Annotated in this window: 46 protein-coding genes and 1 other RNA gene (1 of these 47 cut by a window edge); 21 read left to right on the forward strand and 26 right to left on the reverse strand. The window is 62.8% G+C overall.

Annotated features, from left to right (window positions below):
- From murC to rnpB, 15 genes are all read right to left on the reverse strand, one after another.
- Window positions 1-191, reverse strand: the 5' portion of a protein-coding gene (gene murC / locus ASE26_RS04860; protein ID WP_055932689.1) for a UDP-N-acetylmuramate--L-alanine ligase. The gene continues 1,198 nt to the left of window position 1, outside the view; 191 of the gene's 1,389 nt are visible here — the first part of the coding sequence; the start codon lies at window positions 189-191; its stop codon lies off the left edge, out of view.
- Window positions 188-1,258, reverse strand: coding sequence for an undecaprenyldiphospho-muramoylpentapeptide beta-N-acetylglucosaminyltransferase (murG, locus tag ASE26_RS04865; RefSeq protein WP_229207180.1), 1,071 nt, complete (start codon window positions 1,256-1,258; stop codon window positions 188-190). Before murG ends, murC begins: the two co-directional genes overlap by 4 nt.
- Window positions 1,255-2,466 (reverse strand): putative lipid II flippase FtsW, encoded by a 1,212-nt coding sequence (gene ftsW, locus ASE26_RS04870; RefSeq protein WP_055932686.1) that lies wholly within the window; start codon window positions 2,464-2,466, stop codon window positions 1,255-1,257. Before ftsW ends, murG begins: the two co-directional genes overlap by 4 nt.
- Window positions 2,466-3,971 (reverse strand): UDP-N-acetylmuramoyl-L-alanine--D-glutamate ligase, encoded by a 1,506-nt coding sequence (gene murD, locus ASE26_RS04875; RefSeq protein ID WP_057245689.1) that lies wholly within the window; start codon window positions 3,969-3,971, stop codon window positions 2,466-2,468. Before murD ends, ftsW begins: the two co-directional genes overlap by 1 nt.
- A complete protein-coding gene (gene mraY, locus ASE26_RS04880) occupies window positions 3,971-5,140 on the reverse strand; it encodes a phospho-N-acetylmuramoyl-pentapeptide-transferase (protein ID WP_055932681.1) in 1,170 nt (389 codons plus the stop codon). The genes murD and mraY overlap by 1 nt, the downstream gene beginning before the upstream one ends.
- A gap of 2 nt (window positions 5,141-5,142) precedes the next feature.
- Entirely contained in the window at window positions 5,143-6,597 is a 1,455-nt protein-coding gene (gene murF, locus ASE26_RS04885; protein ID WP_055932678.1) for a UDP-N-acetylmuramoyl-tripeptide--D-alanyl-D-alanine ligase, read from the reverse strand.
- Window positions 6,597-8,141, reverse strand: a complete 1,545-nt coding sequence (locus tag ASE26_RS04890; protein ID WP_055932675.1) for a UDP-N-acetylmuramoyl-L-alanyl-D-glutamate--2,6-diaminopimelate ligase — start codon at window positions 8,139-8,141, stop codon at window positions 6,597-6,599. Before ASE26_RS04890 ends, murF begins: the two co-directional genes overlap by 1 nt.
- The gene (locus ASE26_RS04895) at window positions 8,142-9,929 is read right to left on the reverse strand and encodes a penicillin-binding protein 2 (RefSeq protein ID WP_055932672.1); all 1,788 of its coding nucleotides are present in this window, start codon (window positions 9,927-9,929) and stop codon (window positions 8,142-8,144) included.
- Window positions 9,929-10,201 (reverse strand): cell division protein FtsL, encoded by a 273-nt coding sequence (ftsL, locus tag ASE26_RS04900; protein ID WP_055932669.1) that lies wholly within the window; start codon window positions 10,199-10,201, stop codon window positions 9,929-9,931. The genes ASE26_RS04895 and ftsL overlap by 1 nt, the downstream gene beginning before the upstream one ends.
- Window positions 10,198-11,163 (reverse strand): 16S rRNA (cytosine(1402)-N(4))-methyltransferase RsmH, encoded by a 966-nt coding sequence (gene rsmH, locus ASE26_RS04905; protein WP_055932666.1) that lies wholly within the window; start codon window positions 11,161-11,163, stop codon window positions 10,198-10,200. Before rsmH ends, ftsL begins: the two co-directional genes overlap by 4 nt.
- Before the next feature lie 13 nt (window positions 11,164-11,176).
- Entirely contained in the window at window positions 11,177-11,605 is a 429-nt protein-coding gene (mraZ, locus tag ASE26_RS04910) for a division/cell wall cluster transcriptional repressor MraZ (protein ID WP_055932663.1), read from the reverse strand.
- A gap of 479 nt (window positions 11,606-12,084) precedes the next feature.
- Entirely contained in the window at window positions 12,085-14,307 is a 2,223-nt protein-coding gene (locus ASE26_RS04915) for a M9 family metallopeptidase (protein ID WP_055932660.1), read from the reverse strand.
- A 97-nt stretch (window positions 14,308-14,404) separates the two neighbouring features.
- Window positions 14,405-15,178 (reverse strand): AraC family transcriptional regulator, encoded by a 774-nt coding sequence (locus tag ASE26_RS04920; protein WP_055932656.1) that lies wholly within the window; start codon window positions 15,176-15,178, stop codon window positions 14,405-14,407.
- Complete coding sequence (gene glpK, locus ASE26_RS04925; RefSeq protein ID WP_055932653.1) at window positions 15,175-16,659, reverse strand: glycerol kinase GlpK; 1,485 nt, start codon at window positions 16,657-16,659, stop codon at window positions 15,175-15,177. Before glpK ends, ASE26_RS04920 begins: the two co-directional genes overlap by 4 nt.
- A gap of 12 nt (window positions 16,660-16,671) precedes the next feature.
- An RNA gene (rnpB, locus tag ASE26_RS05090) (RNase P RNA component class A) lies at window positions 16,672-17,003 on the reverse strand.
- Window positions 17,004-17,323: 320 nt separating this feature from the next.
- Here rnpB and ASE26_RS04930 point away from each other — a divergent pair.
- Complete coding sequence (locus ASE26_RS04930; RefSeq protein WP_055932650.1) at window positions 17,324-19,021, forward strand: thiamine pyrophosphate-binding protein; 1,698 nt, start codon at window positions 17,324-17,326, stop codon at window positions 19,019-19,021.
- Between the two features lie 85 nt (window positions 19,022-19,106).
- On the opposite strand, the gene ASE26_RS04935 is transcribed toward ASE26_RS04930, so the two are convergent.
- A complete protein-coding gene (locus ASE26_RS04935) occupies window positions 19,107-19,574 on the reverse strand; it encodes a hypothetical protein (RefSeq protein WP_055932647.1) in 468 nt (155 codons plus the stop codon).
- Between the two features lie 62 nt (window positions 19,575-19,636).
- A complete protein-coding gene (locus tag ASE26_RS04940; RefSeq protein WP_055932645.1) occupies window positions 19,637-20,713 on the reverse strand; it encodes a porin in 1,077 nt (358 codons plus the stop codon).
- A gap of 357 nt (window positions 20,714-21,070) precedes the next feature.
- Between ASE26_RS04940 and ASE26_RS04945 the strand changes: the two genes are divergently transcribed.
- From ASE26_RS04945 to ggt, 8 genes are all read left to right on the forward strand, one after another.
- The gene (locus ASE26_RS04945; protein WP_057245690.1) at window positions 21,071-22,021 is read left to right on the forward strand and encodes a MerR family transcriptional regulator; all 951 of its coding nucleotides are present in this window, start codon (window positions 21,071-21,073) and stop codon (window positions 22,019-22,021) included.
- Between the two features lie 50 nt (window positions 22,022-22,071).
- Window positions 22,072-23,124: a signal recognition particle-docking protein FtsY gene (gene ftsY, locus ASE26_RS04950; RefSeq protein WP_055932639.1), complete on the forward strand. Its 1,053-nt coding sequence runs from the start codon at window positions 22,072-22,074 to the stop codon at window positions 23,122-23,124.
- 9 nt (window positions 23,125-23,133) lie between these two features.
- Window positions 23,134-23,793, forward strand: coding sequence for a cell division ATP-binding protein FtsE (locus tag ASE26_RS04955; protein WP_055932635.1), 660 nt, complete (start codon window positions 23,134-23,136; stop codon window positions 23,791-23,793).
- Window positions 23,790-24,704, forward strand: a complete 915-nt coding sequence (gene ftsX / locus ASE26_RS04960) for a permease-like cell division protein FtsX (RefSeq protein ID WP_055932632.1) — start codon at window positions 23,790-23,792, stop codon at window positions 24,702-24,704. The genes ASE26_RS04955 and ftsX overlap by 4 nt, the downstream gene beginning before the upstream one ends.
- Before the next feature lie 335 nt (window positions 24,705-25,039).
- Window positions 25,040-25,930: an RNA polymerase sigma factor RpoH gene (gene rpoH / locus ASE26_RS04965; protein ID WP_055932629.1), complete on the forward strand. Its 891-nt coding sequence runs from the start codon at window positions 25,040-25,042 to the stop codon at window positions 25,928-25,930.
- Window positions 25,931-26,127: 197 nt separating this feature from the next.
- On the forward strand, window positions 26,128-26,748 hold the full coding sequence (locus ASE26_RS31150; RefSeq protein WP_055932627.1) for a PEP-CTERM sorting domain-containing protein: 621 nt from the start codon (window positions 26,128-26,130) through the stop codon (window positions 26,746-26,748).
- 147 nt (window positions 26,749-26,895) lie between these two features.
- Window positions 26,896-27,342: a hypothetical protein gene (locus ASE26_RS04975; protein ID WP_082507384.1), complete on the forward strand. Its 447-nt coding sequence runs from the start codon at window positions 26,896-26,898 to the stop codon at window positions 27,340-27,342.
- Between the two features lie 6 nt (window positions 27,343-27,348).
- The gene (gene ggt, locus ASE26_RS04980; RefSeq protein ID WP_057245691.1) at window positions 27,349-29,115 is read left to right on the forward strand and encodes a gamma-glutamyltransferase; all 1,767 of its coding nucleotides are present in this window, start codon (window positions 27,349-27,351) and stop codon (window positions 29,113-29,115) included.
- On the opposite strand, the gene ASE26_RS04985 is transcribed toward ggt, so the two are convergent.
- Window positions 29,116-29,460, reverse strand: coding sequence for an antibiotic biosynthesis monooxygenase (locus tag ASE26_RS04985; RefSeq protein ID WP_055932620.1), 345 nt, complete (start codon window positions 29,458-29,460; stop codon window positions 29,116-29,118).
- Window positions 29,457-30,437 carry a cytochrome P450 gene (locus tag ASE26_RS04990; protein WP_055932617.1) on the reverse strand — a complete coding sequence of 327 codons (981 nt, stop codon included), beginning with the start codon at window positions 30,435-30,437 and terminating at the stop codon, window positions 29,457-29,459. Before ASE26_RS04990 ends, ASE26_RS04985 begins: the two co-directional genes overlap by 4 nt.
- A 76-nt stretch (window positions 30,438-30,513) precedes the next feature.
- Between ASE26_RS04990 and ASE26_RS04995 the strand changes: the two genes are divergently transcribed.
- Genes ASE26_RS04995 through ASE26_RS05010 form a run of 4 tightly spaced genes read left to right on the forward strand, consistent with a single transcriptional unit; the run spans window position 30,514 to window position 34,971 of the window.
- The gene (locus ASE26_RS04995; protein WP_057245692.1) at window positions 30,514-31,191 is read left to right on the forward strand and encodes a helix-turn-helix transcriptional regulator; all 678 of its coding nucleotides are present in this window, start codon (window positions 30,514-30,516) and stop codon (window positions 31,189-31,191) included.
- Window positions 31,192-31,241: 50 nt separating this feature from the next.
- The gene (gene lepB / locus ASE26_RS05000) at window positions 31,242-31,913 is read left to right on the forward strand and encodes a signal peptidase I (protein ID WP_055933509.1); all 672 of its coding nucleotides are present in this window, start codon (window positions 31,242-31,244) and stop codon (window positions 31,911-31,913) included.
- On the forward strand, window positions 31,910-32,644 hold the full coding sequence (locus ASE26_RS05005) for an ABC transporter ATP-binding protein (protein WP_055932611.1): 735 nt from the start codon (window positions 31,910-31,912) through the stop codon (window positions 32,642-32,644). Before lepB ends, ASE26_RS05005 begins: the two co-directional genes overlap by 4 nt.
- The gene (locus ASE26_RS05010; protein ID WP_055932608.1) at window positions 32,641-34,971 is read left to right on the forward strand and encodes a CPBP family intramembrane glutamic endopeptidase; all 2,331 of its coding nucleotides are present in this window, start codon (window positions 32,641-32,643) and stop codon (window positions 34,969-34,971) included. The genes ASE26_RS05005 and ASE26_RS05010 overlap by 4 nt, the downstream gene beginning before the upstream one ends.
- A 4-nt stretch (window positions 34,972-34,975) precedes the next feature.
- Here the strand turns inward: ASE26_RS05010 and ASE26_RS05015 are convergent, their stop codons facing one another.
- The 3 genes from ASE26_RS05015 to ASE26_RS05025 all read right to left on the reverse strand — a co-directional run bounded on the left by ASE26_RS05015 (window position 34,976) and on the right by ASE26_RS05025 (window position 37,913).
- Window positions 34,976-35,965: a hypothetical protein gene (locus ASE26_RS05015; protein ID WP_229208110.1), complete on the reverse strand. Its 990-nt coding sequence runs from the start codon at window positions 35,963-35,965 to the stop codon at window positions 34,976-34,978.
- Window positions 35,966-36,169: 204 nt separating this feature from the next.
- The gene (locus tag ASE26_RS05020) at window positions 36,170-36,868 is read right to left on the reverse strand and encodes a TIGR00266 family protein (protein WP_057245693.1); all 699 of its coding nucleotides are present in this window, start codon (window positions 36,866-36,868) and stop codon (window positions 36,170-36,172) included.
- A 4-nt stretch (window positions 36,869-36,872) separates the two neighbouring features.
- Entirely contained in the window at window positions 36,873-37,913 is a 1,041-nt protein-coding gene (locus ASE26_RS05025) for a DUF475 domain-containing protein (RefSeq protein WP_055932599.1), read from the reverse strand.
- 100 nt (window positions 37,914-38,013) lie between these two features.
- On the opposite strand from ASE26_RS05025, the gene nhaR reads away from it, so the two are divergent.
- Window positions 38,014-38,904, forward strand: coding sequence for a transcriptional activator NhaR (gene nhaR / locus ASE26_RS05030; RefSeq protein ID WP_057245694.1), 891 nt, complete (start codon window positions 38,014-38,016; stop codon window positions 38,902-38,904).
- Here nhaR and ASE26_RS05035 read toward each other — a convergent pair.
- Entirely contained in the window at window positions 38,858-39,535 is a 678-nt protein-coding gene (locus tag ASE26_RS05035) for a TetR/AcrR family transcriptional regulator (protein WP_055932593.1), read from the reverse strand. The two genes, nhaR and ASE26_RS05035, sit on opposite strands and share 47 nt — an antisense overlap.
- Window positions 39,536-39,612: 77 nt before the next feature.
- Here ASE26_RS05035 and ASE26_RS05040 point away from each other — a divergent pair, with 77 nt between their 5' ends.
- The 7 genes from ASE26_RS05040 to ASE26_RS05070 all read left to right on the forward strand — a co-directional run bounded on the left by ASE26_RS05040 (window position 39,613) and on the right by ASE26_RS05070 (window position 48,331).
- Window positions 39,613-40,608 carry an HlyD family efflux transporter periplasmic adaptor subunit gene (locus ASE26_RS05040; protein ID WP_057245708.1) on the forward strand — a complete coding sequence of 332 codons (996 nt, stop codon included), beginning with the start codon at window positions 39,613-39,615 and terminating at the stop codon, window positions 40,606-40,608.
- A gap of 2 nt (window positions 40,609-40,610) precedes the next feature.
- Window positions 40,611-42,383 (forward strand): ATP-binding cassette domain-containing protein, encoded by a 1,773-nt coding sequence (locus tag ASE26_RS05045; RefSeq protein WP_057245695.1) that lies wholly within the window; start codon window positions 40,611-40,613, stop codon window positions 42,381-42,383.
- Window positions 42,380-43,522: an ABC transporter permease gene (locus ASE26_RS05050; protein WP_055932587.1), complete on the forward strand. Its 1,143-nt coding sequence runs from the start codon at window positions 42,380-42,382 to the stop codon at window positions 43,520-43,522. The genes ASE26_RS05045 and ASE26_RS05050 overlap by 4 nt, the downstream gene beginning before the upstream one ends.
- 7 nt (window positions 43,523-43,529) lie before the next feature.
- Entirely contained in the window at window positions 43,530-44,648 is a 1,119-nt protein-coding gene (locus ASE26_RS05055) for an ABC transporter permease (RefSeq protein ID WP_055932584.1), read from the forward strand.
- A 12-nt stretch (window positions 44,649-44,660) separates the two neighbouring features.
- A complete protein-coding gene (locus ASE26_RS05060) occupies window positions 44,661-46,118 on the forward strand; it encodes an efflux transporter outer membrane subunit (RefSeq protein WP_055932581.1) in 1,458 nt (485 codons plus the stop codon).
- A gap of 88 nt (window positions 46,119-46,206) precedes the next feature.
- A complete protein-coding gene (locus ASE26_RS05065; protein WP_055932578.1) occupies window positions 46,207-47,544 on the forward strand; it encodes a hemolysin family protein in 1,338 nt (445 codons plus the stop codon).
- A 1-nt stretch (window position 47,545) separates the two neighbouring features.
- The gene (locus ASE26_RS05070) at window positions 47,546-48,331 is read left to right on the forward strand and encodes an ABC transporter substrate-binding protein (RefSeq protein WP_055932575.1); all 786 of its coding nucleotides are present in this window, start codon (window positions 47,546-47,548) and stop codon (window positions 48,329-48,331) included.
- Here the strand turns inward: ASE26_RS05070 and ASE26_RS05075 are convergent.
- The 3 genes from ASE26_RS05075 to ASE26_RS05085 are packed head-to-tail and all read right to left on the reverse strand — an operon-like array spanning window position 48,328 to window position 50,946.
- A complete protein-coding gene (locus ASE26_RS05075) occupies window positions 48,328-48,879 on the reverse strand; it encodes a heme NO-binding domain-containing protein (protein WP_055932572.1) in 552 nt (183 codons plus the stop codon). The genes ASE26_RS05070 and ASE26_RS05075 overlap by 4 nt on opposite strands.
- 9 nt (window positions 48,880-48,888) lie before the next feature.
- A complete protein-coding gene (locus tag ASE26_RS05080) occupies window positions 48,889-49,932 on the reverse strand; it encodes an AI-2E family transporter (RefSeq protein ID WP_055932569.1) in 1,044 nt (347 codons plus the stop codon).
- Window positions 49,933-49,962: 30 nt separating this feature from the next.
- Window positions 49,963-50,946 carry a hypothetical protein gene (locus ASE26_RS05085; protein WP_156409872.1) on the reverse strand — a complete coding sequence of 328 codons (984 nt, stop codon included), beginning with the start codon at window positions 50,944-50,946 and terminating at the stop codon, window positions 49,963-49,965.
- Between the last annotated feature and the right edge of the window lie 162 nt (window positions 50,947-51,108).

Raw genomic sequence — 51,108 nt, forward strand, 5'->3', positions numbered from 1 at the left:
TTGCCGATGAAGGCTGCATCGTGGCCCTGGTGCACCGTGGCGCCCATGTCGACCAGGCGCTGGGTGACGGCGTTCGAGCCGAGATCCGAGCCGGAGACGTTGTAGCCCAGCGTCACCAGCACTTCGGCGATGCCGCTCATGCCGCTGCCGCCGATGCCGACGAAGTGAATGTTCTTTACTTTATGTTTCATGCTAGTGCTTCCAATTCTTGTGCGATGGCGTCATTCGCGTCGCGCTTGCCCACTGCAAGCGCGGCGGTCGCCATCTTTTGACAGGTGCTGCGGTTCAATGTCTGCAACAGTGCTGCCAGGCTTTCCGGATTCAGTTCCGTCTGCGGCATGTGGATGGACGCGCCCTGCTTGGCCATCCATTGCGCGTTGTCGCGCTGGTGGCTGGTGGTCGAGACGACCAGCGGAACCAGCACGCTGGCTACGCCGGCTGCCGTCAGTTCCGACACGGTGATGGCGCCGGCGCGGCAGACCACAATGTCCGCCTGCGCGTAGGCGCTTGCCATGTCGTCGATAAAATCAACCACGTTTGCTTCCACATGCGCCTGCGCGTAAGCCGCGCGCAGGGCTTCGATATTCTTTTTGCCCGACTGGTGGGTCACCAGCGGACGCTGTTCCGGCGCGATCAGCGCCAGTGCGGCCGGCAGCGCGTCGTTCAGCGCCTTGGCGCCCAAACTGCCGCCAACCACCAAGATGCGCAGCACGCCGTCGCGGCCGGCGAAGCGCAGCCCGGGCGCCGGCAGCGCCAGGATTTCCTTGCGCACCGGGTTGCCAGTGACGACAGCCTTGCCGGCTACCGCCCCGAAGTCCGCAGTGAAGCCGAAGAAGACCTTCTTCGCCATCGGCGCCAGCGTCTTGTTCGACAGCAGCAGGCCGGCATCAGCATTCACCAGTGCCAGCGGCACGCCGCGCAGCCTGGCCATCACGCCGCCCGGCACGCAGACGTAGCCGCCCATGCCCAGCACCACGTCGGGCTTGCGCTTGCCGATGAAGCGGAAGCAGTCGATGAAGGCGCCGACCATCTTGAAGGCGCCGCCGACAGTGTGTGCCAGGCCTTTGCCGCGCATGCCGCTGAAGCGGACCAGGTCCATGTCAACGTTATGCTTCGGCACCAGTTCCGTTTCCATGCCATGCGAAGTTCCGAGCCAGGAAACCTCCCAGCCACGAGCGCGCATGGCCTGGGCGATTGCCAGGCCGGGGAAAATGTGGCCGCCGGTGCCGGCTGCCATGATCATCAGGCGCTTGGTCATACCCGCCCTCCCCGCATCATCTGGCGGTTCTCGAAATCGATGCGCAGCAGGATTGCCAGGCCCACGCAGTTGATGATGATGCCGGTGCCGCCATAGCTCATTAGCGGCAGTGTCAGGCCTTTGGTTGGCAGCAAGCCGAGGTTCACGCCCATATTGATAAATGTCTGTACGCCGATCCAGATGCCGATACCTTTCGCGGCCAGGCCAGCGAAGGTCTGGTCCATGGCAATGGCCTGGCGGCCGATGTCGAAAGCTCGTTTGACGATCCAGTAGAACATGCCGATGGTGACCAGCACCCCGATCATGCCCAGTTCTTCGCCGATCACCGCCAGCAGGAAGTCGGTATGCGCTTCCGGCAGGTAGTGCAGTTTTTCCACGCTGGCGCCCAGCCCAACGCCGCCGATCTCGCCCCGCCCGAAGGCAATCAGCGAATGGGTCAGCTGGTAGGCCTTGTTCAGGGCGTTTTCTTCCTCCCACGGATTCAGGTAGGCAAACAGGCGTGCGCGGCGGAATGGCGACAACCAGATGATGGCCACGAAGATTGTCACGAGCATGCCGGCGATGCCGCCGAACCACACGGCATTGACGCCGCCCAGGAACAGGATGCCCATGGCGATGCAGACGATCACGCCGAAGGCGCCCAGGTCGGGTTCCAACAGCAGCAAGAAACCCACGAAAGCCACTGCCAGCGCCATCGGTGCAAAGCCTTTCGACAGGCGATGCATGAACTCCTGCTTACGCACTGTATAGTCGGCAGCGTACAGCACGATGAAAAGTTTCATCAGTTCGGACGGCTGGAACTGGAATAGCTTGAGGTTCAGCCAGCGGCGGCCGCCGTTCACGTTGACACCCAGGCCCGGAATGAACAGCAGCACCAACGCCACCAGGGTCGCGATGAACAGGTAAGGCGCGGCCTTCTGCCATACTTCCACGCGCACGCGGAACGCCACGGCAGCAGCCACGATGGCAATGCCGATGAAGATCGCCTGGCGCTGCACGAAGTAGTGATTCTTGTAGGCGGCGAACTTGGGCGAATCCGGCAGCGCAATCGACGCCGAATACACCATCACCATCCCGAACAGCATCAGCAACAGCACCGACCATACCAGCGGCTGGTCGTAATCCATCATCTTCGAATGACGTGCGCGTCCATCCAGCGGAGCTGGGGACTCGGCGCCACCAAAGCGGAATGGAAGCTGGATTGCCATCAGATCTCCTGCCCCGCATCAAGTGCGATCTCGCGCACGGTGTCGATGAACACCTGCGCGCGGTGCGCATAGTTCTTGAACATATCCAGGCTGGCGCATGCCGGCGACAGCAGCACGGCATCGCCGGCATGGGCCAGCGATGCGGCACGCTTGGTGGCCTCTTCCAGCGTCGCGAAATCTTCCATCTTCACGCCGGTCGGTTCCAGCGCCGTGCGGATAGCCGGGGCATCGCGGCCGATCAGCACCACGGCGCGCACGAAACGGCGCACCGGGCCGGCCAACGGGTCGAATTCCTGGCCCTTGCCATCGCCGCCGGCGATCACCACCAGCTTTTGCTCGCTGCCGCCGAAGGACTGGCCCAGGCCGACCAGCGCGGCCACCGTTGCGCCCACGTTGGTGCCTTTGGAGTCGTCGTAGTAATCGACGCCATTGATCGAAGCCACCAGTTCCACACGGTGCGGCTGGCCCTTGTATTCGCGCAGGCCATGCAGCAGCGGCGCGAACGGCAGGCCGATGGCGCGGCACAATGCCAGCGCGGCCAGCGCGTTGGACGCATTGTGGGTGCCGCGGATCTGCAATGCATCGGCCGGCATCAGCTTCTTGGTATAGCACTCCACCGGCGGTGGCGGCGGGTCGTTTTTCTTGCGGCGCTTCGGCGGTTCCGCATCGTCGGTCGGTTCTGCCGTGGCGAGCCAATACACGCCCCGCTCGTTGACCAGGCCGAAGCTGTGCGCCAGTTCCGGCGCATCGGTGCCGAAGGTGACGTTCTCGCCGATCGGGTTGGACATCGCCATGGTCCACTTGTCGTCGCGGTTCAGCACGCGCACGGTGTCGTCGCCGAAGATGCGCTTCTTGTCGTCGGCATAGGCCTGCATGCTGCCGTGCCAGTCCAGGTGGTCCTGGGTCAGGTTCAGCACAGTGGCGGCATCGGCATTCAGGCTGTAGGTCGTGTGCAGCTGGAAGCTGGACAGCTCGAGCACCCAGGCTTGTGGCAGGGTATCGTTCTCCATCACTTCACGCAGCACATCCAGCGCGGCCGGGCTGATATTGCCGGCCACGCGCACGGACAGGCCGGCGCGCTCGCACAGCTGGCCGGTCAGGCTGGTGACGGTGGTCTTGCCGTTGGTGCCGGTGATGGCGATGACTTTCGGCTCGTAAGCGCGATCTTCCTTCAGCCATTTCAGGGCCTGGGCGAAGATCTCGATCTCGCCCCAGACTGGAATGCCCTTCTCCGCCGCGGCCGGGATGATCTCGGCCAGTTCCTTGTTTGGGCCCAGGCCGGGGCTGGCGCAGACAAAGTCCACCCCATCCAGCAGCGCCGCGTTGAACGGGCCGGAAATGAACTGCGTACCGGGCAGCTGCTCGCGCAGCAGCGGCAGGCGGTCCGGCACCGGGCGCGTGTCGGCAACGCGCAGCAGCGCGCCGCAGCGCGCCAGCCAATGCGCCATCGCCAGGCCCGATTCGCCGAGCCCCAGGACCAGTGCAATTTTGCCGTTATAGATCATCAGCGCAGTTTCAAAGTAGACAGGCCAACCAGAACCAGCATCATCGTGATGATCCAGAAGCGCACGACAACCTGGGTCTCTTTCCACCCCTTCTGTTCAAAGTGGTGGTGCAAAGGCGCCATCAGGAACACGCGGCGGCCAACGCCGTAGCGCTTCTTGGTGTACTTGAACCAGCCCACCTGGATGATCACCGAAACGGTTTCCGCAACGAAGATGCCGCCCATGATGAACAGGACGATTTCCTGGCGCACGATCACGGCGATGGTGCCGAGCGCGCCGCCCAGCGCCAGCGCGCCGACGTCGCCCATGAAGACTTGCGCAGGGTGCGCGTTGTACCAAAGGAAGGCCAGGCCGGCACCCGCCATCGCGCCGCAGAAGATGATCAGCTCACCGGCACCAGGGATGTGCGGGATGAACAGGTATTTCGAATAGGTCGCGGAGCCGGTCAGGTAGGCGAACAGGCCCAATGCGGAACCCACCATCACGGTCGGCATGATGGCCAGGCCATCCAGCCCGTCGGTGAAGTTCACGGCATTGGAGGTGCCGACGATCACGCAGTAAGTCAGCGCAATGAAGCCCCACACGCCCAGCGGATAGCTGATGGTTTTCACGAACGGCACGATCAGGTCGGCCTTCGGCGGCAGGTCCATCGAGAAGCCCGACTGCACCCACTGGAAGAACAATTCAAACACCTTGGCCGGCGTAGGCGCCGACACCGAGAAGGCCAGGTACAGCGCAGCGGCGATACCGACCAGCGACTGCCAGAAGTATTTTTCAGCCGAACGCATGCCTTCCGGGTCCTGGCGCACCACCTTGCGGTAGTCGTCCACCCAGCCCACTGCGCCGAAGCCCATGGTCACGACCATCACCGGCCAGATCAGGCGGTTCGACCAGTCGCACCACAATACGGTGGCGATGCCGACCGCGATCAGCAGCAGCACGCCGCCCATGGTCGGGGTGCCGTGCTTCTTCAGGTGAGTCTGCGGGCCGTCGGTACGCACCGCCTGGCCGTACTTCATGACGGTCAGCTTGCGGATCACGGCGGGACCGGCGATCAGGCCGATCAGCAGGGCCGTGATGGTAGCCATCACAGCGCGGAAGGTGATGTAGTTAAAGAGGCGGAAAGCCCCAATGTCGTCCTGCAGGATTTGAGCCAGCCAGAGCAGCATGATTAGTGTGTTTCCTTTGTAGCGTGTTGCGATCCAATCAAATGCTGCACGACCCGTTCCATCTTCATGAAGCGGGAGCCCTTGATCAATACGGTTGCATCCGGCGTTACCGCGGCGCTTACGGCCTGCAGCAGCGCGTCGAATTCCTGGTGGTACTCGGCATGGGGCGCCATGTGGGCGGCCAGCGTGCCGGTAGCGAAGAAGTGCTCGATGCCTTTGGTCGCTGCGTAGGCGGCGACTTCTTCATGAAACTCCTTGCCTTGCGTGCCTACTTCGCCCATGTCGCCCAGCACCAGCACGCGCGGCGCCTTGGCCTTGGCCAGCACATCGATGGCGGCACGCACGGAATCCGGGTTGGCGTTGTAAGTGTCGTCGATCAACAGCGCTCCGTTGGCGGCCTGCTTCTTCTCCAGGCGGCCATTCACCGGCGCGAACGCTTCCAGCCCTGTGCGGATGGTGGAAGTGTCGATGCCGGCGGCATAGGTACAGGCAATCGCAGCCAGCGCGTTGCGCACATTGTGATCGCCGGCAGCCTGCAGCGATACGCTGAAGTGGCGCGGCACCGCGTCCGGTGCGGAGAAAGATGCGGCGGCGCCATGGCCGGCTGCGTGCGCGTTTGCAGCGGGGCGCACGGTCACTTCCAGCTCGGAGCCGAAGTCGCCGGCGGTGTAGGTGCAGCTTACGTTGGCGGCAGCATCCAGGCCGAAGGTCAGCACGCGGCGGCCGACCGACAGCTCGCGCCAGACCGGCGTAAATTCGTCCCCATGGGGGAACACGGCCACGCCATCGCCAGGCAGCGCAGCCAGCACGCTGCCGTTCTCGCGCGCCACCGCTTCCACGGTGTGCATGAATTCCTGGTGCTCGCGCTGCGCATTGTTCACCATGCCGATGGTCGGAGCTGCGATGGCGCTGAGGCGGCCGATTTCGCCCGGATGATTCATGCCCAGTTCCACCACGGCGGAACGGTGCGATGTGTCAAGACGGAACAGCGTCAACGGCACGCCGATCTCGTTATTCAGGTTGCCGCGCGTCGCCAGCCGGCCGCCTTCGCCATGGGCGGCGGCCAGGATGGAGGCGATCATTTCCTTGACGGTGGTCTTGCCGTTGGAGCCGGTAACGCCAATCAGCGGCAGCGCAAACTGGCTGCGCCAGTAGTTGGCGATCTGGCCCAATGCCACCAGGGTGTCCGGCACCACGATGGCAGGCAGGGTCCAGCCCTTCGGCAACTTTTCAACCACCACGGCGACGACGCCCTTGTCGACCACCTGCTGCAGGAAATCGTGGGCATCGAATACCTCGCCGCGCAGGGCGACGAACAGCTGGCCGGCGCCGACCGTGCGGGTGTCGGTCGACACACCGTCGAAGTCCAGCGCCAGCGCGGCGTCATTGGACAGCACACCGTGATGCACGTGCGCGCCCTTCAATGCCGGCAGGATGTGGGCGATAGAGCTGCGCATCAGTGCGGCCTCATCATGGTAAGGCGTGCAGACAATGCAAGCTGCGCGTGCTCGGTGTCCGAGAACGGCATCTTGCGGCCCTTGATTTCCTGGTAGGGCTCGTGGCCCTTCCCTGCCAGCAGGATCACATCCGCCTTGCCGGCATTGCGCACGGCGGACAGGATCGCGGCGGCGCGGTCTTCCACCGTCAGGAATTCCGAATTCGGATGTTGCGGGTCCATGCCTGCCACGATCTGGCGAATAATCTCGGCTGGTTCTTCGCTGCGCGGATTGTCGCTGGTGACCAGCACATGCTCCGCCATTTGCGAAATCCTGCCCATCTGCGGGCGCTTGCCCGGGTCGCGGTCGCCGCCGCAGCCGAACACGCACCACAGGTGGCCGCCACGATCGGCCGCCACTGAACGCAGCGCTTCGAGCGTCTTTTCCAGGGCATCCGGGGTATGCGCGTAGTCGATCACGACCATCGGCGCTTCCTGGCCGCCGATCTGCTGCATGCGGCCCGGGGCCGGTTGCAGGGATTCGATGCCGTCGATGGCGGTGCGGAAGGCAACGCCTTTGGCCAGCAACACGGCCAGCACGGCCAGCGCATTGCTGACATTGAACGGCCCCACGAGCTGGGTGCGCACATGCGCATGGCCGAAGGTCGAATCCAGGTTGAATTCGGTACCCAGGTTGCGGCTGCGCAGCGCACTGGCGCGCAGCATGGAAATACCCGCCACGTTCGGCTGCGCCTTGATGTCTTTCAGCGTGTAGCCGATGATGGCCGGCTTGCGCGCTGCTTTAGAAGCCTTGATATGCGCGAGCAGGCGGTGGCCCATCGGATCGTCCAGGTTCACCACCGCGTGTTTCAGGTTAGGCCAGTCGAACAGGATGGTCTTGGCGGCTTCGTAGTTTGCCTCGTCGCCGTGGTAATCCAGGTGGTCGCGCGTCAGGTTGGTGAAGACCGCCACATCGAAATGCATGCCTTCGGTGCGGCCCTGGTGCAGGCCGATGGACGAGGCTTCGATGGCCAGCGCGCTGGCGCCGTCGGAATGCACTTCCTTCAGCTTGCGGGCCAGCAGCACGGCGTCCGGCGTGGTGTAGCCGGTTTCGTCGAAATCCACTTCGCCGCGGGCGCGGAACATGCCGACGCCCAGCGTGCCGATCACGGCGGTCGTTTCGCCTACTTTGGCCAGGGCCTGGCCGGTCCACACCGCGCAGGAAGTCTTGCCATTGGTGCCGGTGACGGCCACGGTGAACATGCCGGCATCGGGCTGGCCATACCAGGCGTGCGCAATCGGGCCGGCCTGCTTCTTCAGGCCCGCCACGGCGAGGTGCGGCACGGCATGCGCGGCATCCCAGGCGTACCCGGTGTCGTCGTACACCACGGCGGCAGCGCCGCTGGCGATGGCTGCGGCAATAAAGGTGCGGCCATCCTTGGCGTCGCCGGGATAGGCAAAGAATACGTCGCCGGCCTTGATGCGGCGCGAGTCGGATGCCAGTTGCGCATTGGGCGCAGCTTCACGCATCCAGCTGATAATTTCTTGATGGTTCATCGTCGTCATTTACATGGCCTCCGGTCCGGTGTCCGCCGGCACCACGATTTCGGTGACGTTGGAATCAGGAGGCACATTGGAGGCGCGCAATGCATTGATTGCGACAGCCGCGAAAGTTGGTGCTGCGACCGAGCCGCCAAAGTGGCCGTTCTGGGTCGGTTCGTCGATCATGACTGCAATGATGAAGCGCGGCGCCGACATCGGCACCATGCCGACGAAGGAACCGATGTATTTGCGCGGCATTGCATAGCGGCCGTTCTCCACCTTGTAGGCGGTACCGGTCTTGCCGCCTACGCGGTAGCCCGGAATCTGCGCCTTCTTGGCGGTACCGTCCTTGCCGGAGACAACGGCCTCCAGCATCTCGCGCATCTGCGCTGCGGTCTGCGGCTTGATGATCTGCTGGCCCAGCGGTTCTTTTTCGACCTTCTCAAACGACAAAGGAATGGTGTCACCATTCCGGGCAAACATCATGTAAGAGCGCGCCAGCTGTATCAGCGACACTGAGATACCGTTACCGTAACTCATGGTCGCCTGTTCGATCGGCCGCCATGATTTATAAGGCCGCACCCTCCCGGCTACCGCCCCGGGGAAACCCCATTTCGGTTGCTGGCCGAAGCCGACCTTGGTGAACATCTCCCACATTTCCTGCGACGGCATGCTGAGCGCAATTTTCGAGGTGCCGATATTGGACGACATCTCGATGATCTGCCCCACATTGATCACGCCGTGCGCCTTGGTATCCGAAATCGTACGGTCGGCGATGGTGAGTTTGCCGCCGCCGGTATCGATGAAAGTATTCGGCTTGACGCGGCCACTGTCCAGGGCCAGCGCCACCGTAATCGGCTTCAGCGTGGAACCCGGTTCGAAGGTGTCGGTCATCACGCGGTTGCGCAGCTGCGCACCGGTCAGGTTGCGGCGATCGTTCGGGTCGTAGCTCGGGTAGTTGGCCAGCGCCAGCACCTCGCCGGTATGGACATCGAGCACCACGGCGCCACCGGCCTTGGCGCCAAAATGATCGACGGCGTTTTTCAGTTGGGTGTAGGCGATATACTGGATCTTGCTGTCCACCGACAGCACAACGTTCTTGCCGTTATGCGGTTCTATCTTGCCGCCGATATCCTCCACGATGCGGCCCTGGCCATCCTTGATGACGCGGCGCGAACCGGGCTTGCCGACCAGATTGGCCTGCTGCGCCAGCTCCATCGACTCCTGGCCCTTATCGTCGACGTTGGTGAAGCCCACCATATGGGTCATCACCTCGCCTTGCGGATAGAAGCGCTTGTACTCGGGACGGATATCCATGCCCGCCAGATCCAGCGCCTTGATTTTGTCGGCCACCTCCACCTCGACCTGGCGTCGCAGGTAGACCAGGTTGCGATCGGAATCGAGCTTCTTGCGAAGCTCGGACTCGCTCATTTCCAGCAAGCCGGCCAGAGCGCGGATTTTGTCTTTCGGCGCCGCCAGCAATTCGTCCGGCGCAGCCCAGATAGCACGCACGGGGATGGACGAGGCCAATACCTGGCCATTGCGGTCGGTGATCTTGCCGCGCACGGCCGGCAATTCCTGCGTGCGCAGGTAGCGGTTGGCGCCCTGCTCCTTCAGGAACTCCGACTGGCGGGAAGTGCCCTGCAGCCAGACCGCGCGTGCAGCCAGCGCCCCGAAGGCGATGAACATCCCGAACAGCACAACGCGCGAGCGCCAGCTTGGCAGCCGCACCGCCAGTACCGGGCTCTTGGAGAAAGCCACGCCCTGCGAGCGTGCCACGCGGGCCGTTCCGGTTCCACCGCTGGAGCGCATCACTTTTCGCCCTCCGTCAGGTATTGGGTGCGGTTCGGCGTGAGCTGGGTCATATTCAGTTCACGGCGTGCGATTTCCTCGATACGGGCGTGCTTGCCCAGCGTCGACTGGTCGAGCTGGAGCTGGGCCCACTCGATATCCAGCTGGCGCGCCTGCGTTTCCGCGCGCTCCTGCTCCACAAACAGGTGGCGCGCCTGGTATTGCGCGTTAACGGCAGAAAGGCCGCAAGCGACCAGTAATGCCGTCAGCACGATATTGATCTTGTTGCTCATGGCAGGCCTCCGGTTGAAGGCAGGCGCATGGCGACCCGCATCACGGCCGAACGGGCGCGCGGGTTTTCATCCACCTCTTTATCGGACGGCTTGATACGTGCCAGCAGCTTCAGTTCCGGCTGCGGCAGGTCGACCGCCCTGATCGGCAGGCGCCGGTCCGGCTGCTCCACCTTGGCCTTGGAAGCGAGGAACTGCTTGACCATGCGGTCTTCCAGCGAGTGGAAGCTGATGATGGCCAGGATCCCGCCCGGCTTGAGGGCGTTGAACGCCTGGCTCAGGACCGATTCGAGGTCCTCAAGCTCCTTATTGACGAAAATCCGGATAGCCTGAAAGGTGCGGGTCGCAGGATCCTTGCCCTTCTCGCGAGTCTTGACCGCGCCTGCCACGATACCGGCAAGCTGTCGTGTGCTTGAAATTGGTTCGACTGCCCGGCGAGCAACAATCGCCTTTGCAATCTGAAAAGCAAACCGTTCTTCCCCATAATCCCTTATCACCTTTTCCAGTGTTTTTTCTGATTCCGTGGCCAGCCACTCGGCAGCGGAGATGCCGCGCGTGGTATCCATGCGCATGTCGAGCGGGCCATCGTTGCGGAAGCTGAAGCCGCGCGCAGCATCGTCCACTTGCGGCGACGAGATGCCGAGGTCCAGCAAGATGCCGTCGACGGCGGGAATGCCGCGTTCGGCCAGCGCATCCGCCATGGTGGCGAAGCTGTCGTGCACGATGGTGAAACGCTTGTCGCCGATGGTTTCGGCGTTGGCGATAGCTTGCAGGTCTTTGTCGAAGGCGATCAGGCGGGCGTCCGGACCCAGGCGGGACAGGATCAGGCGGCTATGGCCGCCGCGGCCGAACGTGCCATCTATATAGATGCCGTTGGCGCGCGCGCCGGCCAGGTCGAGCGCATCCACCGCTTCATCTAACAGCACCGTACGATGCTGGAACTCTGGCACCGAGGTCGTCGTCATATTGAACCGGGCCTCAGAAGGAGAAATCGGACAAGGTATCGGGCATGCCAACCTCGATGGTGGCTTGCTCGTTTGCGGCGCGCTTGACCGGATCCCAGATTTCGAAATGGGTCAGCATGCCGGATAGCACGACTTCGCGGCCAAGGCCGACGGCGTCGCGCAATTCAGGGGCAACCAGGATGCGGCCGGCCGAATCCATCTCGACGTCGGCGGCGTTACCCAGCAGGATGCGCTGCCAGCCGCGGGCCGACATCGGCCACGAAGCGATCTGGTCGCGTTTGGCTTCCCAGACGTGGCGCGGATACATCAACAGGCAGCCGTCCGGGTGTTTGGTAAGCGTGAGCCGTCCTTCGCACTGGATTACCAGTGCGTCACGATGCTTGGCCGGAATGGACATCCTGCCTTTCGCATCGAGAGTAATCGCGGACGCGCCTTGGAACACGACTTAACCTTATCTAAAAAATCCCACAAAACTACACTTTTTCACACTGTCGCCCACTTTAGAGGAAGCGCACAAGGTGGTCAAGCGAATTTCCCAAGCGAAAATAGCGATTTGTCCAATGAAATTAAGGACTTAGCGGCATTCCTTGAGAAATAGCCGAAGTAAAAACCACTGAGAAATTAGGGACTTATGAAAGATAGTGAAAGTGCTACTTCACGTGCAGGGCTGGCCAGAGAGGGGAAAAGTGACTAGAAATAAATTTGGAAAACTGCATTTGGTTGCCTTGAGGCAACGACAATTAAGCAATTTAACAACAAATGCCGCCGCCCGGATAAGCGGGAGAATTGCTGCCTGTCACGCTTTGCGCGCGATGTCGACCCTCGAAAAGAACATGCCGCCCAGTTTGGACTGGGCGGCAACTTGTATAGACATATGGCGAATGTCGCCGCTTGCCTACATTATACGGCTTGAGAGACTTGTCACTCGTAAGTGACGCCTACCGTGACGCCGCTGAACGGCTGCTTCGCTTCCAGCGTGATGTAATACCACTGGTTCGCCACCGGGCTCGGGATGCTGACATTTTCGGCATTGCCCGAGTTGGTGGAGGCATAGTCGTAGGAGGTGGTGCTCGGATAGCGGTTCAGGGCCACGTACATGTCCATATTGCCGCTGCCGCCCGCGCTCATGATCTTCACGTTCTTGGCACCGGCCGGCACGATCAGGTGCAGGTAGGTGCGGCTGCCGGAAGACAGGTTGCGGATTGCGCAGTTCTTGCCAAGGTAGCTTGGCGAGGACTGGCCGCTGCAGGCTGGCAGGTTGGACACGCTGTCAGGCAGCGGTGGTTCGCCGGCCGTGGTGGCCGCATCGGCCCAGGCAGCGAACTCGCTGTCGTAGCGGGCACCAATGTCGCGCATGAAGTCGTTGTAGCGCGCATAGTCGCCGACCCTGAACTTGGACAGCACCTGGTCTACGTCGGAGCGATGGCGCTCCATCATGAAGCGGGTCGCCATGTAGCCCCAGCGGTAGGCACGGTCCTGGTAATCCGACATCGAGTACGTATTGCCGAAGATGTCGCTGAGGCGGTATTTGCGGCTGCGCGCCATGTCGATTGCCGGCTGGTTGTTATTTTTCAGCGAGAGATATTCCGCGACACCCTCGATCCACCACACCGTCGGCACGGAAGTGCCCTGGCCGAAATCGCCGTACATGTCATAGCGGCCATCCAGGTAGTGCACATACTCATGCTCCAGGTTCCACACCTTGAAGGTCGGACGCAGCCACGACGCCTCGTGGGCGATGAAGCGCGCCTGGTTGCCGGCCACGGACGGATCGCCCTCCAGGTACATGCCGCCGTTATTGGTGTCGATGCCGTAGATCACGCTGGCGTACTTGCTGTAGTTGCTGTAGTCGTCGAACACCACCAGTTCCAGCGCGGTGTTGTTGTCATGCGCAACCGGGGTGCGGTTGGTCTGCAGCATGGTGTGGGCGTAGCCCTCTTCAGTCGCCAGGGCGGAGCAGATTTCCTGCACCTGGGCCTGGGTCACGTCCTGGGCACGCAGGCGCAGCGACGGGCTGCAGCTGTAGCTCGTCTTCAGCACCGCATTTGCCAACTGGTCCTCGTAATTGCACACGCCGTACTGCGCGCAATTGCCGCTGTCGTAGTACTTCACAGCCGCCGCTGCCGCCAGCCACATGCCGCTGTCGGCGCCCAGCATGGTGCTGGTATTCAGGGTGTTCTGCACCATCGGCTTGACCTGCGCCTTCAGTCCGGCGTACTGCATGAAGCGGAAGGCCTCGTTCGATGCATCGGTCAGGTGGGCGCCGGCGTTGGTGTTCAGCAGGGCCGCCTTGTTGTTGGTGATGAACGAGTACAGGGTGTTGGCGTAGGAGATGTCGCCCGACAGCGCCGTACCTGCGTTAGGGGACGTGTGGGCGCGGAACAGCACAGTCAGCGCACCGGTCATGCCGCCGCTGGCGCTATCCTGCTTCAGCGCTTCGGCAGCCGTCGGCTTGGCCGAAGTATTGGTGAAGCGCGCCACAGTGGCCTTCGCATCCGGCAGGAATTGCACCTCGTCGTTCATATTGGTGACAAGCTTCCATGCTTCGATCGCGGTGGACGGCGCCGCGGTGTTGTTGGCATACAGGCTGCTGCCCTGGGCCAGGCCATGCAGTGCAGTGCGAATCGGTGCGCGTACCGATTCGCTCAGCGCAGGAATGGTGCCGCCGCTGGCCTGGTAGTAGCCGGCGCGCAGGTAGAGCACCAGGTTCACCAGCTTCATGTTGCTGCCGTTGTAGCTGGATGCCTCGCTGGCCAGGCGGCTGGCGACGGCGCTCACGTTGGCGCTGGAATAGATACTGGTAGCGAGTGCCGGCGCCGCCGAGAACAGCGGATAAGTGCACTCGTAGTCAGGCAGCGTGGCCAGGTATTCGGCCAGTGCAGCGCCGCTGTAGCTGGCCAGGACGTTCATGTCCTTGCACTGCGGCGTTGCTGCCATCGGCGCCATGCTGGTTTTCAGGCTGCGCGGCATCAGGTCATTGCGCGGCTTGCGCGTTGGCGCCAGGTCGTACTTGCTCTGCTCCACCGATGGCGGCAGGGTTTGCCGCTGGTGCGGCGCGGGCGGCTGGTGCAGCTTGTTACCGCTATCCGCGTGGGCTTGCGCGGCGAGCAGCAAAGCTGCTGCGCCGATTGCTTTCAACATCATGTCTCCACCTCTTCTGTTATGTAATGGGAGCGCCCATGCTAACGAGGAGAGGTGGCGCGGCTTCAATCGTGTGCGCCGTTATGGTGATTTCGCTGCTTCAGCTAACGTGAACTGCACAGGCGATGGACGAAAAAGCCACAGGTGGACGCGCGCCGGAACCGGTTCGGAACTGGCTTGGCGTATAGCCTGTCATCGCTTTGAACTGGCGGCTGAAGGCACTGTGGTCGGTGTAGCCGCATTCGCGGGCGATGTCGGCGATGCTGCGGCCAGGGTGGGCTTCAATCAGCGCCAGCGCACCTTCCAGCCGCGATTGCAGCAGCAGCTGGCGCGGGCTGTAGTGGAAGACTTTCTGGAACAGGCGCTCTACTCGCGCCAGCGACAGGCCTTCTTCGCGCGCCAGGTCGGCCAGGTTCAGCTGCATATGGAAGTTGTCGCGGATGCGCTGCGCAATGCGCGCCACCTGGCGGTAAACCGGGTGCTGTTCGTCGACCAGGCCGAGGTCGTGCGAGGTGCCTACCAGGCCGACGATATCGCCTTGCTCGTTGCGCAGCGGGGCCTTGTGGGTCAGGCACCAGCCGCGGCGGCGGTTCGGGTACAGGTGCAGTTCTAGGTGCTTCTCGATGGTGGCGCCCATGTCGATCACCTGCCGGTCCTGCGCCTCATAAGCGGCAGCGAGGGGGCGCGGATGCACGTCCATCACGGTCTTGCCGAGGATGTCGGACTTGCTGCGCAGGCCGCAGCGGCGGGCCAGCGTATTATTGACGGCCACATAGCGGCCATCGCGATCCTTCACGAAGAAGGCTACTTCGGTCATCGCGTCGAACAGTTTTTCGATCGCGTCCAGCTCCACGTTCCAAGGACGGTCCGTCATAAAGGTGTCTCCCATGCTTTGGCGCGCTCTGTGGCGCGATTCCATTTTGCCAGCAACTCGGCCCGCTGGTCACCCCCCATCGCTGGAGTGAAGCGGCGCTCGCACGCCCATTGCGTGGCGATTTCTTCCTGCGATTCCCAAAAGCCGACGGCCAGGCCTGCCAGGTAGGCCGCGCCCAGTGCCGTGGTTTCGGTGACCTTCGGGCGCAGCACGGGAACGCCAAGAAGGTCGGATTGGAACTGCATCAGCATGTCGTTGCGGGCCGCGCCGCCGTCGGCGCGCATCTCCGTTACCGGCATAGCTGCATCTTTCTGCATTGCCGCCAGCAGTTCGGCGCTCTGGTAGGCGATCGATTCCACGGCGGCGCGCGCGATGTGCGCCTTGCTGCTGCCGCGCGTCAGGCCGACGATGGTGCCGCGTGCATACGGGTCCCAATGCGGTGCGCCAAGGCCGACGAAGGCTGGCACCAGGAACACGCCGCCGCTGTCAGGCACGCTGTTCGCCAGCGCCTCCACATCGCTCGATTGCTGGATGATGCCCAGCCCGTCGCGCAGCCATTGCACGGTGGCGCCGCCCATGAAGACGGAGCCTTCCAGCATGTAATCGGTAACGCCGTCGACGCGCCAGCCGACGGTGGACAACAGGCGGTTGTGCGAGGTGCGCGGGTGGCGGCCGGCGTGCATCAGCATGAAGCATCCGGTGCCGTAGGTGTTCTTCACCATGCCCGGCTTGTGGCAAGCCTGGCCGAAGGTGGCCGCCTGCTGGTCGCCGGCGATACCCGCGACCGGGATCGCATGGCCGAACAGGGCTTCGCGCGTGGTGCCGACTTCCTCGCTGGAGGATACCACCTGCGGCAGCATTTCTTCGGGGATGTCGAACAGGTGCAGCAGGTCCGAGTCCCAGCGCATCAGGTGGATGTTGAACAGCATGGTGCGCGAGGCGTTCGAGACGTCGGTGACGTGCACGCCGCACAGTTTCCAGGCCAGCCAGGAATCGATGGTGCCGAAGCACAGCGCACCCTTGCGTGCACGTTCGCGCGCGCCCGGCACGTGGTCCAGGATCCATTTGACCTTGGTGGCGGAGAAGTAGGCGTCCAGCTCAAGGCCGGTGGCATCGCAGATCATTTTCGCCTTGCCGGCGGCGCGCAGCTCTTCGCAATAATCGGCGGTGCGGCGGTCCTGCCACACGATGGCCGGCGCGATCGGTTCGCCGGTCTTGCGGTCCCACACCACGGTGGTTTCACGCTGGTTGGTGATGCCGATGGCGCGCACCTTCTTTACATCGAAATCCTGCAGGACTTTGCGTGCCACGGAGATCTGGCTGTTCCAGATTTCGTTGGGATCGTGTTCAACCCAGCCTGGCTGGGGGAAGTGCTGGGGAAATTCCTGTGCCGCGCATCCTGCGATTTTCCCTTCGTGATCGAACAGGATGGCGCGCGAGCTGGTTGTGCCCTGGTCCAGGGCGAGGATGTATTGAGTCATCTCTCAAGAATTAGTTGAAGCAAGCCGATAGGCCGGATTTTGTTACGGCACCCGAAGGTGCTATGACAGCCATTCCTCTAGGCGACGGATTGCTCCGCCGCTCAAGCTTTCTACCCGCACGCTCCGCGAGCAACATCATCGCGTGCCTATTTGAAATTGCACCAGGTGGAGGTTACCGCGTTTCACCGTAACTTAATACGCTCGTCTCTGTGGCCCTATTCCTCGCCTTATACCATTGCTGGCTTTCAGCGGACGGCCGTTAACCGTCACCCCGCTCTGTGGAGTCCGGACCTTCCTCCCGCCCATGTCTTGCGACACGGGCCAGCGGCTGTCTGGCTTGCTTCGGGCGGTATTTTACCAGCTTTAACCCCGGGGTCAGGTCCCGATTCCCGGCACGGCGCAGCCGTGCTGGGTCTTGGGCCCTGACTCCAACGTTATTTATCCGGGGTCAGGTCCCGATACCTGACACGGCGCAGCCGTGTTGGGTGTTGGGCCCTGACTCCAACATTACTTATCCGGGGTCAGGTCCCGATACCTGACACGGCGCAGCCGTGTTGGGTGTTGGGCCCTGACTCCGTCCATATAATTTGGTGTCGCAAATCGGAAAGCTATTTCCCTAGGGCAGGCATAGAATGCCAAATCCATGTATAAGAAGGCAAGTACCATGACGCAAACTCCTCGTTCCGGCGGCCAGATCCTGGTCGATGCGCTGAAAGTCCACGGCACCGATACCGCCTTCGGCGTGCCTGGCGAAAGCTACCTGGACGTGCTGGACGCCCTGCACGAATCCGGCATCCGCTTCATCATCAACCGCCAGGAGGGCGGCGCTGCCTTCATGGCCGACGCATACGGCAAGATGACCGGCAAGCCAGGCATCTGCTTCGTGACCCGCGGGCCGGGCGCCACCAATGCCTCGATCGGCGTGCACACCGCCTTCCAGGATTCGACCCCGATGATCCTGTTCATCGGCCAGGTCGGCAGCGATTTCATGGACCGCGAAGCCTTCCAGGAAGTCGACTACCGCCGCATGTTCGGCCAGATGGCGAAATGGGTCGCCCAGATCGACCGCGCCGACCGCATTCCCGAATACATTGCCCGCGCTTTCCAGGTCGCCACCAGCGGCCGTCCAGGCCCGGTGGTGCTGGCCCTGCCGGAAGATATGCTGACCGCCAAGGCAAGTGTCGCCGACACCCGTGCCTATGTGCCGACCCAGGGCGCCCCTTCCGCCCCGCAGATCGCGCAACTGCGCCAGATGCTGTCCGAAGCCAAGCGCCCGATGCTGCTGCTGGGCGGCGGCGGCTGGAACGAGCAAGCTACTGCCGATATCCGCAAATTCGCCGAAGCGAACAAGCTGCCGGTCGGCTGCGCCTTCCGTTTCCAGGACCTGCTGGACAACGCGCACCCGAATTACATCGGCGACGTCGGTATCGGCATCAATCCGAAGCTGGCCGCGCGCGTGAAAGACGCCGACGTGCTGATCGCCATCGGCCCGCGCCTCGGAGAAATGACCACCAGCGGCTACTCGATCATCGCCTCGCCGGTGCCGCAACAGCGCCTGGTGCATATCCACGCCAGCCCGGAGGAACTGGGCAGCGTCTACCAGGGCGAAATGATGATCGCCTCCGGCATGCCGCAGGCCGCAGCGATGCTGGCGGCAATGGAGCCGGTGGATGCGAGCGCCTGGCGCGACAGCGTCGAACAGGCGCGCGCCGAGTACAGCGCCTGGCAGCAGCAGCCGTCGATCTTCAAGGATAACAACGCCCCGCTGAACCTGTGGCAAGTGGTGCAGGAACTGAAGGCACAGTGCCCGGCGGACACCATCATCACCAACGGCGCCGGCAACTACGCCACCTGGGCGCATCGCTACTGGCCGTACGGCGGCATGCGCACCCAGCTCGCGCCGACCAGCGGCGCCATGGGTTACTCGGTACCATCCGGCGTAGCCGCCAAAATCATCGACCCGGCACGCACCGTGGTCACTTTTGCCGGCGACGGCGAATACCTGATGAACGGCCAGGAACTGGCGACCGCCGTGCAGTACAAAGCTGGCGTGCTCATCATCGTATTCAATAACCAGATGTTCGGCACCATCCGCATGCACCAGGAGCGCGAATACCCTGGCCGCGTTTCCGGTACCACGCTGCACAACCCGGACTTCGCTGCAGTGGCCCGCGCCTTCGGCGGACATGGCGAAACCGTCGCGGCCACCGAGGAATTCGCGCCTGCCCTGCAGCGTGCCCTCGCCTTCACCCGCGAGCAGAACCTGCCGGCCATCATCGAGCTGCGCTACGACGGCAACCTGATCACCCCTGGCGCCACCCTCGACACCCTGCGCAAGCAGGCGATCGCCGCCGGCAAATAATCCCACCGCCCCACAGTCAAAGGGCTGGCCCGCAATCGCGCGGCCAGCCCTTTTATATTTCGGCTACCGCCATGCGGAGACCTGATTACCGCTTCGGCGCCGGACAGGACTTGCAGGCTTTGGCAGTGCGGCTGAAGTCGCGCACTTTGGCCAGTACCATTGGCTGCGACTGGTCGTCGCAATAGCCGCCATCCAGCGTCAGCGTTTCGCCGCCGGGAGAGAACTTGCCGCTGATGGTGCGCTCTTCCTCCCCTTCCTGCACGGTGAAATACATCATCTTGCCGCGCGGGTCGACATGCACGTCGTTCGCCACCAGTGGCCAGCTCAGGCCGCCAGCCGTGTATTCGTAAATTACCGTATCGACTTCGGCAAACCGCTGCAGCGTAATGCGCTGGCCGCCATATTCGCCGCTGCCTTCGTGCACGCACAGGTCAGAGTAAACCACCATGCCGTGGCGCGGCAGGCCTCCGGCTTTGTTGGCCGCCAATGCGGCAGGCAATACCGTGACTGAAGCGAGCAGCAGCGCGCTGCCGATGCGATGTGAAGTTTTCATATCAGCATTGTAAAAAAAAACGGCTGCGCGAGGCAGCCGTTTTGACCTGGAACTGACAGGTATTAGAATGTGTGACGGATGCCTACGTTGTAAGCGGAGTCACCGGAGCCGGATTCAGCGTTGTTACCAACGGTGAAGGAAGCGCCGTTCTTGTTCTTGATCTTGCCGTACGACATGTAGGTGGTGGTACGTGGCGACAGTTTGTGCAGGTAGCCGATTGCGTACTGGTTAGCATCGCGGTTGGCAACGTCACGGTCATCCGCGCGGGCTACGGAAGCCACCAGGGAGCCAGCAGCCGACACAGGAACGGTCGCGCCTACCAGGTAGTTGCGGCTGTCGGTCGAAGCGGCTACTGCAGCAGCGGTGTAAGCGGTACCGTTAGGGTATGCAACGCTGTTCAGGCCTTTGTTGGCGTTGAACATCGCGAAGGCCTTAACAACCTTGAAGTCGTAGTTCACAGCCAGCAGGGTGTTGTGGCCGATGTCACGACCGGTAACGATGTTGTTGGCAACGGTGTCGTTGTTACGGTTGTTGTAAGCCAGGCGGCCTTCGAAGTCGCCGTTCTTGTAGCCGATCGCCGCGCCCAGTTGACGGCCGGTCGAGGATTCTTTCTGCTCGCCGGCAGCGTAGAACACTTCAGCAGTGATACCCATCATGTCTGGCGACTTGTAGTACACGGAGTTGCTGTTGCGTACGTTGATGCCGTTTGCCGGGAAGATGTTCTTAGCCGAACCGGACAGGCCAGCCTGGAACGGATCGCCAACTTGCACGAATGCGTTGTACCAAGGGGTGTACTGGCGGCCCAGGGTCAGGGTACCAGCCGATTTCGACACCAGGCCTACGTATGCCTGACGCTGGAAGATCGAACCGGACACGTCGGACTCGCCGGTGTCGCCTTTGATGCCGCCTTCCAGCATGAACACTGCGGACAGGCCGCCACCCAGGTCTTCGGTGCCTTTGAAGCCGATGCGCGATGCATTGGCGACGCCGGAGGACACTTTGGTCACGTTACCGTTCTTGCCACCGTGTTCGGACACGATGCCGGCATCCATGATACCGAAAACGGTTACATTGGATTGGGCGTAGGCGCTGCCGGATGCTGCTGCCAGTACTGCGAGGGAAATCAGGGTCTTCTTCATGATGTGCTTCTTCCTTTTCTTTGTTATCGATCACCAGGGCTCTTCGGCGCTGATCGCCCGTTATTTTATATGATCTCAATATTTCCTGCTATTCACGTAGTAATACGTATTGCAAGGGGACGCCTTTTGCTGGAGTAAACCGAATAAAATTTATACAACTTTCAACTTTTTTGTTCAGGACATATTTCACACTTTCGTTTCTTTTGGCCGTGAAACCTGGGGCGCCGGGATTGTGTCATGGACAAGGGCTTTGAAGCGCAGTTTCCCAGTGAAACGGAACTGTGCTGCATGCAACTTTGTGTCAGACTTGAGCGTTAGAATGCAGGTCGCGGATCAATCTGGGGGCGCTGTCGGCGAATGAAAACGAGTGCGGTTTCTGTAACAATTCCATCCACCATCAGCGATGTGGAACGGGACACCGGCCTGGCAAAGGAAACTTTGCGCGTTTGGGAGCGCCGTTACGATTTTCCCCGTCCTGAACGCGACACGTTCGGAGAGCGAGTCTATCCAAGCGAACAAGTAATTAAATTGAGATTGATCAAGAGATTGATTGATCTGGGCTACCGTCCGGGCAAGGTTATCGGCTATTCCGCGGACGAACTGCAGGCCTTGGCGCAGAAAAGCGCTTCCAGCCAGCGGATGGAAGCTGCCATGCCGCACCCCGAGCTGCACGCCTTCCTGGAACTCTGTAAAGCCCATCAAATGGAAGCTTTCCGCCGCAAACTGACGCAGGCGATGCTGGTGATGGGCTTAAAGAATTTCGTGATCAACCTGGTCGCCCCGCTTACCACCCTGGTGGGCGAAGCGTGGGCTTGCGGGCAGTTCGCGGTGTTTGAAGAGCATTTATTTGCCGAATCGGTGCAGATCGTACTGCGCAGCGCCGTATTCTCGGTGCCGCAGGTGAACCACAGCAGCGGGGCGCCGCGCCCGCGTGTGCTGCTGACCACCCTGCCGCAGGAACGCCACGGCCTGGGCCTGCTGATGGCCGAAGCCATGTTTGCCGCCGAGGGAGCGCATTGCATTCCGCTAGGCGTCCAGACGCCGCTGCCGGACATCGTCGAGGGCGCGCGCGCCATGCAGGCGGACATCGTTGCGCTGTCTTTTTCCGCCACCATGAATCCGCGCCACGTTGCTGATAGCCTGCGCGAATTGCGGGTGCGCCTGCCGGACCAGGCTGAAATCTGGGCCGGCGGCAACAACTCGGCCCTGCGCAAACGCCCGCCAAGCACGGTGAATGTGTGCGAGCTGGACGATATCGGCGGCGCCGTCACCGAATGGCGCCAGCGCCAGCGACTGGCCCTCAGCTAGCCTCTGGTAGAATACGCGGTTCGATTGAAGGACCCTCTGCCAACTTGTCCATGTTCAGTTTTTTCAAGAAGAAACCGGTCGCGCCGGAAGCCGCGCCCGCAGTGCCAGCCGCAACACCTGCGGCCCCTGCTCCTTCCGTGCCTGCCGGCACCGAGACTGCCGCGCCGCTGGCGTTTGAAGTCGAAACCGCCGCCAGGCCGGAACCCAAACAAAGCTGGATGAGCCGCCTGAAGGCCGGCTTGTCGAAGACTTCCGCCAACCTGTCCATCCTGTTCGTCGGCGCCAAGATCGACGACGATCTGTACGATGAGCTGGAAGCGGCGCTGCTGATGTCCGATGCCGGCGTCGACGCCACCGAATACCTGCTCGATGCGCTGAAGCGCAAGGTCAAGGAAGACAAGCTGCTGGATGCCGCCCAGGTCAAGGAAGCGCTCAAGCAGCTGATGGTCGACCTGCTGCAGCCGCTGCAAAGGCCGTTCGAACTGGGCCGCCACCAGCCGCTGGTCATGATGATTTCCGGGGTCAACGGCGCCGGCAAAACCACCACCATCGGCAAGCTGGCCAAGCATATGCAGGCCCACGGCCAGTCGGTACTGCTGGCTGCCGGCGACACTTTCCGCGCCGCCGCCCGCGAACAGTTGATGGTGTGGGGCCAGCGCAACAACGTCACCGTGATTTCCCAGGAGTCGGGCGACCCGGCTGCCGTGTCTTTCGACGCGGTGCAGTCCGGCAAGGCGCGCGGCACCAATGTGGTGATGATCGATACCGCCGGCCGCCTGCCGACCCAGCTGCACCTGATGGAAGAGCTGAAAAAGGTCAAGCGCGTGATCGGCAAGGGCATGGAAGGCGCGCCGCACGAAACCCTGCTGGTGATCGACGGCAATACCGGCCAGAATGCCCTGGCCCAGGTGAAGGCTTTCGATGATGCCTTGCAACTGACCGGCCTGATCATCACCAAGCTCGACGGCACTGCGAAAGGCGGCATCCTGGCCGCCATCGCCCGCGTACGCCCGGTTCCGGTGTACTTCATCGGTATCGGCGAAAAGATTGAAGACCTGCAGCCGTTCAATGCGGCTGAATTTGTTGAAGCACTGCTCGCGTAACCGGCCTACATGATCGAATTCCAGCACGTCAGCAAGCAATACTCCCCCGACGGTGTCGCCCTGCGCGACATTTCCTTCACCATTGCCAAAGGCGAGCTGGTCTACCTTGCCGGCCCTTCCGGCGCCGGCAAGTCGACCCTGCTGAAGATGATCGCCGCCATGGAGCGGCCGACGTCGGGCAAAGTGCTGGTGAACGGCCAGGACATCGGCGCCCTGAAACGCGCCGGCATTCCCTTCCTGCGCCGCAACTTGGGCCTGATCTTCCAGGAACAGCGCCTGCTGAACGACCGCACGGTGCTGGCCAATGTGATGATGCCGCTGCTGGTGACCGGTTCGCCGCGTGCTGTCGCCGAGCAGCGCGCCCGCGCCGCCCTCGACAAGGTGGGCCTGCTGGACCGTGCCGACGGGCAGCCGCTGGCCCTGTCCGGCGGCGAACAGCAGCGCGTATCGATCGCCCGTGCCATCGTCAACCGGCCGCAAATCATCCTGGCCGACGAACCGACCGCCAACCTGGACCGCGCCAGTGCCAACCGGGTGATCGATGCGCTGCACGCCTTCCACTCGGTGGGCGTGACTTGCCTGATTTCCTCGCACGATGAACAGATTCTGGACGCCGCGGCGCGTGTGATCCATCTCGAACGCGGCGAACTGATGAAGGAAGCAGCATGAGCACCTGGCTGCGCCACCACCTGTTCGCCCTCGGCTCCGCCCTGGTGCATGTGCGCCGGGCGCCGGGCTCTTTCCTGTTCAATATCCTGGTGGTCGCCATTGCGCTGGCCCTGCCCTTCATGGGCGTGACCTTGCTCGACAATGTGCGGCCGCTGTCGGAGCAGATGGCGGTCGAGCCTGAGCTCAGCGTCTTCATCAAGGCCGAAACCCCGCGCGAGCAGGCCACCGGGCTGGCTTCCTCGCTGCGCAGCATCGCACCTTCGGCCAAGATCATTTTCACTTCGCGCGAAAAAGCGCTGGAGCAGCTGAATGCCAAGAGCGGCCTGTCCGACGTGGTTGCCACGCTGGGCGAGAATCCCCTGCCGGACAGCTATGTAGTCAAACTGAATGCCTTCCAGAACGCCGCGGAAGGCAGCCAGATCGACAGCATCGCCGACCAGATGCGCGCCCTGCCGGGCGTGGAATCGGTGCAGGTGGATTCGGCCTGGGTAAAGCGGCTGGCCGCCCTGCTGGGCATCCTGCGCCTGGCCCTGCTGCTGCTGGCCGCCACCCTGGCCACGGTAGTGGTGGCAGTGGTGTTCAACACCATCCGCCTGCAGGTGATGACCCAGCGTGAGGAAATCCTGGTCTCCAAACTGATCGGGGCCAGCGACAGCTTCATCCACCGCCCCTTCTATTACACCGGCGCCCTGCTCGGCCTGTGCGCCGGCGGCGTAGCCCTGGGCGGCGTGGCACTGGCCCTGCAGCCACTCAACCGCGCCATTGCAGATTTCGCAAGACTGTACGCCTCGGAATTCCAGCTGGTTCCGCTGGACCCGATGGGCACTGCCGGCCTGCTCGCCCTGTCCGCCGGGCTCGGCCTGGTCGGCGCCCTACTCTGCGTCCAGCGTCACCTGTCGCGTTTAAATTGAAAGTCGGGGTCAGCTCCGGCAATCGGACATTTTGCTACGCAAAATGTCCGATTGCCGGAGCTGACCAGCTGACCCCGACTTTCAAATTCTTCGTGCGTATCCGCACCGAGCCGCTCCGTTCCCCGCCTTATCCTGACTTTGATCCAGCGCAAGGAATCGCGCTCTGGCGATAGTGTTTTTGCTATCAGAGCCATAAAATCCCTGCGATTGGCACTCACCAGGGGAGAGTGCTAATATATGTTCAGAACGGCATGATAGAGGTTAAGAATCATTTAAGTTCTGTCGTGCATGCTGGTAACTCTGAAAAGCATTCCCTTCAAGCGAGGATAGATAAGATGACCGCAACAAACGCACTGGTACCTGCCGGCAGCAACGCGCTGACCCTTGGCTTCAGCGGGAGCCTGGGCAACTTGGACGCTTACATCTCGGCTGTCAATCGCCTGCCTATGCTGACCCACGAGGAAGAAGTGGCGCTCGGCAAGAGCCTGAAGGAAAAGAACGATATCAAGGCGGCGGAAACGCTGGTCACCTCCCACCTGCGCCTGGTGGTGTCGATCGCGCGCGGCTACCTGGGCTATGGCCTGCCACACGGCGACCTGATCCAGGAAGGCAATATCGGCCTGATGAAGGCGGTCAAGCGCTTCGACCCGGACCAGGGCGTGCGCCTGGTGTCTTACGCCATGCACTGGATCAAGGCTGAAATCCACGAATACATCCTGAAGAACTGGCGCCTGGTCAAAGTGGCCACCACCAAGGCCCAGCGCAAGCTGTTCTTCAACCTGCGCAGCCACAAGCAGGGCCTGGATGCCATGTCGCCGAAGCAGATCGACGAACTGGCCAAGGCGCTGGACGTGAAGCGCGAAGAAGTGATCGAGATGGAAACGCGCCTGAGCGGCCGCGACATCGCCCTGGAAGCCCCTTCCGACGACGAAGACGACAAGTTTTCGCCGATCGCCTACCTGTCCTCCGACAATATGGAGCCGACCAAGGTGCTGGAAGCGGAACAGGTGGTGCGCCTGCAGTCCGAGGGCCTGGAAACTGCCCTGTCCAAGCTCGATGCACGTTCGCGCCGTATCGTGGAAGCACGCTGGCTGGCCAACGACGATGGCTCGGGCGCCACGCTGCACACGCTGGCTGAAGAATTCGGCGTGTCGGCCGAACGCATCCGCCAGATCGAAGCGGCTGCCCTGAAAAAAATGAAAGGCTCGCTGGCCGCCTATATGTAAGCCAGGGCTGTCCTCGCCAAAAGCACCGATACCGCAAGGTTCGGTGCTTTTTTATTAACTGCGGAGTAAGCCTCTTAATGTCGGGAATTTTTACATTCCCTCATGCAACACCCGGTAAGTCCTTGAAATGACTGACTTTCAGTTTGTGGCATAACGATTGCTTAGTAACCCCTGAGCACACAAATCGAGGAGTCACCATGTTCACGAAACTGGCACTGGCTGCAATCTGCGCCCTGGCTGTTGGCTCCGCCGCCGCAGGCCCTACCAATAAACTAGGGCAAACCAGCGGTAACGCGTTGACTCTGACAGTTGGCAGCTCGATCGCCGCGGGGTGGAATCCCGACGGCGATTCAGTCTGGACTTTTGCCGACTGGATCCACGTCAAGGACCAGACCACGCTCTACGTCAAAGTAACGGCCGACACTACGTTCGACTTCAGCATCGCCCCGCCCAATGGCGGCTCGGTGCAGTCTTTCGACTTCGATTTCCTGCTCAACGATGTCTCGCAAGCGAAGACCAAGCCAAGCGGTTACGCAGCCTACTTCGATGACGTGACCTTGCTTGCCGGCCAGGTATATCGCTTCCGCCTGGATTCGCTGAACATCCACGATAACACCACCAATGTCGACTTCCTGGTCTTGGCCGGCAATTTCAATGCGCCAACCAATCCAACCGATCCGCTGCCAGACGATCCACCTGCTGACCCTGGCGACGACACGGTCCCTACAATCAGCGTCATTCCTGAACCAGTTTCCCTGGCACTGCTAGGCGTCGGGCTGATGGGCTTGGGGGTAGCCCGCCGTCGCCGCACAGAATAAGTTGTGAAAACCAACTATAAAAACTAGCGCCCCCTCGGGGCGCTTTTTTTGTCGGGAATATTTACACCCTTATTGTTGAGTGGACTCAACAGTGCAACGCGATCGTTTGCGATTTGCTAAGCTGTTCCCAGGCCAGAGGAGAACATCATGCAAGCTAGACTGATCTGTCTGGGCATGGCGGGCCTGGTCCTTGCCATTGCCACCGCCTGCGGCTCAACCCGCAGTACTGCTGAGGACGTAGCCAGCCGTCCCGCACCACGCACCAGCGCCAGCTACGTCCTGGCACAAGGGGAAATCGTCACGCTGGCCCCATCCGTGACGCTCAAACTCGAGCGCGTCAATGACAGCCGTTGTAAAAAGGGGGCAGTCTGCGTCTGGGCTGGCTATATCAGTTACAGCTTCGTGCTGGCTGATCAACAGGGCAGCACCAGCTTCGTGCTGGCCGAGGACATGCCAGGCGCCGGCAAAACGGTGACGCGCAATGGGCTGACCTTTACGCTGCTGGGGATGGAGCCGGCCGAAGCGCCTTCACTGAAGGCACCAGCGCCGGATTATCGGGTAAGCTTGCGGGTAACTATTTCCCAGCCAACATAGCTGCCCATGACGCCAAACGCCCTGCCCCGACGACTGACTTCCACCATCATCATTGCGCTGGCATTCGGCGTCCCGGCCTGGGCCAAGACCCCGGTTGCCAGCGGCACCGGCGGCGCCGTGGCGACCATCAGCGAACCGGCCTCGCAGGCCGCGCTGGCGATCCTGAACAAAGGCGGCAATGCGGTCGATGCGGCGGTGGCGGCAGCCGCCGCGCTGGGCGTGACCGATCCGTTCAGCTGCGGCATCGGCGGCGGCGGTTTCATGGTGATCTACCTGGCCAAGGAAAACCGCGTCATCACACTCGATCATCGCGAGGTGGCGCCGGCTTCCTTCCGCTCCAGCGCATTCGCGCCGGACGGCAAGGCGATGGATTTCGAGACCGCAGTCGCCAGCGGCATGGCGGTTGGCGTGCCGGGCACCGTGCGCGGCTGGCATGATGCCCTGGACCGCTATGGCACCATGTCGTTCAGGCAGGTGCTGGCGCCGGCCATCAAGGCGGCGCAGGATGGCTTCAAGGTGAACGACAACTTCGTCGCGCTGGTCAAAGAGAATGAGCAAAAGTTCGCGCTGTTCCCGGAGACCGCGGGGCGCTACATGCGGGACGGCAAGGCGCTGCCTGCCGGCACCTTGCTGCGCAATCCCGACCTGGCGAAGACTTACCGCCTGCTCTCCACCGGCGGCGTGAAAGCCTTCTATTCGGGCAAGCTGGCGCAGGCGATTGTCGACTCGGTCAACCGCCCGCCTGTCGCTGCGGGCGTTTCAGTCCGCGCGGGCCAGATGTCGCTGGCCGACCTGGCCAATTACGAAGCGCGCTGGCGGCAGCCGGTGCGCAGCACTTACCGCGGCTATGAACTGGTCGGCATGCCGTTGCCAAGCAGCGGCGGCGTGACGATTGCCGAAGCGCTCAATATCCTGGAAGGCTTCGACCTGAAATCCATGCCGCGCGAGAAGGCCGAGCACCTGTACCTGGAAGCGGCGCGGCTGGCCTTCGCCGACCGCAATGCCTACCTGGCGGATCCGGAATACGTCGACGCGCCGGTGGAGGGACTGCTCAGCAAGGACTACGCAGCGCGCCGCCGCGAACTGATCGATCCTACCCAGGCGCACTATTACGCGCAGCCCGGCGATCCTTACCTGTTCCAGCAAGACCCCAGCGTGCCACTGCGCCCCGCCGGCGCCGCCAAGGCCAGGCTGCTGTCGGAAAGCGCGCACACCACCCACCTGGCCGTATCGGACAAGGACGGCAATATCGTTGCCTACACCTTCACCATCGAGTCATGGGGCGGCAGCGGCATCACGGTGCCGGGCTACGGCTTCATCCTGAACAACGAGATGACGGACTTCGATTTCACCGGACCCCATCCGAACGTGCCGGAAGCGGGCAAACGGCCGCGCAGCAGCATGTCGCCGACTATCGCTTTCCGCAACGGCAAGCCGGCCTTCACCATCGGCAGCCCGGGCGGCTCCACCATCGTCACCACGGTGCTGCAGACCATCTTCAACCATATCGACCTGGGCATGGACATGCCGGCAGCGCTGGATGCACCGCGCATCTCGGAGCGCAATGGCCGGGCCACCTCCATCGAGCCGGGATTTGCCGGCAGCGCGCAAGCCCAAGCGCTGGAGCGTTTCGGCCAACGCTGGGACGCAGCGGCCGAGGAAATCGGCGCCGCCAATGCCATCGTCTTCCATCCCGATGGCAGCGTGACCGCGGTCAGCGAAGGCAGGCGCCATGGCACCGGCAGCGCGCTGGTGCAAAAGCGCGGGCACTGATCACCCGTGCCGTTCGCGGCTATCGGCCGGCGCCTCCGCGCGCTCGTTCAGGCCATAGTCGCGCACCACGCTGGCGATGCGCAGGCGGTAGTCCGCAAACAGCTTTTCGCGCCCGGCTTGCTGGGCGGCGCGGTGCGCTTCCACGCGGCGCCATTCCAGCACCGCGGCCTCGTCGCGGAAGAACGACAGCGACAGCATCTTTTCCGGGTTGGCCAGGCTCTGGAAGCGTTCGACGCTGATAAAACCATCGATCTGCTCCAGCGTTGGCTTCAGCCTGGCCGCGATATCCAGGTAGGCATCCTTGCGCCCTGCGGCGGGCGTCACTTCAAAAATCACTGCAATCATTGATGAAACTCCGGTATGCGCGCGTTGACCGATGCGCGGTAAGTCCAGCTTAGCTGCGGCAGCGGTTTGCTGCGCAGCGCTTCGATGCAGCCGGCAGCGATTTGCCGCGCCAGCTGTTGCCCAGGGCAGGCATGGCGGCCATGGCCAAAGCCGCGTTTCGCTTCGCCAAGCATGACCAGTATCGCCTGCCCCGCTGCGACTGTCGCGCCGCCGACAATGCAGCGCTCGGCGGCGAAACGGCGGGTGTTGATAATGGGCGGATCGGTTTCCATCACCTGCGCCACCAGCGCATTGGCGTCGCTGCCCGGCGCACCCTGCTGCATGGCGACCAGGCTGTTGCCAAGCAGGCCGGCAGTGGCTTCGTAGGTTTGCGACATCAGCCCGACCAAGTTGGCAAGGATGGCGTGGTCGTTCTGCCAGCCGGCTGCGGCAGCTTCCTGCGCGACATTCGCGGCCAGCGAAGCCTGCGGCGCCGCTTGCAACAGTTCGCGCATGGCGGCCAGCAGGCGCAGGCTCGCTGCGTGTGCCTGTTCAATTTGCCCGGCGCTGCTCAATGGCGACAGGCAGGCCACGAACTCGCCCATCCAGCGCGCCACCGCAGGCAACTGTTGGTCGGTGAAACCGAGCAGGCTGGCAACCGTACTGACAGGCGCTTCAAAAGCCCAGGCGCCGATCGAGCGCCCTTCCGCCAGCAGGCGTGCTGCAACCTCCCGTGCGCGCTGCTGCGCGGCCTCGCCGCCGGCGGCGCAAGCCAGTGCACGCTGCAAAACCAGCTTGGGCGCGGCATGGCGTTCGCCATCGTTCATGCGCACCAGCGCGCCGAACACCTCGCCGGCGCTGCCGCCCGCAATCGCAGCGGGCACAGCTTCTGCCTGCGGCCGCACGCGCAAGGCAGGATGGCTGAGCACTTCTTCCACCAGCGCGGCGCCGGCTGCGATCCACAATCCCCGCCCTGCATCCCATTCCAGATTCTGCATTCCGTTTCTCCGGCAACGTTCAAGAAATTGCAGTATGCTGAAAAAAGCACAACGACAATTCGCCCTGCATCGAAATATGGATTCCAAGCTTGCCAACATTGCCGGCGCCATCGCCGAACCCGCCCGCGCCCGCATGCTGTGCTCCCTGCTGGACGGACATGCCCGCACCGCCACGGAGCTGTCCGTTGTAGCCGAAGTAAGCCCCTCCACCGCCAGCGCCCACCTTGCACGCCTGAAGGATGAGCAATTGCTGGTGCAACTCGCGCAAGGCAAGCACCGCTACTACCAGCTCGCCAGCCAGGAAGTAGCCAGCGCGCTGGAAGCCTTGCTGGTGGTCGCCGGCCTGCCTCGCAGTGAGTTCAAGCCCAACACGCCGGACCGCCTGCGCAACGCGCGCACCTGCTACGACCACATGGCCGGCACGGTCGCAGTCAGCCTGCACGATCATTTCGCGGCACAGGGCTGGCTGGCGGAAGCCAGCGATGGATACGAGTTGAGCGCCGCGGGCGAGCAGCAATTCGCGCAGCTTGGGCTGGACCTGCCCGCCCTGCGCAAGATGCGGCGCCGTTTCGCCTGCCCTTGCCTGGACTGGAGCGAACGCAAGCCCCACCTCGGCGGGGCGCTCGGTGCGGCCCTGCTGCAACTGGCCCTGAAACGCGGCTGGGTCGAGCAGGACCTCGACAGCCGCGCGCTGCAAGTACCGCCCAAAGGGCAGCGCCAGATGCTGGCCGCCTTCGGTCTAAGCAGCGCTTAAGGTTTTGATAAGATGATGCAGTTTCCTGAACCAAGATGGAGACACCGGTCGTGAAAAAACTCATACGTGAAAACAAGGGCTTCATCGTCTTCCTGCTGACGCTGGGCGTGTTCCGCACCGCCATCGCCGACTGGAACCCGATTCCGTCCGCCTCCATGCACCCCAACCTGCTGGAAGGCGACGTGGTCTTCGTCAACCGCATCGCCTACGACCTGAAAGTGCCGCTGACCGATATCTCCGTCAGCCACCTTGGCGAACCGCAGCGCGGCGACGTGGTCACCTTCTTCTCCCCGGAAGACCGCACCCGCCTGATCAAACGCATCGCCGCCCTGCCCGGCGACCGCGTTGAAATCCGCGGCGAGCACCTGATCATCAACGGCAAGACTTCCGAATATGCAGTGCTGGGCAACGCCACCGAACATATCGACAAGGTGGGCGACCTGGAAGCGCTGCAACTGAAGGAGCACAATGCCAGCGCCAGCTACAGCATCCAGGTGCTGCCGCAAGTCGATGCCAAACGCGATTTCGGCCCCGTCACCGTGCCGGCCGACAGCTACCTGATGCTGGGCGACAACCGCAACAACAGCCGCGATTCACGCTTCATCGGCTTCGTGCCGCGCAAGCTGCTGATCGGCCGCGCCGAGCGCGTGCTGGTGTCCGCCGACATCCTGGGCAACTGGGCGCCGCGCACGGAACGCATCGGCATGAGCTTGCGGCCATGATCGAATTCCAGGGACTGGCCAAACACTACGGCGACTTTCCCGCCGTGCAGCCGCTGTCATTGGCGGTGCAGCGCGGCGAAGTGTTCGGCTTCCTTGGACCAAATGGCGCGGGCAAGACCACTACCATCCGCATGATGATGGGCATCCTGGTGCCCAGCGCAGGCCGCGTGCTGGTCGACGGCCTTGATTGCCAGGCCGATGCCGCCAAAGTAAAGCGCCACGTCGGCTACCTGCCGGATAACCCCATCTTCTACGACTTCCTGCGCGGGCGCGAAATCCTGCAGTTCGTGGCCGAGATGCACGGCATGCCGCGCAAGGCCGCCATCGAACGCGCGGCGCAAATGCTGCAGGAATTCGGCCTGCAGGACGTGAGCGAAGAATTCGCCGTCAACTATTCGATGGGCATGAAGAAGAAGCTGGGCCTGGCCTGCGCCCTGGTGCACGATCCCGCCGTGCTGATCCTGGACGAGCCGATCAACGGCCTCGATCCGCGCGCCGCACGCGAAGTGCAGGACCGCCTGGTCGCCAGCGCCGCCGCCGGCAAGACCATCTTCGTTTCCACCCACCTGCTCGACATGGCGCAGCGCATGTGCAACCGCGTCGGCATCATCAACCGCGGCGCCCTGGTCGCCACCGGCTCGCTGGAAGAACTGCGCGGCGCCAGCAGTGACAACAGCACGCTGGAAGAGCTTTTCCTCAAATTCACCGACGAAGACAGCCTGGCCGCATGATGGACCTGCCCAGCGCCCCGCGTGCATTCTGGCTGCTTGCACGCCTGCGGCTGTTGCGGCTCCTGAACATCGGCAATGCCCTGCGCTTCCGCAAAGGCTGGCTGGGTCCCAGCCGCGCACCCACGCGCGGCAAGAAGAACGCGCGCTGGCTGGTGACCTTCGTGCTGTCGGCCTTCATGCTGTTCGCCTTCCTGAATACCGCCAGCACTTCGCTGCTGAACATGCAGTGCCGCCTGCCTACCGGCAGCGAATGCATCGCCGCCGAATCGGACGCCGCACCGCGCGCCGCCATGCGCCAGGCGCGCAGGGAATTGCAGGCAGCGCCCTTCCATCCCGTGCTGATGCAGGCGGCCGTGATGCAGGCCACCCTGCTGTTCGGCATCGCCTTCCTGCTGCCGCTGGGGAGCAAGGAACTGGCGCAGCCGGACTGGGACCTGGAGTGGCTGGTCACGCTGCCGCTGGAACGCCGCACCTTGCTGCTGGCGCGCATTGCCGAGCGGACGCTGGCCAATCCCTCCGGCATCCTGGCCCTATGGCCGATGTGCATGGCGATCGCCTGGCATTCCGGCTACCGCTGGAGCACGCCATTCCTGGCCGCCGCATGCACTTTTCCTTTGCTGGCCTGCGCCGCCACGCTGCGCACGGTGGCCGACACCGGCCTGCGCCTGCGCCTCGCACCGTCGCAGCTGCGCAACCTGCAGGCCATCGCTTCCGTCGCCAGCATGCCGCTGATGTACCTGGCCATGTCGCTCGCCATGCCGACCGCCACGCTGACGCTGGAATGGGCCGCGCAATTCCCGGCGTGGACCTTGTGGGCGCCTCCCGGCCTGGCGCTGCAGGCCATGAACGCGCGCGATACATTCCATGGCCTTGGCTACGGCGCCCTGCTGGCGGCGCAAGCCGCCTTCCTGCTGTGGCTTGGCTTGCGCCTGCTGAATGCCTTGCTGGCCGATGGCGTGGTCGCTACCGGTTCGCGCGAAACAGGCCGTGGCGGCGCGCGTCCCGCCTTCGCCGGCTGGGTATTTGGCTCAGCGCTGCAACGGCGCGAGCTGCGATTGCTGAGCCGCGACCGCAACTTCCTGGTGCAAAGCCTGCTGATCCCCTTGATTATCTTCGGCAGCCAGCTGGTACTGAATGGCCAGGTGAAGAATATGGGCCAGTTCATCAGCGATCCGGCGCTGCTGTCTTCCGTCGCCTTCGGCCTGGGAGCTTATGTGCTGATGCTGTCGGCTTTCCAGACCGTCAATACCGAGGGCCATGCATTGTGGCTGCTCTACACCTATCCGAAAAGCATCGGCAGCATGCTGGCCGAGAAGGCGCAGCTATGGTCGGTGCTGGCATTGGTCTATCCCCTGGGCGTATTCGCGATGGGACTGTGCTTTGGCGTGCCGGCCGATGGGCGCCTGCTCTCGCAGCTCGTCCTGGTGGTGGCCGGCATCCCGATTTTCGCGGCGATTGCCGTTGCGCTGGGAGTATGGGCCAGCGACCCGCTGGCGCAGGACATGCATGCCCGCGTACGGCCCACCTTCGCCTACGCCTACCTGATCCTGTCGTCGCTCTATACCTACGCCCTCAACACCCGCGCATGGCATGTGCGCCTGGCAGCCATCGTGCTGCTGGCAGCCCTGGCCCTGTCGCTGTGGCAGCGCGCACGCGACTCACTTCCATACCTGCTCGATCCAACTGCTTCGCCGCCGCCGCGCGTTTGCGCCTCGGACGGCATCATGGCGGCAATCATGTTCTTCCTGCTGCAATTGCTGGCGGCCGGCGTGCTATACCTGGCCGGCAAGCCTGCTTCGCTGCCGACAGCGACGCTGTCCTTCGCCATTTCCGGCGCGCTGGTCTACGCGCTGGCGCGCCTGCTGTATTGGCGCAGCGGGACCAGCGGCGTACCGCGCCTGTGGCTGGGGGAGTGGAAGACGGCCTGGCGCAGCGCCACAGGATGGGGCCTGCTGATGGCGCTGCCTGCGCTGGCAGGCGGCGTCCTATGGCTGTCCATCCTGCGCCACTTTGGCGCCGTGCCAAGCGCCGCGCCGCCAGTCGCCCTGATGTGGCTGGCGCCCCTTGCCGTGCTGGCGGCGCCGGTGTTTGAAGAGTTCATCTTCCGCGGCCAGGTTTTCGGCGGCCTGCGCCGCTCTCTGCCGGCCTGGCAGGCGATGGCCGCCAGCGCCGCGCTGTTTGCGGTCATCCATCCGCCGCTGGCAATGGCGCCGGTCTTCGTGCTGGGCCTGTGCACCGCAATTGCAGCGGAACGCAGCAGGTCGCTGCTGGCCCCCATGCTGACGCACGCCCTGTATAACGCCGGCATGCTCGCTATACAGCTTTAAAGCGTCAGAACAGCGGCCCGCAGGAAATCGTCCCGCGTCGCAGCGCGTGGTTGTTATCTTCCCCATCGTCTGCCCAGATGAACGTCTTCAGCTTATTGATGCATTCCGATTCAGGAGCAATCGCAATACCCTCGTTGTTCATATTGGACATCGAGCCTGGCCGATTGTAGCCCTTGCGTACAACGAACTTGCCCTTGGTTGGAGAGCCCACTGCGGTATCGACGGACAAGAGGGTCGTCTTGCCGCTGCAGTTGTTGTCGCAGGCAGCCCACAGGATGTTGTTGTCCCGATCGAACGCCAGGTCCATGACCTGCGACTGGCCGCTCACGAACGAAGCAATGCGCACGTAGCTCGAGCCGGACTGGTTCAGCGCATAGGCGTAGATTTGTCCGTTAGCTTCCAGGCCGACGAAGAACAAGCCGGTGCCGTGCGACGGGTAATTCGCAGGATCGTAGGGGAGGCGGGTGTTCTCGTCGGTGAACTGGCTCGCCTGCAGGTAGCTGTCAGGCACCCAGGTAATGGCCTCCAGGCCGGCATTGGAATCGACCTTGGGCAGGTCGGCCGTCAGGTTCCACTCGTTGCTCGCTTTCAGGGTGGTGCCGGCGGCACTGGTGTCGTAGCGCAGGATGCTCAGGCGGCTCGATCCACTGCCATCACGCTCCGAGGCTACATACAGCGCAGGCGAATTCAGTTCAGCCATGGTCACGCCTTCCGCATCCGGTGCGCCGCTGCCGTTCGGATAACGCAAGGTCTTGCCACTGGCCCAGCTGTTGTTTGTGTTCTTGACGTAGTTGCTGCCATTCCACGTGAGGCTGTACAGCTTGGAGGGCGAGTTCTGAACAGCCCACAATACGGCTGGATTCGATGCCGCAGCAGGCTGGTAGAAAAGACCGCTCAAGTTTTCCCCGAAGGTGCTGGCCTGGTCGGCCGCGGCCACGGTGGTGCTGGTCGGCCAGGCGACGTAGGTGACCGCCATCGATTGCGCGCTCAGCAAACTGAAGGCGCATCCCGAGATGAATTTTGCGATCCTGCATGTCGTAGCGCTTTGCATCTGATTGATCTCCGTGTGTGGGTGGTGGCGTAGCACAACGTAGCAAGCAAATATGAATTGGCGATGACAGGCAAAAAAAACGGTGGCCTGTTTCCAGGACCACCGCAAAGAAGAACGCCATGGGGGCGTCAACGGAGGTAAATCGTATTAGCGGCCCTGGTGCGACATCATCCAGGCCACAAAAGCTTCACGGTTGCGCGAGCAGATCAGCACCTTGCCGCGGCCGGAAAAGCGCAGCACCATGCCTTCGCCGCTGGTCACCGAGTTGACCAGGTTGCCGAACAAGCCGCCGCCGGAGCGGGTCGCCACTGCCATCTCGTAACGCAGGGCGCTGTCCCAGGCCACCACGTGGGCGTTGTCGATCACAACTTCCTTGCCGGGCTCCACGTCGACTTCATGCAGCGCGCCGAAGCCCGACACCACCAGTTGGCCGGCGCCAGTCGATTCGGTGATGAAGAAGCCGCCGCTCTGGCCAAACAGCGCATTGCCGACGTTCTGGGTACGCACCCGCAGGTCGATGCCGCTGCTGGCTGCGACAAAGGCGCCGTCGCTGATCAGGTACTGGCGCTCGCCGACCTCCAGCACCCGCATCGCACCCGGCAGGTTGGGCGACAGCAGGCAGTTGCCGTCGCCGCCAGTGGCTTCGATGTTCTGCTGGAAGAAGGACTCGCCGTTCGCCAGGGAGCGCATCAGGGCGCCGCCCAGGCCGCCACGCATCTTGCCTTTCAGTTCGAGGGTGGAATCCATCATCACCATCGCATTCGATTCGCAGAAGATGCGCTCGCCCTGCTTCATCGACACCTGCAGGAAGGGATCGATATCCCCGGTTACTTTAAAAGTCGTCATAGTCTCAAGCTCCCTTCATTTCAAGCTTTTTATGGCGGATCGAAGACCACAGCGATGCCACGATAAATGCCACACCAATCAGGCCGGTAATCACTTCCGGAATATGGAACTTCATGCTCGCCAACATGATCACCGCCAGGATGCCGATCGCGTAGTGCGCGCCGTGCTCCAGGTAGACATACTCTTCGAGCGTGCCCTTGTGCACCAGGTAGACCGTCATCGAGCGTACGAACATCGCGCCAATGGCCAGGCCCAGCATGATGATCACGACGTCGCTGGTGATCGCGAAGGCGCCGATCACGCCGTCGAAGGAGAACGAAGCATCCAGCACTTCCAGGTAGAGGAAGCCGCCGACACCGCCGCGCTTGACCAGATCACCGGCATTTACGCCGCCCTCTTCCCCTTTTTCCATCCAGGTGGAGAGCGCATCCACGCCGACGTAGGTCAGCAAGCCCCACATGCCTGCTGCCAGCACGATGAACTTCTGCGATTCTTCAACGATGCTGAGGCTACCCAGCAGCACGCCCATCGAAATCATGATGGCAATCGAAGACACCTTGCCCAGCGCGCCCAGCTTGCGCTCCACATTGCCCAGCCAGTGCATCTGCTTTTCATGGTCGAAGATGAAGTTCAGGAACACCATCAGCAGGAACATGCCGCCAAATGCCGCCACTTCAGCGTGGTGGTTGGTCAGGTGGGTCGAAAAGGCTTTCGGGTCGTTCAAGGCCAGCGTCCACACGTCGGGGATGCTGAGGTCTGCCGCCACCGCCACGATCACCAGCGGGAATACCAGGCGCATGCCGAATACCGCGATGATGATGCCGACACCAAGGAACAGCTTTTGCCAGAATTCGTCCCAGTTTTTCAGGACGGAGGCATTGACAACTGCGTTGTCGAAGGAGAGCGAGACTTCCATCACGCTCAGGATAAAGGCGATCCACAGGGCCGCCAGGGCGCCGCTTACGCCTGTTTGTTGGTACCCCCACCAGCCTGCCACAGCAAGACAGATGAAGGAGACCAGGAATGAAAACCTGAAGTGCTTCATCGGTTGACCCTTTCTTGTTGATAAGTCTGGCCAGTCTAAGGGCGGCACGGCTTTTTAAAAATAGAAGATAATCGAAGTATTACTTCGTAAAAATAGAAACATGAAAACCACGGGCCTGAATTTCCGCCACCTTTACTTCTTCCGCATGGTCGCCGCCGAGGGCAGCGTTACCCGGGCCGCCGACCGGCTGGGCTTAGCCATCCAGACGGTCAGCACACAGATTGCCGCCCTGGAGCAGTCAATTGGCAAGTCACTGCTGACCCAGCAGGGCCGCCGCCTGGTGCCGACCGAGGCGGGACGGGTGGCGCTGACCTATGCTGAGCAGATCTTCCAGCTGGGCGACCGGATGCAGGAGGCGCTCGAGGAGGTCGATGCCGGCAAGATCCGCCTGACCGTCGGCATTTCGGACTCCATGCCCAAACTGATCGCGGCGCACTACCTGCAGGCGGCGCTGCCGCCCGACACGCCGGTGCGCCTGGTCTGCACCGAGGGCGAGTTCGATGCCCTGCTGGCGGAACTGGCGCTGCATAAGCTGGATGTGGTGCTGACCGACCGCCCGGTGCGCGCCAGCGCATCGCTCAAGGTGTTCAGCCACCTGCTGGGTGAAAGTGAAATGCAGTTGTTCGGCGTGCGGGCGCTGGCGCGCAAGTACGGCAAGGACTTCCCCGAGAGCCTGAATGGCGCCCCGATCCTGCTGCCAACGCGCAATACCGCGCTGCGCGGCCGTATCGACGCCTGGCTGCTGGAACAGGGCGTGCGGCCCGACGTGGTCGGTGAGTTCGAAGATAGCGCGATGCTGAATACCTTCGGCCGCAGCGGCATGGGGCTGTTCTTTGCACCGGCGGCACTCGCCGAAGATATGCTGGAGCAGTTCGGCGCGCTGCCGGTGGGGCCGGCGTCGGAACTGCAGGAGCAGTTCTATGCCATTTCCAGCGAGCGGCGCATCAGCCACCCGGTGGTCGAGGCGATGCTGAGTATTTCGCAGCGATAGCGTCGAGGCCCGCGCCGGCGTAGGTCATCATATCGTCGACCAGGCCCTCGGCATCCTCGCCCAGCGCGGGAAACAGCTTGGTACGCATTTCACGCGGGGCCACCAGCAGCGCCAGGCAGGGCGACATCAGCAGGAACAGGGCCCGCTGCAGGCCGGGCGTGGTGGGCGGCAGGCCGATGATTTCACACACCAGCCCGAGCATGACCATCGCCTTGGGCGCGATGGCTTTTTGCACCAGGGCCGGCGCATGCTCGGTGGGCGACATCAGTTCCCGAATTACCACGCGTGCCCCCCAGTGCGCGTCCGCACCGGTGGCGCGCAGCACGATACTGCGCAAAATAACGCGCAGCTTGTCGCGCGCAGCCATGTCGCGCGCGGTAATTTCCTGCATATCCTCAAGCTTGAGCAAATGATGGTGCGCCTCCACCAGCACAGCTTCGTATAGCGCGCCGCGGCTGCCGAAGTGATAATTGACGGCAGCGATATTGGTGCCGGCGCGGGCGCAGATTTCCTTGCTGGTGGCGTCGGCAAAACCGCGTTCGGCGAACACCTGCCCCGCTACGTCAAGAAGTGCCTGGCGGGTGGCGTCGCCGTCCTGGCGATTGGCACGGGGAGCTGTCTTTTTTTGCATGGCTCGCATTGTACGACGAAAATAAATTCAAATCCAAATTTGAATTTGATGTAGAATTTTCCGCAGGAGGTTCTGCCATGAACAAAAAGCTTGTTGGAATTGCCATTATTGCCGCAGCGGCTATCGCGGCTGGCGCCTGGTACTGGAGCCGCCCGGCGCCGAATGAGAAGGAGCTTGTCCTGTACGGCAACGTCGACCTGCGGCAGGTGGCACTCGCCTTCCCTGCCAGCGAACGCGTTGCGCGCGTGCTGGCGGAGGAAGGCCAGCAAGTGCAGGCCGGCCAGGTGCTGGCGGAACTCGATACGCGGGGCCTGCGTTTGCGTTTGGCGGAGGCCGAAGCGCAGGCGGCGGCACAACAGCAAGTTGTGGCTCGCCTGAAGGCCGGCACGCGGCCGGAAGAGCTGGCGCAAGCGCGCGCCCGCACCAGTGCGGCGCAGGCGGAGGCCGATCTCGCGCGCCAGCAGCTGGATCGCATCGTGGCTGTGCAAAAGGATAGCAATGGCCGCGCCGTCAGCCAGCAAGACGCCGATGCCGCCCGCGCCCGCGCCAGGTCATCGCAGGCCGCGCTGGAGCAGGCACGCCAGGGGCAGGAACTGGCCCGGCATGGGTCGCGCCGCGAGGATATCGCACAGGCGCAGGCACAGCTCGATGCCGGCAATGCGGCGATCGCGCTGCTGCAATACCAGCTCGGCGAAGCTTCGCTGAAGGCGCCGGTCAACGCGGTGGTGCGTGCGCGCCTGATGGAGGCCGGCGACATGGCCTCTCCACAGCGCCCTGTCTATACGCTGGCGATTGCCGATCCAAAGTGGGTTCGCGCCTACGTGCGCGAGGCCGACCTGGGGCGCATCAAACCAGGGGGGGCCGCCAGCATTTCGATCGACAGCCAGCCCGGCAAAACGCTGCCGGGCAAGGTCGGCTACATTTCCTCGGCGGCAGAATTCACGCCGAAGTCCGTGCAGACCGAGGAGCTGCGTACGGCCCTCGTCTACGAGGTGCGCGTGCTGGCCGAAGATAAGGCCGACGTGCTGCGCATGGGGATGCCGGCCACCGTGCGGATCGCGGTCGGGCACTGATCATGGATTCGGCAGTCTTAAGCGGCCGTGGCCTGAGCCGCCACTTCATCGTCAAAGGTGCACCGGCCCCGGTGGAGGCGGTGCGCGAGGTGTCGCTGGAGGTGGCTTCCGGTGCACTGACCGCACTGGTCGGGCCGGACGGTGCGGGGAAGACTACCTTGCTGCGCATGGCGGCAGGTCTGCTGGCGCCAAGCGGCGGCAGCTTGTCGGTGCTGGGTGTCGATGTCGCGGCGCGCCCCCAGGAGGTGCAGGACCGCATCAGCTACATGCCGCAGCGCTTTGGCCTGTACGAGGACTTGAGCGTGCAGGAGAACATGGACCTGTACGCGGACTTGCATGGTGTGCCGGCGGACGTGCGGCGCCAGCGTTTCGCGCGGCTATTGCATATGACCGACCTGGCGCGCTACACTGCGCGCCCCGCGGGCAAGCTGTCCGGGGGGATGAAGCAGAAGCTTGGCCTGGCTTGCACGCTGGTGCGCCTGCCGGAGTTGCTGCTGCTCGATGAGCCCACGGTTGGCGTCGATCCTTTGTCGCGGCGCGAGCTGTGGGAGATCGTGCAGCAGCTGGTGGATGAGGAACGGCTGTCGGTGATTGTCAGCACCTCCTACATGGACGAGGCCGAGCGCTGCCAGCAGGTGTTTGTCATGCATGAAGGGCGCTTGCTGGCATCGGGCGCGCCGGCTGAATTGCGCTCTCGTGCCGAAGGCTTGAGCTTTACGGCCATGCCGCGCGCCGGCGAGTCGGCGCGGACGTTGCAGGCGCGTTTGATCGATGCCCGTGAAGTCGTGGTCGATGCGGTGCCGGAAGGCGGGCATGTGCGGTTCATCCGCCGGGCGGATGCTGCGGATGGCGCGATTGGGCAACTGCTGGATGGCTTGCCGGTCACGCCCGTGCCCGCGCGGCTGGAAGATGGCTTCATGATGCTGCTGCAGGCAGCGAAGGTTGCGCCGGCCAGGGCCGCGCAAGGCGGCAGCGCGGCTTTGGTGCAGCACGGCGCAAGCGTAGCCGCTGGCGGGGTGGCGGACGGCGGGGAGGCAATGATTGAGGTGCGCGACCTGGTGCGGAAATTCGGCGACTTCACGGCTGTGGCAAGCACCAGTTTCAGCGTCGCCCGCGGCGAGATCTTCGGCTTGCTGGGCCCAAACGGCGCCGGCAAGACCACCACCTTCCGCATGTTGTGCGGACTTCTTCCCGCCAGCTCCGGCTTCCTGCAAGTGGCAGGCGTCAACCTGCGCCACGCCCGCGCGCAAGCGCGCGCAAAAGTCGGCTACGTTTCGCAGAAATTCGCCCTGTACGGCAACCTGACCGTGCAGGAAAACCTCGACTTCTTCGGCGGCGCCTACGGCCTGTACGGCAAGCGCCTGCAACAGCGCACCAGCCAGGTACTGGAAGAGTTCCAGTTGCGCGGACAGGAACATATGCCGAGCGGCCAATTGCCGGGCGGCTTCAAGCAACGCCTGGCGATGGCCACCGGCCTGCTGCACGAACCGGAAGTACTCTTCCTGGACGAACCGACCAGCGGCGCCGATCCGCTGGCGCGGCGCGAATTCTGGCGCCGCATCACCAGCCTGTCGGAACAGGGCGTCACCATCGTGGTGACCACGCACTTCATGGAAGAAGCCGAATACTGCGACCGCATCGTCATCCAGGACGCCGGCAAGCTTCTCGCTATCGGCACCCCGCGCGAAGTCCGGGCACAAGCGGGCGATGCCGGCAATATGGAAGACGCCTTCATCGCCATCGTCGAAAAGAACCGCAGCGGAGGCGCACGATGAACAGCGGCTTCCGCTCCCGCCTCGCCGCGCTGGTACGCAAGGAGTTCCGCCAGCTGCTGCGCGACGCATCGAATCTGGCAATCGGCATCGCCCTGCCGATCGTGCTGATCCTGATCTTCGGCTACGGCCTGTCGCTGGACGTCAAGAACGCGCCCATCGCCATCGTGATGGAAGACAGCTCGCCCACCGCGCAGGAGGCGGTGGCAGGCTTCAGCCTGTCCCCTTCGTTTGCCGCTCTGCCAGTAGCCTCGATGCACGACGCCCAAGCCCTGATGCGCGAGCGCCGCGTGGACGCCATCGTCCGCATCCCGGCCACGTTCACGCGCGACATTGCAGCGGGCGGCGCCGCCGTGCAAATCATCGTGCACGGCGCGGAAGCCAACCGCGCCGGCATCATCCTGAATTACACCAGCGGCGCACTACGGCAGTGGGATGCCCGCCGCGCCGAACGCCAGGCGGGCGCGGCCCGTCCCGACGCCCTGCCCGCCAACGGCGCCGTACGCATCGAACAGCGCATGTGGTACAACAGCGCCAACACCAGCACCTGGTACCTGGTGCCCGGCCTGATCGTACTGATCATGACCTTGGTAGGCGCCTTCCTCACTGCGTTGGTGATGGCGCGCGAATGGGAGCGCGGCACGCTGGAAGCGCTATTCGTCACGCCGGTGCGGCCGGTCGAAATCCTCCTGGCCAAAGTCATCCCCTATTTCTGCGTCGGCATGATGGGCCTGTTCCTGTGCCTGGCCGCAGCCCGCTTCCTGTTCAAGGTACCGATGCAGGGTTCGCTGCTGGTCATCATCTTCGCCTCCATGCTGTACCTGGTGGTGGCAGTCGGCATGGGCCTGCTGATTTCTTCCGCCACCAAGAACCAGTTCCTGGCCAGCCAGCTGGCCCTGGTCAGCAGCTTCATGCCTTCGCTGATGCTGTCCGGCTTCCTGTTCGACCTGCGCAATGTGCCGGTGGCGGTGCAGGTCGTCGGCCGCATCCTGCCCGCGACCTATTTCATGGAACTGGTGAAGACCCTGTTCCTGGCCGGGAACGTATGGCCGCTGATACTGCGCAACTGCGCCATCCTTGCCGCCTACGCCGTGCTGTTACTCGGCATCGCCCGCGCGGTCACCCGCAAACGACTGGACTGAGGCTGTCATGATCAATTTCTTCCGCCGCATTGCCGTCATCGTCCGCAAGGAATTCCTGGCCGTGCTCAAGGACCCGAAGAGCCGCTTCATCCTGGTGGTGCCGGCTATCGTGCAAAGCCTGTTGTTTGGCTACGCCGCAACCTATGATTTGACCTATGTGCCGTATGCCCTGAATGACGCCAGCCATAGCGCGGCCGCCGCCGAACTGCTGGCCAGGCTGGATGCCGGCGGCACCTTCCGCCGCACGCTCATCGTCGAAACGCAAGGAGCGCTGCGCGCGGCGATCGACAGCGAGAAGGCGCTGCTCGCCATCAGCATTCCGGTCGACTTCGAGCGTCGCCTGTATGCGGGCGACGCGGCGCCCCTGCAAATAGTGCTGGACGGGCGCAATTCCAACACGGCCGGCTCGGCTGCTGCGTATATCGGCGCGGTCGTGGCCGACTTCAACCGCGCATGGCGCGAAAAGCACGGCGGCGCCCAGCCTGCACTGCGCATTGAATCGCGCGCCTGGTTCAACCCGAACCTGGAAACGCGCTGGTACCTGATGCCGGGCATGATCGCAGCCTTAAGCATGCTGCAAACCTTGCTGCTGACGGCTCTTTCGGTGGCGCGCGAGCGCGAGCAAGGCACTTTCGACCAGTTGCTGGTCACCCCGCTGACGCCCATCGACATCATGCTCGGCAAGGCCCTGCCGCCCATCATGATCGGGCTGCTGCAGTCGACGCTGATCCTGCTGGTCACGCGGCTGTGGTTTGGCGTACCGATGGCGGGGTCGCTGCTTTCCATCTACGCCGGCCTGACGCTGTTCACGATTGCCAGCGTCGGCATCGGCCTGTCGATTTCGGCTGTGTCGCTGAACATGCAGCAGGCCATGCTGTACACCTTCGTGCTGGTGATGCCGATGATGCTGCTATCCGGGCTCACCACGCCGGTGCGTAACATGCCGGAAGTGCTGCAGATCGTGACCACGGCGAATCCCCTGCGCTTTGCCATCGACATGGTGCAGCGGATTTATCTCGAAGGCGCCGGTCTCGGCACGCTGTGGCCGAATATGGTGCCGCTCGTGTTGATTGCCCTCATAACGCTGCCGCTGGCGGCATGGCTGTTCCGCCACCGCCTCGCCTGAACTGGAAACATCATGAAACTGCTCACACTCTCCCTGTTTTGCCTGTCGCTGGCTGCTTGCGCGGTGGGGCCGGATTACCGCGAACCGGCCGTGCAGGCGCCCGCAGCCTATGGCGATTGGCATGGCGGAGCGCCGGCTTTGCGCGAAACAGGCCTGGCCGCCGGTACGGCGCAGTCGTTTGCCCGCTTCGACGATCCTGTATTGAACAGCTTGCAGCAGCAAGCGCTGGCCGCCAGTTTCGACGTGCGGGCGGCCGCGCTGCGATTTGCGCAGAGCCGGATGGCACGCAACGTGGCGGCCGGCGCGCATGGCCCGCAACTCAGCGCCCATGCCGGCGCCACCCGGCAGCGCCAGTCCGAGTCCGGCGCGGGAACGCGCATGGTTGATGCGATCGCGCCTGCCAACCGGGATGCCCTGATTGAAAAACTCAGCGATCCCTTCGCGCTGTACCAGGCCGGCTTCGATGCCGCCTGGGAGCTGGACCTGTGGGGCCGGGTGCGGCGCAGCGTGCAGGCTGCGGACGCCGGCATGGCGGAGGCCAGCTCCATCCTGCGCGACGTGCAGCTGGCAGTGCAGCTCGAAGTGGCGCGCAATTACTACGAGTTGCGCGCAGCCCAGCGCCAGCAGGAATTGCTGCGGGCCGACCTGGCTGCGGCACGCGACATGGCGGCGCTGGCGACAGCGCGCCAGCGCGGCGGACTTGCTACCGGCCTCGAGGTCGAGCAGCAGCAGGCGGCCCTCGCCGAACTGGAAGGCCGCGCGCCGGCATTTCTCGAGCAGGAAGCCGCCGCCGCCAACCGGCTGACAATGCTGCTGGCGAAGCCGCCCGGTGCGCTGCAGGAGCAACTGACAGCGCAGCAAGGCGCGGCCGCCCCAGGCGGGCCTGATCTGGCACTCGGCGTACCGGGCGAGATAATGCGCCATCGCCCGGACATCCAGGCCGCGGAAGCGCGCCTGCAGGCAGCAACGGCGCGGATCGGCGTGGCAGTGGCCGACCTCTATCCCCGCATCACCCTTGGCCTGTCGCTCGGCCTTGAATCGGTTGACACCGGAAAGTTCGGTGACTGGGGCAGCCGCCAATGGTCGCTCGGCCCCAGCCTGCAACTGCCGATTTTCGACAATGGCCGCCGCCGTGCAACGGTCGAACTGCGCAAGCTGGAAGAACAGGAAGCGGCCATCCATTTCCAGAAAACGGTCCTGAAAGCGTGGCACGAAATGGATGACGCCCTTTCCGCCTATGCCGCCGCGCGCGGGCGCCGGCAAGCGCTCGCAGCCAGGGAAGCCAGTGCCCGCTCCACGCTGGAACTGGTCGCTGCCCGCGCGCGCCGCGGCATGAGCGACGAGCTGCCGGCACTGCAAGCGCAGCGCGCCCTGCTCGCCATCCAGCGCGAGCGCACAGCCAGCGACAGCGAGCTGGCGCTCCGCCTGCTGGCGATCTGCAAGGCCAGCGGATTGGCTCCGCAGCCATAACTTTCTGACAAGAAATTGTCAGAATTGCGCGAGGTGTGCCCCGGGTCGGATAAGATAGAGGTTTTTGACTCTCCGCCTTAGGGCGCATATGGACAACCTCTTACTAGTAATTTTCGCACTCTTCCTCGTAGCACTGAACGGCTTCTACGTCGCCGCCGAATTCAGCATCGTCACCCTGCGCCGCACCCGCGTGCGTGCCATCGAAAAGACCCAGGGCCTGCGCGGCCGCATCCTCGCCAAGGTCCACGGCCAGCTCGATGCCTACCTGTCCGCCTGCCAATTGGGCATTACGCTCGCCTCGCTCGGCCTGGGCTGGGTCGGTGAACCTGCATTTGCCGGACTGCTGGAACCCCTGCTCAAATTCATCGGCATCACATCGCCGGAAATCGTGCACGGCATTTCCTTCGTGTTCGCCTTCGTCACCATCTCCTTCCTGCACATCGTGGTGGGCGAACTGGCGCCTAAATCGCTGGCTATCCGCCTTCCGGAAGCGGTCGCGCTGTGGAGCGCCATCCCGCTGTACGCCTTCTACTGGGCCATGTACCCTGCCATCTGGCTGCTGAACCAGAGCGCCAACGCAGTGCTGCGCCTGGCCGGACTGGGCAACGCCGGCGGCCACGAGTCGCACTACTCGACTGATGAACTGAAGCTGATCCTGCGCACCAGCCAACCCGGCGAATCCTTCAACAAGGACGAGCGCAACATCCTGGCCAACTCGCTGGACTTCTCGCAACTGCGCGTAGCCGACCTGATGCGCCCCATCAACGAAGTGATCGCACTGCACGCCGACCGCTCGATGGATGAGAACCTGGACACCGTGGTACGCAATCGCTTCAGCCGCTATCCCTACTTCGATGAAGAAGGCGACAGCGTGCTGGGCGTGGTGCACTTGAAAGACCTGTTCTTTGCCCTGCAATCGCGCAAGGAACTGAAAAACCTGTCGGGCTTCCTGCGTCCGGTCGAGACCATCTCGGCCCGCACACCGGCCCTGGAACTGTTCCGCCGCTTCAAGGACGGCGCGCCGCACTTTGCCCTGATCGGCGAAAAAGGCAAGCGCCCGGTGGGCTTCCTCACGCTGGACAACCTGCTGGGCGCCATGGTCGGCGAGATTCACGATGAATTCCGCCTCAACGAGAACGACTGGCTGCGGCAGACCGATGGTTCGCTGATCGGCAAGGCCAGCCTGCCGATCTTCTCGCTGGAACGCATCCTCGGCGTCGATATCGAGAATGAAGAGATGGGCCTGGGCGAAGTGGAATCGGTCGGTGGCCTGATCATGCTGAAGCTCGGCGACATCCCGAAACAGGGCCAGCGGGTGGAATTCGACGCTTTCGACCTGGTCGTGAAAAAGATGAATGGCCCGCGTATACTGTTGGTAAAGGTAATCCCGCGTAACCTGCCGCCGGATTCCGACGAACAGGATTGATATGCTACTGCGCAGTATCCTGATTGCCGCTGCGGCCTGCCTTGCCGGCAGCGCCGAAGCGGCTTCCTGCGGCCCGTACACGGTCGCCATGTACGAACACGGCACCCTGTACTACCGCAGCGGCGAGCAATGGGCCGGCATCGACAAGGACATCGTCGAAGAGCTGGCACGCCGCACCGGCTGCGAACTGCGCATGACGCGCGACTCGCGCATCCGTATCTGGACCATGCTGAAGGAAGGCACCCTGGACATGACCATGTCCGGCATTTCCACGCCCGAGCGCGAAGGCTTTGCGCGCTTTACACCCTACCTTCAGTCGCGCAACATGCTACTGCTGCGCAACGAGGCGGCACGGCACGCCGCCACGCTGGAACAATTCGCGGCGCGGCCGGAACTGAAAGTCGCCGTCATCAAAGGCTTCAAGCATGGCACCACCTACGATGCCTGGCTTGAGCGCCTGCGCAAGCAGGGCCGCGTGTATGACACTCCCGACTACGCTACGCTGCTGCGGCTGTTCCAGTATGGCCGCGTGCAGGCAATCCTCCAGTTAAGCAGCAATATCGACGCCCTGTACCGCGACGACCAGTTGCGCAGCCAATTCCGCGTGCTGGACCTGGTTCCGCGCGAAAACGTACAGGGCTCGCTGGTGATCTCCCGCCTGGTCGCCGACACGTCGGCCAGCAGGCTCGAACAGGCCCTGCGCGCCATGCGCGAAGACGGCACCGTCAAGTCCATCATGGAACGGCATACCAGTCCCGAACGGGCGCTGGCCATGGTGGTGCGCTAAGCTGCCTGCCTGACCAGTTCGAAGCGCGCGCGATGCAGCAGGCCTTCCTTGGGCAGGTCGGTACGCGTGACCGTGATGTTTTCACCGAAGTGCTTGATGCAGCCTACAATCAGGCCTTCCGCCAGGTCGCCAAATCCGCGCGGGGAACTGTAATGCATCACCAGCCTGTCCGCCGAAGGACGCTCGCAAGGCAGCGACGGCAATTCGGCGTCCGGATACAGCTTGCGCACTTCTACGTGGATCACATCGTCGATGCGTGACAGGAAATCGAAGGCGCTGCGGGTATCGGCAAACAGCGCCTGGTAGCTGACGCTGAAGCGCTGGAACAGGTGCTCGCCGAACATATGGATCAACTGCGGCACGCCGATGCCGCTGGCATTGGACAGCGCCTGCACCAGCCGCACCAGCTCTGCATGATCGTAGGTGCCCACCGAAGTGTAGGCGCCATCGTTGGCAAGCCCGGCCTCGGTGATGATCCGGTCCAGCATCTCCAGGCCCATGCGGCCTTCAACCAACTCCATGAACTCGGTGAACACGATGCCCTTCATGGTGCCCTCCTAAACGACTGGTTTGACCTTGCTCCAGTTCCTGAGCAGTCCAAGCGCCACCGCCAGCAGGGTCGGGCCGATGAACAGGCCGACGAAGCCGAAGGCCAGCACGCCGCCCATCACGCCAAGCAGCACCAGCGCAAAAGGCAGGCTGGAACCGCGCGAGATCAGGATCGGCTTGACCACGTTATCCACGCCGCTGATAACGACCGTGCCGTAGACCAGCATGAAGATGCCCCAGCCGGTCATCCCTTGCGAGAACAGCCAGATCGAGGCGCCGCCCCAGATCAGCGGCGGCCCCACCGGCACCAGCGAGAAAATGAAGGTTGCCACGGACAGCAGGGCGACCGCGGGCACGCCCGCGATCAGGAAGCCCACCGCAGCCACCGCCGCTTGCGCCAGGGCCGTGCCCAGCATGCCGTACATCACTCCGGTAACGGTGCGGCTGACAGTTTCCGCCACTTCGACCGCATGCTCGCCCATGATCTTGTCCATGCCCACTTCCAGGGCAGCCACGATGTTATGGCCGTCGCGGTAAAGGAAGAAGGAAACAAAGGCGGCCAGGCTGACCTGCGCCACGCCGGCGCCGAGCACGATGCCGCTGTTGAGCAGGATATTACGGGCCGGTTCCACATACTTCTTGGCGACCGCCAGCAGCTCTTCCTTGCTGCTCATGATCTGCCGCAGGTAGGAATCGGCCACCTCCCCCACCATCGGCAACTGGCGCAGCCAGGCTGGCGGTTCAAAGCCGCCGGCATCGAGCGCCTGGCGCGCGCCACGATAGAAGTGGGTCACGCTGTCGGCGATATTCCAGGTCACCAGCGTCAGCGGCAAGACGATGATCAACACCAGCGACACCGTCATCACGGCCGCGGCAAGGGTGCGGCGGCCTTTCAGGCGCGCCAGCAGGCGTTGGTACAGGGGCCAGGAGGAAATGGCGATGGCGGCGGCAAACAGGATGCCGGCCAGGAAGGGGCGCAGGACGTAAAGGCAGCCAATGACGAGGAAGACAATGGCTGCCAGGCGGCTATAGGGCTGAAATCGTTGTTCCATGCCTTAGCTTATCAGGAAATGCGAATTGTCTTACTTGACATAGGATGTGATCTGGTCTCGTGATCGGTAAAAAATCATTTGGAATTTTTCCAACGCATTAGCCAATAGCTGTTGACTGTTTGGGTAATCCCTACTGTATCGCCCCGAGCTAGAGTTAATTCGCCACCCTTCTTCGGTCCTCCACAACTCACCTGCGATTCGAGCCGGCTTAAAAGCGGTCAGACTAGGATGACCAACTCCCTCCAGATCAAGACCGACCAGTAGACAACCGTCATGTGCTATAGCCCAAATCAGGTGGGTCTTAGGATCATTCTTGTCGAGCATATGCTCAAGTTCGGCCTCGATAGTATCGTGACATACGCCATAGTATTTTTTTGAGTTAGCGTTCTTTGCGACCTCGCCACCTTTAACTTCTTGCTCCTTAAGGTAGGCCGGCGCTCGCAACCCGCCGAACGTCTCCGTCAGATAATTGGGATAATCCTCTTCAGGCTCCTTTAATTGCCGCAACAAGGCAGTACAAAAATTGTCGACCTCCAACGAGTCGATCGCAAGCTTCGAGATCTGACGCAGTTGCATCATCAATAACTGAGCGTTTGCGATATTTAGCTCGAGAATAGCGGAAATACCCTTTCCTTGAGGGATGTCAGTCGCATCGAAGAAAATTCGAAGGGCTGGCTCACTGTTGACTTTGAACTCCGCTTGCCAATGGAATCGCGCATAGCTACCTGTCAGAAATGAGACCTTTTGCTGCTCCAATTTCTGCACATTCTGCTTATCCCTCTCCATGCCATGGTGGGCGAAATCGTAGCAAATTATTTCCTGACGAATCTCCGAGATCTCTCGCAACTGCAACGAATAGTGAACAGAAGGCATCACGCCTGCATCGGACTTCGACTCTGCAATGGTTCCGACCCACGTTTCATACTCTTGCTGAATGAATTGACATGTTGCTTGCGCAAATTCATAGGGTAGCCTGACTTTTCGGTTGGTCGGAATTGTCAAACTGGTAGGCACAAGCACCTCGTGAGCCTGTTGCCAGTTAGCGGAGTCATCCTTGCTTTGCAGTTCTAGTCCCCACTCCGGAAATTTTCAAGCTAGTTGTCGCCTAATTTGATAATTCAAGCTGCTTGTTTCAGTGTCAGTGGTTCCGCCTCCGTTTCGCTGTTCAGCGTGTTT

It is taken from the genome of Duganella sp. Root198D2 (genome assembly GCF_001428585.1).
Taxonomy (GTDB): Bacteria; Pseudomonadota; Gammaproteobacteria; order Burkholderiales; family Burkholderiaceae_D; genus Rugamonas.

What these genes read in the sequence shown, in the direction of transcription:
- ASE26_RS05020 (WP_057245693.1), bottom strand. Translation starts at nt 36,868, where the DNA reads ATGACGACTTTTAAAGTAACCGGGGATATCGATCCCTTCCTGCAGGTG.
- ASE26_RS05010 (WP_055932608.1), top strand. Translation starts at nt 32,641, where the DNA reads ATGATGGACCTGCCCAGCGCCCCGCGTGCATTCTGGCTGCTTGCACGC.
- ASE26_RS04975 (WP_082507384.1), top strand. Translation starts at nt 26,896, where the DNA reads ATGCAAGCTAGACTGATCTGTCTGGGCATGGCGGGCCTGGTCCTTGCC.
- murG (WP_229207180.1), bottom strand. Translation starts at nt 1,258, where the DNA reads ATGACCAAGCGCCTGATGATCATGGCAGCCGGCACCGGCGGCCACATT.
- ASE26_RS05080 (WP_055932569.1), bottom strand. Translation starts at nt 49,932, where the DNA reads ATGGAACAACGATTTCAGCCCTATAGCCGCCTGGCAGCCATTGTCTTC.
- ASE26_RS05005 (WP_055932611.1), top strand. Translation starts at nt 31,910, where the DNA reads ATGATCGAATTCCAGGGACTGGCCAAACACTACGGCGACTTTCCCGCC.
- ftsY (WP_055932639.1), top strand. Translation starts at nt 22,072, where the DNA reads ATGTTCAGTTTTTTCAAGAAGAAACCGGTCGCGCCGGAAGCCGCGCCC.
- ASE26_RS05025 (WP_055932599.1), bottom strand. Translation starts at nt 37,913, where the DNA reads ATGAAGCACTTCAGGTTTTCATTCCTGGTCTCCTTCATCTGTCTTGCT.
- ASE26_RS05040 (WP_057245708.1), top strand. Translation starts at nt 39,613, where the DNA reads ATGAACAAAAAGCTTGTTGGAATTGCCATTATTGCCGCAGCGGCTATC.
- mraY (WP_055932681.1), bottom strand. Translation starts at nt 5,140, where the DNA reads ATGCTGCTCTGGCTGGCTCAAATCCTGCAGGACGACATTGGGGCTTTC.
- ASE26_RS04990 (WP_055932617.1), bottom strand. Translation starts at nt 30,437, where the DNA reads ATGCAGAATCTGGAATGGGATGCAGGGCGGGGATTGTGGATCGCAGCC.
- ASE26_RS05075 (WP_055932572.1), bottom strand. Translation starts at nt 48,879, where the DNA reads ATGAAGGGCATCGTGTTCACCGAGTTCATGGAGTTGGTTGAAGGCCGC.
- ASE26_RS05055 (WP_055932584.1), top strand. Translation starts at nt 43,530, where the DNA reads ATGATCAATTTCTTCCGCCGCATTGCCGTCATCGTCCGCAAGGAATTC.
- ASE26_RS05070 (WP_055932575.1), top strand. Translation starts at nt 47,546, where the DNA reads ATGCTACTGCGCAGTATCCTGATTGCCGCTGCGGCCTGCCTTGCCGGC.
- ASE26_RS04945 (WP_057245690.1), top strand. Translation starts at nt 21,071, where the DNA reads ATGAAAACGAGTGCGGTTTCTGTAACAATTCCATCCACCATCAGCGAT.
- ASE26_RS04930 (WP_055932650.1), top strand. Translation starts at nt 17,324, where the DNA reads ATGACGCAAACTCCTCGTTCCGGCGGCCAGATCCTGGTCGATGCGCTG.
- rpoH (WP_055932629.1), top strand. Translation starts at nt 25,040, where the DNA reads ATGACCGCAACAAACGCACTGGTACCTGCCGGCAGCAACGCGCTGACC.
- ASE26_RS05060 (WP_055932581.1), top strand. Translation starts at nt 44,661, where the DNA reads ATGAAACTGCTCACACTCTCCCTGTTTTGCCTGTCGCTGGCTGCTTGC.
- ASE26_RS04955 (WP_055932635.1), top strand. Translation starts at nt 23,134, where the DNA reads ATGATCGAATTCCAGCACGTCAGCAAGCAATACTCCCCCGACGGTGTC.
- rsmH (WP_055932666.1), bottom strand. Translation starts at nt 11,163, where the DNA reads ATGACGACGACCTCGGTGCCAGAGTTCCAGCATCGTACGGTGCTGTTA.
- ASE26_RS05035 (WP_055932593.1), bottom strand. Translation starts at nt 39,535, where the DNA reads ATGCAAAAAAAGACAGCTCCCCGTGCCAATCGCCAGGACGGCGACGCC.
- ggt (WP_057245691.1), top strand. Translation starts at nt 27,349, where the DNA reads ATGACGCCAAACGCCCTGCCCCGACGACTGACTTCCACCATCATCATT.
- ASE26_RS04935 (WP_055932647.1), bottom strand. Translation starts at nt 19,574, where the DNA reads ATGAAAACTTCACATCGCATCGGCAGCGCGCTGCTGCTCGCTTCAGTC.
- ftsW (WP_055932686.1), bottom strand. Translation starts at nt 2,466, where the DNA reads ATGGCAATCCAGCTTCCATTCCGCTTTGGTGGCGCCGAGTCCCCAGCT.
- murF (WP_055932678.1), bottom strand. Translation starts at nt 6,597, where the DNA reads ATGCGCAGCTCTATCGCCCACATCCTGCCGGCATTGAAGGGCGCGCAC.
- ftsX (WP_055932632.1), top strand. Translation starts at nt 23,790, where the DNA reads ATGAGCACCTGGCTGCGCCACCACCTGTTCGCCCTCGGCTCCGCCCTG.
- nhaR (WP_057245694.1), top strand. Translation starts at nt 38,014, where the DNA reads ATGAAAACCACGGGCCTGAATTTCCGCCACCTTTACTTCTTCCGCATG.
- ASE26_RS04940 (WP_055932645.1), bottom strand. Translation starts at nt 20,713, where the DNA reads ATGAAGAAGACCCTGATTTCCCTCGCAGTACTGGCAGCAGCATCCGGC.
- ASE26_RS04890 (WP_055932675.1), bottom strand. Translation starts at nt 8,141, where the DNA reads ATGACGACGATGAACCATCAAGAAATTATCAGCTGGATGCGTGAAGCT.
- ftsL (WP_055932669.1), bottom strand. Translation starts at nt 10,201, where the DNA reads ATGAGCAACAAGATCAATATCGTGCTGACGGCATTACTGGTCGCTTGC.
- ASE26_RS04985 (WP_055932620.1), bottom strand. Translation starts at nt 29,460, where the DNA reads ATGATTGCAGTGATTTTTGAAGTGACGCCCGCCGCAGGGCGCAAGGAT.
- ASE26_RS04995 (WP_057245692.1), top strand. Translation starts at nt 30,514, where the DNA reads ATGGATTCCAAGCTTGCCAACATTGCCGGCGCCATCGCCGAACCCGCC.
- ASE26_RS05050 (WP_055932587.1), top strand. Translation starts at nt 42,380, where the DNA reads ATGAACAGCGGCTTCCGCTCCCGCCTCGCCGCGCTGGTACGCAAGGAG.
- ASE26_RS04915 (WP_055932660.1), bottom strand. Translation starts at nt 14,307, where the DNA reads ATGATGTTGAAAGCAATCGGCGCAGCAGCTTTGCTGCTCGCCGCGCAA.
- glpK (WP_055932653.1), bottom strand. Translation starts at nt 16,659, where the DNA reads ATGACTCAATACATCCTCGCCCTGGACCAGGGCACAACCAGCTCGCGC.
- murD (WP_057245689.1), bottom strand. Translation starts at nt 3,971, where the DNA reads ATGATCTATAACGGCAAAATTGCACTGGTCCTGGGGCTCGGCGAATCG.
- ASE26_RS04920 (WP_055932656.1), bottom strand. Translation starts at nt 15,178, where the DNA reads ATGACGGACCGTCCTTGGAACGTGGAGCTGGACGCGATCGAAAAACTG.
- ASE26_RS05045 (WP_057245695.1), top strand. Translation starts at nt 40,611, where the DNA reads ATGGATTCGGCAGTCTTAAGCGGCCGTGGCCTGAGCCGCCACTTCATC.
- ASE26_RS31150 (WP_055932627.1), top strand. Translation starts at nt 26,128, where the DNA reads ATGTTCACGAAACTGGCACTGGCTGCAATCTGCGCCCTGGCTGTTGGC.
- ASE26_RS05065 (WP_055932578.1), top strand. Translation starts at nt 46,207, where the DNA reads ATGGACAACCTCTTACTAGTAATTTTCGCACTCTTCCTCGTAGCACTG.
- ASE26_RS04895 (WP_055932672.1), bottom strand. Translation starts at nt 9,929, where the DNA reads ATGCGCTCCAGCGGTGGAACCGGAACGGCCCGCGTGGCACGCTCGCAG.